Below are 57,671 nucleotides of genomic sequence, written 5' to 3' on the forward strand. Positions count from 1 at the left end.
ACACCCTTCTCCAGCGTGTGCCGGTTCATCGCGTTGACCAGGTATCCCTTCAGGGCAAACCTTCGCAACCAGCGGGTGTGGAAGCCATGCGCACTGTCGAATGGCGAACACCCATGCTGCGCGTACTCGAACACTTCCTTGTCGACCCGCAGGTTGTCGGGCGTCATGGCGATGCCCAGCAACTCGGGGTCGTTGCGCGCCTGAGTCAGGTCCACCCCTTCGAAGCGATGGGCAGGCGCCTGGCCCTTCTTGTAGGCATTCAACACGCTGACCGGCCAAGGGTCGCTGGAGAAGGCCAGCCAGGCGCTGCCATAGCGGTCGGTGTCGATATTGAGGAAGGACGAAGGAATGTCGTGGTTTTCATTCACGCATTTTTCGGGCAGTGATGCGGGGAGGCCCTCCGACGGCTCGTAGGGGTTGAAGCGGCGCAGGTGGCCCTGCTCGCTCACTTCGTAGGCATGCCAGACCTGCTGGTCGAGCAGCACGTACAGGTAGCCCATGCGCAAGGTGCGCACCCCCAGCTTCGCCGAGACATGCAGGCTGCCGGCCACGGTGCTGAGGCCCTGCGGGCGTGTGTCCGGCACCAGGGCGCGGCGCAGGGGCAGGATCGGCAGGCCTTGGCGTTCACAGGCCATGCACTGGTCGGAAGGGAGCCCGGCTTCGGCTGTCGCAATGGCAATTCGCTGGCTGATTGTCAAAAACGACCTCGCAATGAAAGGGACCGTGATGGTCCCTGAACACTAACGAGGAATCGCTTGCCGGAGGTTCATGGGGCGTCCTAATTCCTTGTAGGAAACGTCTGGGATTGAGCTTTTGGGCGATCAAAAACACAGCGCGGGCATGGCTCCGGCTTCGTCGGTGTTCGTGGGTGAACCCGCTCCTACAGGGTGCGCACCCGGCTATCGCGCAGCAGCCACTCGGATTGGCGCCACCGGCCACCGTGCACTAGCGTTGTGCTACCAGCCAGCCCCAACGTTCATGCGGAGCCCTTACCCATCATGCCGGACCTGCGCCCGAACCCGACGCTGTGCCTGGAGTACCGTGCCGAGCAGCCCATTCACCACGCCTTCCTCGAACAGGCCGGTCGCTGCCCGGATGCCATCGCCATTCATGCCCAGCACACCATCTGCAGCTATGCCCAGCTCGCGCAGATCAGTCAGGGCATTGCCGCCTATCTGGTAGAAAACGCTGCCAGCGGCACCGATCGTGTGGTCATCGTCGCCAGCCGCTGCGCCGCCCTGGTCTACGCCATGCTCGGCTGCCTGCGCGCAGGCCTGGCCTTTACCGTGGCCGACGCCGCCTACCCGCCTGCGCGCATTGCGCAGATCGTCCGCACATTGGGGCCGGCCGTGGTCCTGCGCTGTGACGAGGCAACTGTCGACACCGACTGCCCGCTTGTCGTTACGGTGCCGCAAGCCCCCGCTGACGCACTGCAAGCCTTCCCCAACCTGCCTGTGGCGCTGCCCGCCGTAACCCCCGAACACCCCGCCTACATCACCTTCACCTCGGGCAGCACCGGTGAACCCAAGGGCATCGTCACCCACCACGCGCCGCTGGTGCACTTCATCGACTGGCATGTAAGCCAGCATGGCTTCAGCCAGGCCGACACCTTCTCCCTGCTTTCCGGCCTGGGCCACGACCCGGTGTACCGCGACGTGTTCACGCCTCTGTCGATCGGCGCGACCATCGCCTGCCCTGCCCAGCCAACCCTGACCGACCCGTCCCGGCTGGCCAGCTGGATTCATCAGCACAACGTGAGCGTGATCCACCTCACCCCGCCACTGGGCAAGCTGATCGAAACCGGCGCACACCTGAATGGCCAGGTGCTCGACCGGCTGCGCTACCTGTTCTGGGGCGGCGATGCGCTCAGCCCGGCGCTGTACCAGCAGATGCGTGCCATTGCGCCCAACGCCGTCAGTGTGAACTTCTATGGCACCACCGAAACACCACAAGCAATGGCCTTCCATACGCTTGACCCGCACGCCGACAATGCGCGTGTCCCGTTGGGCAAGGGCATCGCCAATGCACAGTTGCTGGTGGTCAACCCGGCCAACCAGTTGGTCAGCGAAGGGGAAACGGGCGAAATCCTGATCCGCAGCCCCTACCTGTCCCAAGGCTACTGGGGCGACCCGGCACTGACCGAGGCCAAGTTCGTCGCCAACCCGTTCACCGGCGACCCAAGCGACCGCTGCTACCGCACGGGTGACCTGGGCACCTACCTGGTCGATGGCAGCGCCCGTTTTCTGGGACGCGGCGACAGCCAGGTGAAAATCCGCGGCCATCGCATCGAGCTGGCGGAAATCGAAAACGCCATCACCCGCCACCCGCACATCGGGCAATGCGTGGTCGTGGCTAACCACGACAGCGCCTCGACCCGGCTGGTTGCCTATTGCGTCAGCCGCAAGCCCACCATCGCCGATGAACTGCGCCAGGCGCTCAGGGGCCAACTGCCAGACTACATGGTGCCGGCGCTTTTCGTGTTCCTCGATGCCCTGCCGCTCACCCCAAACGGCAAGCTCGACAAACGTGCACTGCCTGCGCCCTTTGACGACAGTGCCAACGTGCTCCTGTCCCCACTGGCGGAAAAGCTGAGCACCGCCTGGGCGCGCATCCTCCAGGTGCCACGCCTGGACGCCAGGTTGAGTTTCGTCGAACTGGGCGGCGATTCACTGTCGTTCGTGCAGGCTTCACGCGTGCTGGAGGAGCTGATCGGTCACCTCCCTGAACGTTGGGAAACCCTGCCGGTGAACCAGCTGGCCGAGCTGAGCGCACCGCCCAAGGGCCCTTGGCGGGTGATGGAAATGCCGGTGTTCGTGCGCATGCTCGCCATCATCCTGATCGTGGTCGGCCACCTGAGCGCGTTCGACCACTGGCTGATCGTGGGCGAAACGTCGGTGCTGTTCCTGGTTTCCGGCATCAGCCTGGCGCGATTCCAGCTCAAGGCCATCGAAGAACGTGGCGATGCGCGCACACTGCTCAGGTCGCTGGCAGCCATCGTGGTGCCAACGGTGCTGTACACCGCGCTGATCCAGCTGGTATTCGACCACCTGCACTGGCAATCGCTGCTGTTGGTTTCCAACTGGTTCCCGGCCAGCGAGGTCAGTGTGTTCAATTACTGGTACATCGAAGTGCTGGTGCAGATGATCCTGATCATCGGCCTGGTGTTGTCGATCCGGCGTGTGCGCCAGGTGGTCCTCGCCGACCCGTTCCGCTGCCTGATCATTGCGACCTGTGCGCTGGTGGCAGTGGATGTGCTGGTCAGCCGCTTCGTGTTCGACGCCGGTGCGCTGTTCAACCGGGTACCACAGCATTTCCTGGCCGTCATGGTGTTGGGCATGGCTGTGCACCATGCCGACACTACCGCGCGTAAATGGGTGGCCAGCGCGGTAGCGGTGCTGGTGGTCGGCGAGCTGGACCTGATGGCGATTGCCGGCGTGGGCTGGCAGGCATTCTCGCGCTATATCGATATCGCGCTGCCGGCGATGCTGGCCCTGATCTGGGTGCGCTCGGTGCCAGTGCCTGCCCTGGTGGCACGGGCAGGTGCGGTGATTGCCTCGTCAACCTTGTATATCTACCTGACACATTTCCAGTTCCTGTCGCTGGCAGACCGTATTTTCAATCACCCGCTGTTCGAGGTAACCCTGGCACTGGCCGGCGGGGTGCTGGTGGCCTACTGCTGGAACACCCTGTTGCGCCTTCTATTCAACCGCAAGAACAGGCAGAACCCGGCGCGCGGAGCAGATGCAGCCGAGCGCGCCACCTCCGCTTGAGGCTGGGCAATTTCGATACCACGTACTGTAGCGGGCGCTGTAGTCGACGTTGCCATCCTGCAACTTCACAGGTTTGGGAATCGCCAGCACATTGACCTGGCCCGGGAGCTCGAGGCGCCAGATGACGGCAAAGTGACTACATGCGTCAGGTCTGTCCGGCCAGTTCGGCCAGTACCTCTACCGAGGTAGTGACTTGACGGAAGTGATGCTGCCACAACGCGATGCCCAGCTTGCCAGAACGGTCCAGCGAAGAGCCTACGGTCATGTCCGTCACCAGGGTAGGCGTCAGCCCCGCATCGAACAGGGCAAAGCCAGCGGCCAGCACGCAGGTTTCGGTCTGCAGCCCGCACACCAGCACCCGCTCTACACCCAGCTGCCGAATGTACTCGATAGCTTCGACGCTCTGCCCGTAGCCATGCTTGATAAAGACTTGGTCGGCCTCGACCAGGCTCTCGTCCTCAGCCGCCGGGTGCCAGCCGAGTTGCCGCTCGAACGGTGTGACCTGTTCGTCATGCAACTCGACCGAAGCAATGGTAGGGATATTCGCTGACAACCGCCGCAAACCATCGACCAGCCACTCGGGCGGGCTAAAGGTGGACTGGACATCGACGATGAGCAAAACCTGGCGCATAGCGTACTCCGGCCATTGGCAAAATGGCGCGGAGTATAACGCGTGGCCAGGTCGGAAACCCTAGGCCACAATACTTCTGTTCATGCCCTGGGCCCACGCAGCGGCCATCTTCTCCCCTATGCGCTCAAATGCCGAATGGCTGTTGCGATAATCTGATAACTCCGCCATCGCACGGTTGATGCCGACTTCGACTCTGTTGAGCAACTCATCGCAGCGCGATTGCGTAAGGTTGCAGGCGGTGCGCCCGAACTGCACCAGCATCTTGCGTTTGGGCCAGGCCTTGGAGCCACCCAGCAACAGCCCCATGATATCGTGGCTGTTGTACACCGTCGTGGTCACCAAATCGTAAGCGGGTGCAAGCCGGATGTCGGCATCTTCCGCACAGTTCTCGTACAGCAGGCCGAAGTTCTTCAAGTGAGCATCGCCGTTCTGAATGCCCGCACAAAGCGCTACCAGCGTGAAGAAGCTTTCCAGCGCGTCCGGTACCCGGCCGGGGGTGACATAAAGTTTGATCAGTTGCGCGCAGCCTTGGTAACTGCCGTCGTACTTCTTGCGCGTCCCCCACCCGGAAAGCACACACATGTCTTCAAACCCGAGGTAGCTGTCGCTGCCGATGTCGAAGCGTCTCACAACCAGAAACTGCCCATGCTGGCTCAGTTGAAATTCCGGTACCTCAAGGCCACAGTGAAGGGCCGCCCGCATGCAGAAAAACTCGTTGGCGGCCAACTGCGGGAACTCTGCTTCATTGAATGCCTTCACCAAGTGCGTAGCACCTCGATGGGTGAACCGGCCAACTTCGGCTCCAACTTCATCGGTATCACGCACCAGCACCTTGGGTTGAACACCTGATACCCCTGAATAGGTCGCGTAAGTGCTCAAGAGGTCATTGAACAGGTCTGTGGCTCCGTCGTGAATCAGCAGGTTGGCGAGCTTGATGCCCGGTAGCGACTGGTCGCTGGCATGCTGGGCAATGCTGATGCGGCCTAGCTGGTGTGGACCGACGATACCCAGCAGCGCAAAGTCGTCAAAACCGCGCACCGACTTGCTGAAGCGGCGCATCAATTCCTCTTTGAGGTGCCCTTCCGGGATATGCATTTCGAACAGTGGGTGTATGCCGTACTCCCACTTGTAGCTTTCGAGGCGCACCGGCATGGTCAGGGAAACAGCCTGTTCCTCAGTGACCGCCGCGTTGTAAACAAAGACCGAATCACGCAGGTTATCCTCGCTGCGGCCAAGTGTTCCGACAGCCTCACCGCTGGCGCCAATGTACAAACGATCACGCTGACTGGTCATGGATACCCCCGGCCTTCAACTCGTCAAGGGTCTTGCGCCGACGCTTGGGCGTTGCCGTCAACTCGTAACCCAGGCCCTCAAGGATTGCGGCGACCTTGCGGATCCCGACTTCGGGAATCGTGTTGTTCTCGATGCCAGAGATGGTCGCCCGGCTCATACCATGCCGCTGGGCAAGTTGCGCCTGTGACAGGCCGGCCTCCTTGCGCAGTTTTTTTATCAGATTGCCTAATTCATTCATACTTGAGTGCATCGAATACAGTGCAAAAATAGAAAAACCTTAAAAATGCATCGTATTCGATTCATAAAACCTTGTATACCTCGTACCCCTCACGTCTTGCTGTGTTGATCATTACCGAAGCCGTGAGCTACACCGCTGGCGTGCACACCCACGTGTCCGGCAACAACCGGACCGACAACACCTTGATGGTGCGCGGGCAATGCGCCGGTACGTGTGCCGCGCCACCTGGCCTCGGTGTGCGTCGACTACACCCTGCAAGGCGGGCCACTGGCCGGACTGGGCGGCGGCCGGGGTGTGCGCTACATTGGTGGTACGTATTGGCGATGCACAGAACACCTTCGAAGTGCCGGGCGAGCGCGCCGTTTTTCTCTGTGCCAAAGCGCAGCGTGCGGCGGCGCTACTGCCACGCCGACTGGCTGTCGCCCTGTCGGAAGAACTGCCGCAAATGCTCGACAAAACACGACACCTTCGCCGACAGGTTCAAGCGCTCCAGATACACCGCATAGATGTCCGCAGGCGGCGTGTGGTAATCGCCCAGCACCTCCACCAGGCGCCCGCTGCGCAGGTGATCGGCCAGGTTCCACTCGGCCCGTAGCAGGATGCCCTGCCCGTCCAGCGCCCAGTTCAGCGCCACTTCGCCATCGTTGGTGCTGAGACTGCCATGCACCTTCACCGACTCGCCATGCTTCCCACGGCTGAGCCGCCAGATCCCGAACGCGGCATCGTTCTGGCGCAACACGATGCAGTTGTGGCTGGCCAGGTCCTTGGGGGCTTGCGGGGTGCCGTGAGCTTCCAGATAGCTGGGTGCAGCGCACAACCTGCGGCGGTTGGCAGCGATCTTGCGGGCGATCAGGCGTGAGTCGGGCAGTTCACCAAAGCGGATGGCCACATCGATGGCGTCGTTCGGCAACGCGATGGGACGGTCGGTCAGGTGCAGTTGCACCTCCACCTCCGGGAAACGTTTGGCAAACGATGAGACTGCCGGCCCTACATGGGTACGCCCGAACCCCAACGGCGCATTGACACGCAACAGCCCCTTCGGCTCGGCACGGCTGCTGGACACCTGCCGCTCCATTTCCTCGATTTCACCCAATATCCGCCGGGCATTCACCAGGTAGGTCTCGCCTTCGGCGGTAAGGCTGATGCTGCGCGTGGTGCGGTTGAGCAAGCGCACACCCAGGCGCTGCTCCAGTTGCGCCAGGCGCTTGGAGACGGCTGGCGGGGTCAGGTTCAGTTCGCGCGCGGTGCCCGCCAGGCTGCCCACCCTGATCAGTTGGGTGAAGAACGCCAGCTCCGATACCGGATTCATAATTAACCTGAGGGAAACAATGAGTTGAATTTCATTGTATTACAGCATTTCTGAAAAACCATTACCTTTTGCCCTGCGTGATTAACCACAAAAACGCTGGGCTCTTCGGCCGCCAAGGCCAGGTGTGACCTGCACCCCACGATCAGCCCGGCCGCCAGATAAATCCGACTCACAACAATAATTCGGAGACGGCAATGGCCAAGCGATTGTTCGGCAAGCTTTATGTACAGGTATTGATCGGCGTAACCCTCGGGGTGCTGATCGGGGTGTTCTGGCCACAGGTTGGCGCGGACTTGAAGCCCATCGGTGACGCCTTCATCAAACTGATCAAGATGGTCTTCGCCCCGATCATCTTCGCCACGGTGGTGCTGGGCATCGCCAAGATGGAAAACATGAAGGAACTCGGCCGCGTGGGTGTACGTGCGCTGATCTACTTCGAAGTGCTGTCCACCTTCGCCCTGGTGCTTGGGCTGGTGGTGGTCAACATCGTGCAGCCCGGCCAAGGCATGAACGTCGACCCTGCCACCCTCGACGCCAAGAGCATCTCCACTTACACCGCTGCGGCGGCCGGCAACAGTGGCGGCTTCATCGACTTCATGCTGCATGTGATCCCGGGCAGCGTGACCGACGCCTTCGCCAAGAACGAGATCCTGCCGATCCTGCTGTTCAGCACCCTGTTCGGCATCGCCCTTTCCCACCTCGGCCCGCGCGGCAAACCGATGGTGGATGTGCTGGAAGCCTTTTCCCACGGCATGTTCTTCATCGTCGGCATGATCATGCGTGTGGCCCCGCTGGCCGCCTGCGGCGCCATGGCCTTCACCGTCGGCAAGTACGGCCTGGGCTCGATCGTCTCGCTGGGCAAGCTGATGGCGACCATGTACCTGACCTGCTTCCTGTTCGTGGTGATCGTGCTCGGCGCCATTGCCCGGCTGTGCGGTTTCAACCTGTGGAGGTTCCTCAAGTACCTGAAGGAAGAGCTGTTCACGGTACTGGGCACCAGCTCGTCCGAGTCGGTGGTGCCGCAACTGATGAACAAGCTGGAAAAGGTCGGCGTGTCCAAACCGGTGGTCGGCCTGGTGATCCCCTCGGGCCTTACCTTCAACCCGGACGGCCAGTGCATCTACTACACCATGGCCGCCATCTTCATCGCCCAGGCCACCAACACACCATTGACCTTGATGGACCAACTGATCGTGCTGGGCGTGCTGCTGCTCACCTCCAAAGGCTCGGCAGGTGTGACCGGTTCGGGCTTCATCACCCTGGCCGCCACACTGGCGACCATGGACAACATCCCCGTGGCCGGCATGGTGCTGCTGTTGGGCGTGGACCGCTTCATGTCCGAGGCCCGCGCCATCACCAACACCATCGGCAACGCCGTCGGCACGGTGGCCATCGCCCACTGGGTGGGCGCGCTGGACAAGCAGCGCATGGCGCAGGCCCTGGACGGCCAGCTGCCGGCAGAACCGCAAGCCGCTACGCCGCACCCTGCCCTTGCACGCATGGAGGCCGACACACCCATACCCTGACCTTTCGATAACAGCAAGAACGAATCCGCCTTGTGATGCAGTGAGGAAATAATCATGGACAAAGAAACCGCCGTGTCATCGCTTACCGACGTGATGGCCAAGTTCACCGCCTATATCGGCAAGCGCCTGCCCAAAGACGTCAAGGAAAAGACCGCCAAGTTACGTGCTGCCGAAACCAACCCGCTGGCCATCGCCGTGTACGACTCGATGGCCGACAACCAGGAATACGCCGACAAACTCAACCGCCCCAGCTGCCAGGACACCGGCGTGATCCAGTACTTCGTCTCGGCCGGCGCACGCTTCCCGCTGCTGGGTGAGATGGAAGGCATCCTTGAGAACGCCACCAAGGAAGCCACCATCCAGGGGCCGCTGCGCCACAACGCAGTGGAAACGTTCATCGAGAAAAACACCGGCACCAATACCGGCTCGAAAATCCCGTGGCTGGACTGGGAAATCATCCCCGATGCCGATCACTGCATCGTCGATGTGTACATGGCAGGTGGCGGCTGCACCTTGCCAGGTTCGGCCAAGGTGCTGATGCCGGGTCAAGGCTATGAAGGGGTGACCGAGTTCGTCTTCGATGTGATCACCTCACGCGGGGTCAATGCCTGCCCGCCGTTGCTGGTGGGGGTTGGGGTTTCAACCTCGGTAGAAACAGCAGCACGCCTGTCGAAGAAAGCCATTCTGCGTGAAGTGGATTCCTGCCACCCCAACGAAAGCGCGGCCATGATGGAAAAGCTGCTGGAAGACGGCCTGAACGAAATCGGCATCGGCCCGCAAGGCCTGACCGGTAACAGCAGCGTGATGGGCGTGAACATCGAGTCCTCGGCCCGTCACCCCTCCACCATCGGCGTGGCTGTGTCCACCGGTTGCTGGGCCCACCGACGCGGCAAGATCCGCATCAACGCCGACCTGACCTACGACATCCTCTCCCACGAAGGGGTAGTACTGTGAAAAAGATCCTCAGCACCCCGATCAGCGACGAAGACCTGGCCAGCCTCAACGTGGGCGATGTGGTCTACCTCACCGGCCAACTGGTGACCTGCCGTGACGTGGCACACCGGCGTCTCATCGAGCTGGGTCGCGAGCTTCCGGTTGACTTGCGTGGCGGCGCCATTTTCCACGCCGGTCCCATTGTCAGGAAGAAAGACGATGGCAGCTTCGAGATGGTGTCCATTGGCCCGACCACCAGCATGCGCATGGAAAAGTTCGAGAAGCAGTTCATCGAGCAGACCGGCGTCAAGCTGATTGTCGGCAAGGGCGGTATGGGCCCGGAGACCACCACCGGGTGTCTGGAGAACAAGGCCGTACATGCGGTGTTTCCAGGCGGCTGCGCAGTGTTGGCAGCCACTCAGGTGGAAGAGATCGAGCGGGCAGAATGGCAGGACCTGGGCATGCCGGAAACGCTGTGGGTGAACCGCGTGCGTGAGTTCGGGCCGCTGATCATTTCGATCGATACCAAGGGCAACAACCTGTTCGAACAGAACAAGGCACGCTTCAACGAACGCAAGGGGGCCGTGATCGAGAAGATCAACAGCCAGGTGCGCTTTATCAAGTAAGCGGGCGATGGTCGGGCTGCAATGTGGCCCGACCTGTCAATTGTGCGCAAGCGCCTGGGCTGCTTTAGATTCAAGCCCATACAACGACTCTACGCCGAGACAGGCGGTGACAGGTCCTAAGGGCACATAATCTTTAACGCGAGGTGCGCATCATGGGAAACGACAACACCCCAAAACAGAGCGGTGTCATCATGTTCTGGCAAGAGAACAACGGTACCGGACCAAGCCAGGGTCTTAATTTACCAGCAGAGGGAAGTGGCGAGAGGGCAAGTAAAACGGTTGTCGCCAGCTACAGCAAAATTGCGATGAGCGACATCCCTTCAGCCTCGACCATCACCCTGAATTACAGGACGGCCCCAGACGACTGGACTGTGCGTTCCTCCATTAAATTCAGGACAACCCATAAGCCAGCTTCACTCAACCGCACCGAGTACAGCTATCTGCTCAATACCTACTCGGTTGGTGACTTCATCAGTGAGGGTCTGGGCCTGAAAGTGATTGCCAAGCAAGCGGGGCCTTCCCCTCAAGCTGATGTAAAGGCGGCCCACCAGATAGATTGCTACGTTCATCTTTCCGACTCGATACCTACAGACTGAACAGCTTTCACGCTTTTGTCAGCTCCCCGATCTTTTCTAGGCGCGCCCTGACAATGTTGCGACTGATGTTCAACAGCCTGCCGGTCTGCAGCTGGTTCCCATGGCAGTACCGATACGCGGCACGAAACACCGTCTCCTCTATGTGTTCGTACAGGTTCGGGACATTCTGCTCGAACAATGCCAGCAACGCACTCTCCAGGTCCGGTGGCGGCGCAAGTGCCACCGGAACATGGCTTTGGATTGCAGCCGGGCTCGTCGGCCTCATGTCCACCAAGTGCAGGTCCGCCGGCGCCACCACCTGATAGCGACACACCAGCAACGCATGGTGAATGGCGTTCTCCAGCTCGCGAATGTTGCCCGGCCAGCTATGCGCCAGCAGTTTGCGCTCGGCCTCCGGACTCAGCGAGGCGCGCTCGTAACCCAACCGTCGGCAATGCTCTTCGATGAAAAACTCCGCCAACGGCAGGATGTCCCCCGGCCGCTCGCGCAGCGGCGGCAGCCGGATTGTCGCGACGTGCAGGCGGTAGAACAGGTCCTCGCGAAAATGCCCCGCCACCACCGCATCGGCCAGGTTGACGTTGGTTGCCGCCACCAGCCGCACGTTGATCGGGATTGGCGTGCGTGAGCCCAGGCGCACCACTTCACGCTCCTGCAGCACCCGCAGCAACTTCACCTGCATGTTCAATGGCAGGTCACCGATTTCGTCGAGAAACAACGTGCCGCCATTGGCCGCCTCGAACCAGCCGGCCTTGTTGCTGGTGGCGCCGGTGAACGCGCCCTTCTCATGGCCGAACAGTTCGCTCTCCACCAGGGTTTCGGCAAAAGCACCGCAGTTCACCGCCACGAATGGCTCACGCCCACGGCGGCTGAGGTGATGGATATGGCGGGCGACCAGCTCCTTGCCGGTGCCGGTTTCGCCGATGATCAGGGTATTGGCCTCGCTGGGCGCCAGGCGCTCGATACGGCTGAGCAGTTCCTGGGAGCGCGGGTCCTTGAACACGAGCACGGTGGCACGTACCGACTTGGTCAGCTCGCGGGCATTGGGGTGGGTGATCAGCGACATGGGGGCATTCCTGGCAGTTGACGCGCAGGCCCATAGTGCATGAAACAAATTAGATCAAAAAATTATTAATTAGTATTTGAATATTCGAATAAGGAATATTCGATTTTCCAGCAGCCGACTGCTGCTGCAGCAGCAACCCGCCAGCACTCTCCTGCCCGCCGATCAGCAGGCCAAACCCTTCACCGACAGGAAATCCCTCCCCGAAAGCCCCGCCAATCGAGCCCTGCAGGCCATTTTCAACCGGCTGGCATGCATTTCGCTCCAGGCCTGAGGAACCTTTGCCTGGAGCTGCACATGAACAATCCCTCGCGTCATGCCCTCAGCTTGGCGCCGCTGCCATGTCAGCCGGCAAAGTGGATGCCGCCGTGCTGCTCAACGAAGCCAGCGCCCTAAAAGACGAACGCGGGGTGCGCATCCTCTGGGCGACCAAGCAAGCCGCCAACGACTGGCCGTCCTCAAACGCTCAACTCAGCCATCAACCTTGAGACCCTGACTCATGAAACTGCCTGCTTCCCTCATCTTTGCCCTCAGCGCCCTGGCCCTGTCCGTGAGTGCCGTGGCCGCCGAAACCTACGCACCCAAGCCCGACCCGCAACAGGGCGATGGCCGCGTGTCGGCCTTCTACACCTGGACCAAGATCATCCCCGCCACGCCCGGCAAACTGCTGCGCAGCGAACCGCTGGAACAAGCCCTGAGCTTGCCCAGTGCGGCCAGTGCGCAACGCATCCTCTACACCTCGCTGGACGGTATCGACGGCAAGACCCCGGTTGTGGTTTCCGGCGCGCTGTTCATCCCCAAAGGCAAGGCACCGGCAGGCGGTTGGCCGGTTGCCAGCTGGGGCCATGGCACGGTCGGCGTGGCCGACATCTGCGCGCCATCCTGGGCCGGGCGCAGCTACCGCGACGTGCAATACCTCAACCGTTGGCTCGAAGAGGGCTACGCCATCGTTGCCACCGACTACCAAGGCCTGGGCGTCCCCGGCGGCCACCCGTTGCTGAACAACCGCATGGCCGCCTACGGCATTCTCGATGCGGCCAAGGCTGTGGTGGCCGGCGTACCGGGGCTGGCCGACAAGGTGCTGATCATCGGCCAGTCCCAGGGCGGTGCCGGGGCGTTTGCCGCTGGCGCCTACGCGGCCACTTATGCGCCCAAGCTAGGGGTCAAGGGCAGTATCGGCACTGGCGTGATCTATACCGTGGGCCCGAAAAACGTTGGCGAGCAGGACCAGGACAAAGTCGACCCGGCATTGGCTTACGGCTTCTACACCCTGCTGGCTGCGCAACAGTATGACCCGAGCATCGACCCGCGCGACTTCTATACCGACAAGGCCCTGCCGCTGTTCGAGCAGGCACGTACCAGCTGCCTGTCATCGCTGGTCAGTGATGTGGTCGGCACCGGCCTGACCCCGGCCAATGCCAAGAAAGACTACAAGGGCGACAAGCTCAAACCATGGCTGGCACAGGTGTCGTACCCGACCCTGAAACTGGCCCAGCCGATCTTCATCGGCACCGGTGCCGAGGACAAGACCCCCGCCGCCGCTACCCAGGTAGCGCTGATGCAGGACGCCTGCAAGGCCGGCTCTGTGGTGCAGGGCCACTTGTACAAGGGCCTGGGCCACAGCGAAACGGTGAATGCCTCGCTGAAGGACTCGATCCCCTTCGCCCGCCAGGTCATCAGCGGCCAGCCAGTCACCCCCAATTGCAGCCCAAGCGTCCAGTAAGGAGGCCGCCCCATGAGCATCGAATTCTTCACCCGCCTACCCTTGCACGGCGAAACCCAGTTCCTGCCCGGCGACCCGCGCAACCGCGGCGACTGGCATGCGGGCGGGGCCAGTACCGGGGCGGTGTCGGGGTTTGCCGTAGGTGATCACTTCACCTATATCGACTACCTCGGCCAGATCGCCCGCGCGGCGGAAATCAACGGCTTCGGCGGCGCGCTGATGGTCAACGCGCCGACCGGAGAAGAACCGTGGACGGTGTGCTCACTGCTGGCCCGGGAAACGCGCACGCTGAAGTTCGTCACCGCGTTCCAGCCCTACCACTACACCCCGTGGGTGGCCGTGCAGCAGGCCGCGACCTACCAGCGCGCTACCGGCAACCGCCTGGTGTGGAACATCATCAACGGCGGCTCGGATGCCATCCAGCGTCAGGTCGGCGACTTCGAGGGCCATGACGAACGCTACGCTCGCGCCACCGAATTCATGGACGTGGTGCGCGGCTATTGGCACAACGAGCAGTTCCACTACGAAGGCACCTATTACCGTGCCGAAGGCGGCGGCCTTCGCGGCCCATTGAAAAAGGCCGAACTGCCGCTGATCTGCACGGCCGGCTCGTCGGTGGCAGCGCGGGAATTTGCCGCCAAGCACGCCGACTTCTACCTGATGCGCGCCGAGCACCCGGACGAGATCGCTGCGCTGATCGACGACATTCGCGCCCGCGCGTTGAAGTGGGGGCGCACCGATATCCGTTTTGGCCTGTCCATTGACGTGATCACCCGCGACACTGAAGCGGCAGCGCTGGCCGAAGCCAAACGCTTCTTCGACGAAGGCGTGGCCAAAGGCACGGTCAAGGCCCGCGCGGCCCACGCAGGGCTGCGCACGGCACGCAAGCTGAGCTACGAACATGGCTACAACGACAAGGACGAGCAACAGGCCTTCGACGACTTCTTCATCCACCCCAATGTGTGGACCGGCTTCGGCTACATCGGTATCCCGCCGGGCTGCGCGCTGGTAGGCAGCTACGCCAACGTGGTAGCGCGCATCCACGAGTACCACGGCATCGGCATCGACCTGTTCTTCCTGGCCGGCTACCCGCACCTGGAAGAGGCCTACCGCATCGGCGAGCACATCCTGCCGCACTTCCGTGCGCAGCGCGCAGCCCTTGCCCGCCCGGCAACCGAACCCGTGCAGCTGCACGCCAGCAATGGAGCCTGACGCCATGGCCAGGGACGGTTTCCCATTGAGCCGGCGCAGCTTCCTTGGCCACGCTGGCGTGCTGGCCGGTGGTTTGCTGGCCGGCTGCGGCCCCGCCGACAGCCCAAGCCATGCCGTAGCCGACCAGCCGCGCCATGGCGGGCGCCTGCGTTTAGGCATCATCGACGGCAACCAAAGCGGCAACCTCGACGCCCACAAGCCCATCGGCAGCGGCATCGTGCGTGGCTTTGCGCTGTACAGCAAGCTGTGGGAATGGGACGAGCAGATGCAGCCGCGCCTGGCCCTGGCCGAGTTCGCCGAGCCCAACGCCGATGCCAGCAGCTGGACCCTGCGCCTCAAGCCCGGGCTGGAGTTCCACCATGGCAAGACCATCGACGCCGAGGACCTGATCTTTTCCATCCGCCGCCTCACCGACCCGCAGCTGGCCTCGCCCTATGCGGCGCTGCTGCACTGGGTGGACCGCGACAACCTGGTCAAGCTTGACGAGCGCACCGTACGCCTGAGCTTTCGCGACGGCCGCAGCTACCTGCCGCTGCCGGAGACCTGGGTCAACTTCGGCGGCATCGTGCCGGTGGACTACCACCCGGTCACTAACCCGGTCGGCGCCGGGCCTTACAAACTGAAAAGCTTCACCCCGGGCCAGCGCTCGCTGTTCACCCGCTTCGACAACTACTACAAACCCGGCAAGCCCTACGCCGATGAACTGGAGATCATCGACTTCAAGGACCAGACCGGCCGCCTGGCGGCACTGCGCGCCGGGCAGATCGACATGGCCAACGTGATGTCCACCGAGCACCTGCAGGTGCTGCAGGCCGACCCACGGTTGCGCCTGCTGAAGTCGGTGAGCGGCAACTGGCTGTCGTTCGACATGAACACCGCCAAGGCGCCGTTCAACGACCCGCGAGTACGCGAGGCATTCCGCCTGCTGGCCGACCGTGACGAGCTGGTGCGCCGTGCGCTGAATGGCCAGGGCCGTGTGGCCAATGACCTGTATGCACCCTTCGACCCCACCTTCGACCACAGCATTGGCCCACGCCCCTATGACCCGCAGCGCGCAGCGCAGTTGCTGCGTGAAGCCGGCCATGAGCAGTTGCAGGTGGAGCTGGTGACCACAGCCGGGCCGGGGCTGGCTTCGGCACTGGTGCTGGCCGAGCAGGCCCGGCGCATTGGCGTGACGATCAACGTGCGCCAGGTTGACCTGGCCACCTTCCAGGGTCCGCAACGGGATGACTGGACCCTGAGCACCGGTGGCAGCATCGGCGCGCCGTTCCTGGCCAGCGCGATTCATACCGACGCGCCGTTTGCCGTGGCCAACAAGACCCACTTCAACGACCCCGAATTCAGCCAGGCCTTTCTCGCCGCCATGGCCCAACCGGACCTGGAAAAGCGCAAGGCGCTGGTGCACCGGGCGCAACGCATCCAGTACGCGCGCGGCGGCATGCTGATCTGGGGCTTTGCCGACCTGCTCGACAGCGTCAGCACCCGCGTGGGTGGCGCGCAGGCGGAGCAGTCGCTGTTCAGTACCTGGCGATTCGAGCGTTTGTGGCTCAAAACCTGATCTCTGGGCCGGCATCGTTCTCTGTGGGAGCGGGCGCGCCCGCGAACCAGGGCAAAGCCCTGGCCATGCACCGCGGTGGATTCTTCGCGGGCATGCCCGCTCCCACAGGAACCGCGTCAGCGCCCCGCATCAACCTATAACCGCAGGCGCGGCTGCGCCCTCGTTTTTCCCCTATTCCTACTATCGGACGAGGCCCAGCCAATGCCCCGCGTTACCTTGCTCCACCCAAAATTCCAGCCCAGCGCCCTGGCGCTGGCCATCCTGGCCACCAGCACGTCATTGGCCCACGCCGAAGATACCCTGCTGCAAACCGTCACCGTGCAGGCCGAGCAGACCGACGACGACGCACTGCCCACTCGCCCGCCCGCCTCGATCTATGGCGGCCTGGAAGCCAAGGTGCTCGACACCCCGCGCTCGGTCACCCAGATCAACGCCGAACAGTTGGCCAACGACCCCATCCGCAGTTCCGACGACCTGGTCAAATACGCCCCCGGCATCACCCGAGGGGGTGGCCAGAACGCCGGGATCGCCCCGCAAATGCGCGGGCAGAACACCGAGGTGTTTCAGGACGGCCAGCGCGCCTACGGGGTTCGCCACCCCGCCAACTTCAACGCCTACGAAGGCGCCGATATCGTCGCCGGGCCATCGTCGGTGACCTATGGATCGGTCAGCGGCAGTGGCGGCTACGTCAACTACCTGAGCAAGAAACCCGACTTCAACCGATTCCGCACCAAGCTCAGCGGCGAAATCGGCAGCTGGATCCCCGATGGCGAATCACGCGATGCCACCAAGTTCAGCATCGACCACACCGGCCCGCTCACAGACAACCTGGCCTACCGGGTCAGCATCACCCGCCAGCGCCAGGAGGACTTCTACGACAACGTCGAGAACAACTTCGACGCCTTCTACGGCGCGTTGGCCTGGCGCAACGACAACGTGCGGGTGGACTGGAATGCCGCCTATGACGACTACTACGACTACAACATCACCCACGGCTGGAACCGCGCCACCCAGGACTTGGTCGACCACGGCAAGTACTACGCCGGCCGTGCCACGCCGATCATCCAGAACGGCAATACCCTGTGGTCGCCGGTGCTGTCCTCGGGCGCAGCCGACGCTCAGGTGCTCGGGTGGGTGCAACGCCAGCGCAATGCCCAGGGCCAGTACTCAGTGGTGGACGGCAGCTTTCAGGGCGCCTCGCCCAATACCCAGGCCAACCCCGGCAGCCTGCGCGGCTGGGTCTACGACCCGTCGCTGACAGGCAATGGCCTGACCTCGTTGTCGTCACAAACCGGCCAGCGTGCACAGGACGAAAACCGCTCACGGCGCTTTACCACGCAACTGCGCGTCGAAGGTGACCTGACCTCGTCGATCACCCTGGCCAACAGCACCTTTTACCAGCACTCCACCGATACAACCGACGCCGTGGGTGCGTTTCAGGTGCAAGGCAAGGACGATATCTTCGACAACCGCTTCGAGTTCCGCGCCCGTGGCCAGTGGCAGCTGGGCGACCTGACGCTGGTCGATGACAGCAACAGCGGGCTGATCTATCGCCGCGAGCGCAACGAGTCGATCGCCGCCAACAACAGCTTTGGCAGCACCATCAACGCCTATGACCTGACCCTCGACCCCACCTTGAAAAACCCCGGTGACCTGCTCGGGCTCACCGGCCGCAACCCCGCAGGCGGCAACGCTGCGTGGATCGGCCAAGCCGGCGTGCCGCAGTTCTCCAGCTACTACGGCTGGCTCAACCTGCCGGCCATGTACCCGGCCGGGCATGGCCTGTATGCCGAGTCAGTGGCGCCGTACACCGCCGACAGCACCTGGACCACCAAGACCCTGTTCAGCCAGCACAACCTGCGGCTGGGCGAGCGCGTGGGCCTGAACGTGGGCGCCAGCCGCAGCTGGATCGATGCCCGTATCGAAAACCCCTTCGTGCTGCCCGGCGGCAACCCACGCAAGGACTCGGACAACTACCGGCTGTTCTCGGTGCAGGTCAGCCCCTATGTCAAACCCACGGAAAACAGCACGCTGTACTACACCTTCGACCGCTCGCTGGCGGTGAACACCGGCTTCTTCACCAACGGCCTGGGCTGGGGCAGCGGCACCGGGGCCAACCAGCTCAACCCGCTGGCCTTCGAGAGCCTGAGCGTGTTGCATGAGGTGGGTTTGAAAGTGGAGGCAGTGCCCGACCAGCTGTTCCTCACCCTGGCTGCCTACAAGCAGGCCCGCGACCAGTCGCCGGACAGCAACAACAACATCGCCCGGTTGATCGTCAAAGGGTGGGAGGCAACGCTGCGCTACCAGGACCAGAACCTGCGGGGTGGCCTTAACCTCAGCCGCATCAGCGCTTACAACGAGTTCACCAGCCAGGCCGGGTTCGCCTCGGCCGGGTTCATCCCCGACAACGGCACGGTATTCGGCGACAACAACAGCCTCAACCAGCGGCCATCCGGCAAATTCGATGCGGTGCAGATCCCTGAATACAACGCAGGCGGCTATGTCGACTACCGCTTCGATTCTGGGTTTGGCGTGGAGCTGTCAGGGTGGTGGACCAGCAGTTGGTACCTGAACCTGAGCAAGACGGTGAAAGTGCCGGACGAATACAACCTTGACCTGGCCGTTTACTACCGCCAGCCGCAATGGGGCGTGACGGTGCGCATGCTCAACGTCACCGACGAGCTGAATTTCGTCAGTGGCCTGGCCGGCTCTACCAACACCTTCCTGCAACCGATGCCGGGCCGGACCTTGTTGGCGCAGGTGGATTATCAGTTTTAGAGGTTTGTTGTCTGGGAGATCGAGCGCCGCCCGCGCGGGCGGCGCTCGATCTCCCAGGCGCCAAACTTCTTCAGACAAACCAACATCAAAACCGGGCAAGGCTCGGCGAGTGCGCCACCAGGTTGCGGGTATAGGCGTCCGCCGGCCGCTCCAGCACCTGCCCGGCACTGCCCTGCTCCACCACCCGCCCCTGGCGCAACACCAGCACGCGGTCGGCAATCGCCCGCACCACGCCCAGGTCGTGGGTCACGAACAGCAACGTCAACCCTTCGCCCTGCAAATGCCGCAACAGGGCCAGGATCGAGGCCTGCACCGACACATCCAGCGCCGAGGTGATCTCGTCACACACCAGCAACTGCGGTTCACAGATCAACGCCCGGGCAATCGCCACGCGCTGACGCTCGCCGCCGGAAAGCCCCTGCGGGTAAAGGTCGGCTACCCGTGCCGGCAATGACACCCGCGCCAACACCGCCTCGACCCGCTGCCGGGCCTCGGCACCGCGCACGCCAAAAAAGTGCGCCAAGGGCGCACTCAAGGTTTGCCCCACCGTTTGCCGTGGGTTCAGTGCCCGGTAAGGGTTCTGGAACACATACTGAACCTGGTGCCGCAACCGTGCATCACGCTGCCGGGCAGCAAAAGCCAAGGGTTGCCCGGCATAGCGCATTTGCCCCTGCACGTTCTCGCCCAGCCCGGCTATGGCCCGGGCCAGGCTGGTCTTGCCCGAGCCGGACTCACCGACCAATGCCAGGCATTCGCCCTGGCGCACCTGCAGCGACACATCGAACAACACCTGGCGGTCATAGGCGACATCCAGGCCCTGCACCTCCAGCAGCACTTCGCCGGGTGCGGCCAGCGCTTCGACCCGCACCTCACCCAAGGCCGCATGTTCGTGCTCTGGCACCAGGCACGCCACCTGATGGCTGTCTGCATGCGCCAGTAGCGACGGCGCGATCACTGAACACTCCGCACGGCGCCGGCCGCAGCGCGGCGCGAATGCACAACCATCCGGGCGCTGCCCTGGTGCCGGTGCATGCCCGGCGATCGCCTGCAACGGCTGGCGCCGGGCTATGTCGGGAATGGCTGCGAGCAAGGCGCGGGTATAGGGGTGCGCAGGCATGCGGAACAGCACCTCGCGCCCGGCCACTTCCACCAGCCGCCCGGCGTACATCACCATCACCCGGTCGACCAGGTCACGCACCACTGCCAGGTCATGGGTCACGTACAGCGCCGCCACGCCCTGGCCACGGCACAGACGCTTGAGGGTTTGCAGCACATGGGCCTGGGTGGTCACGTCCAGCGCGGTGGTGGGTTCATCAAGCACGATCAGCTTCGGTTTCAAGACGAACGCGAGGGCCAGCATGACCCGCTGTTGCTGCCCGCCGGACAGTTGATGCGGAAAACGCCGCAGGAAGGCGTCCTCATCGGGCAAACCCACATCCCGCAACGTTTCGCCGACACGCAAGCGCACGGCATCACGCGACAGTGCAGGCTGATGCGCCAGCAGGGTTTCACCCAGCAAGGCACCGATGCGCAGCGCGGGGTTAAGCGCCGTGGCCGGGTCCTGGGCCACGTAACCGACCAGCCCGCCACGGGCCAGGCGCAACGCTTCGCCTTCCAGTTCGAGCAGCGACTGCCCGGCCACCTGCACTTGCCCAGCCACAATGCGTGCGCCCTGCCGGGCATGGCGCAGCAAGGCCGTGGCCAACGTGGTCTTGCCCGAACCGGACTCGCCCACCAGGCCAACGATCTCCCCAGCCGCCAGGCTGAAAGAAACCTTGGCCAGCACATCGAACTGCCCGGCCAGTTCTACCCGCAGGTCACTGACCCGCAACACTTCACTCGCAACATTCAACGGCGCGTTCATGGCTGCTTCTCTCCTATCCGTGCACTGGCCCGTCCAATGCCTTCGGCCAGGATGTTGGTGCCGTAGGCAAACACCCCGATGAGCAAGGCAGGTGCCAGTACCGCCCAAGGCTGTACCAGCAGGCCTGCCTGGTTTTCGTTGATCATCAGGCCCCAGTCCGCAGCGGGCGGTGCCACCCCGTAGCCCAGGAAACTCAGGCCCGACAGCATGCCCACCGCCCAGGTGAGCATGTTGCCGAAGTGCACCAACAGCGGCGTGAGGATGTTTGGCAGGATTTCCTGAAAGAGGATGCGCCAACGCGGATAACCCATCATCTGCGCTGCCTCGACGAACTCCTGCCCTGCCACCGCCACCGCGCTGCCACGGGCCAGGCGGATGACGCCGGGCGTGAAGGCGATGGCCACCGTCAGCACGATCAGCCACGGCGCCCGGCCGAGCATGGACACGATCAGCAGCACCAGGATCAGGTCCGGGAACGCCAGCGACACGTCGGCCGCCCAGCTGATGGCCTGGTCCAGGCGCCTGCGCGAGAACCCGGCCAACAGGCCCAGGCTACCGCCGACCAGTAACGCGAGGGTGGCCGCCGCCACCGACATCCACAACACCGACAGGCCGCCAGTGAGCAACCTCGACAACAGGTCATGGCCCAGAAAATCATGCCCCAGCGGTGCCCCGGCAGCTGGCGGGCCATACACCGGCCCAACCATTGCCGTGGGCGCATGCGGCGCCAGCCAAGGGCCGAGTGCTGCCAGCAGGGCTACCAGCAACGTGATCACTGCGCCGCGCCGTACCTGCGGGTCGGCCAGCCAACGCGATTCAATCATGGGTCGCCTCCTGGGCAGGGGTGCTGCGCGCGCGGCGCCACCACGGGCGGATACCACGCCGAACACGGCGGATCATCCGCACCCGGCGTGCAGTGCGCAGCTTGGGGGTAAGCAATACCGTCAGCAGGTCGGCCAGCAGGTTGATCAGCACCACCGCCAGGGTGATGACCAGCACCACGCCCTGGATCATCGGCAGGTCGCGCATCTGGATCGCCGCGTTCAGCGCGGTGCCAATACCCGGGAAACTGAAAATGACCTCGGCCAGCAGCGCACCACCGACCAGCGTGCGCAGGGTCAGCGCCACCCCTTGAATGGCCGGGGTCAGGGCATTGGGTAAGGTATGCCGCCAGACGATGCGCCGCTCGGCGATACCGCGCAGGCGCGCGGCAATCACATATTCGGACTCCAGCGCCTCGATCATCGAGGCGCGCACCATGCGCGTGAGGTACGGCAGTGCCGTCAGGCTCAGGGCCAGCACCGGCAGCACCAGCGACGGCCACTGCCGCCACAGCGGCAGCTGCGGGTCGAGGATCGATACCGCCGGCAACCAGCCCATGCCGGGCATGGAGAACAGCAGCACCAGGCCGATGGCCAACAGAAAGCCCGGTGTGGCCTTGAGCAGGATCAACGCCGACAGGCTCCAGCGGTCCAGCCGGCTGTCGCGGCGCAGGGCCAGGCTCACGCCCAGCAACAGGGCCAACGGCACCACCAGGGCGAGCACCCCGGCCAGCAAGGCCAGGGTGTGGCCCAGGCGGCCGAACAACAGCTGCGCCACCGGGACCTGGGAATCCAGCGATATCCCCAGGTCCCCGCGTAGCGCAGCGCCCAGCCAGCGTAGGTACTGCACCAGTATCGGCTGGTCGAGGCCCAGTTGCCGTTGCAGGGTGAGGATGCTTTCCAGCGGCGCATCAGGGCCAAGAATCACCCGTGCAGGGTCCGAGGGCAGCGCCTGGGTGGCGATGAACACCACCAGGCTGATCACCCAGGCGGTCAGCAGCCCGTAACCGAGGCGGCCGATGAACCAGGCCAGCCAGGCCGGCGTGCGGGGCGTGTGTCGGGTATCAGGCATTGGGGTTCAACCAAAGTTCGTCGAAGCGCCAGGAGGCGAAAGTGGTCTGTTCCGGCGTAAGTCCGCCAACCTTGGCCGACGCGGCGTCGAGCACGTCGGAGAAACCCCAGATCAGCAGCCCGCCACGTTCGTGCTGGATGGCCTGGGCCTCATGCACCAGGGCCTTGCGCTGCGCCAGGTCGGGCTGGGCCAGCGCCTGCTGGTACAGTTCGGTGAAGCGCGGATCGTGGAAGTTGCTGCGGTTGTAGATGGCCTGCGGCGCATCGTTGTGCAGTGCCGAGGCGAGAAAGCCGCGCGCTGGGGTCGAGCCCGGTGACAGTTGCCATTGCTCACGTTGCGGGCCATTGAAGACGGACCCGTCCACCTGATTGACCCTCACTTGCACCCCGGCCTTCAGCGCCTGCTGGGCAAACACCAGCGCGGCGTTGACGCCGGCCCCAGGCGTGGTGGTCAGTTCGACGCGTAAGTCGTCCTGCCCCGCCTGGCGCAGCAGCGAACGGGCCTGCTCCAGGTCGTACGGACGCTGGGCAATGGCGTGGTTGTAAGTGGGGTCGTGGGGCGAATACAGGTCGTTGGCCACCCGGCCAAAGCCATTGAGCCCACGCGCCACCAGTTCCTGGCGGTCGGCCAGCAGGCGGAACGCCTGGCGCACACGCACATCCTGGAACGGTGCCTTGGCCAGGTTCAGGTTGAAGCCGGTGAACGAGGTGGTCGGCGAGGCATACAAGCGCAGCCGCGGGTCGGCCTTGAGCAACGCGCTGTGCTCGGCCTGCACGCCACTGGCCACGTCGATCTGCCCGGCGCGCAGGGCGGCGGCCCGCGATACCTGGTCCTTGAATTCGATGATTTCCAGCTCGTCCGCATAGGGGCGGTTGGGCTTGTAGTAATGCTCAAAACGGGTGTAGAGCGAGCGCTGGCCGGGGATGAAACTTTTCAGCCGATACGGCCCCGCCCCCACCGGGTTGGTCACCGGGTGGTAGTCGGTGGGCACGATGCCGCCGAAGCTGATCAGCGTTTCATCGAGTGGGTAGAAGCTTTGGCCCTGCTTGAAGCGGATCTCCACGGTGCGCTCATCCAGCTTGCGCAGCGCCTGGCGATCGATAGCGCCGACCAGCCCTGCGAATGGCGAAGCCAGTTGCGGGTCAGTCAGCCGCAGGATCGAGAACAGCATGTCGTCGGCGGTGATGCTTTTGCCGTGATGGAACTCCAGCCCCGGCTTGAGGCGGATGGTCCAGGCGCTGGCATCGGCATTCGGCTCGGCAAACTCGGCCAGTGCCAGGCGCGTGCTGACATCGGCATTCCACTCCCAGAACTTGGCGTAAAGTGCCCAACCGCGAATGATGCCGCCGCCTACCGGCTTGTGCGCATCGAGGTTGCCGGCCTGGTCGCCGTCGATAATGCCCACCCGCAAGCGCCCACCGCGCACTGGCGTACCTGGCAGCGCCGCACTGGCCACTGCCGGTGTGCCATTGTCACAGCCGCTGAGCAGCCCGCCGCCGAGCAGCAGGCCGCCACCGACAGCCAGGCTATTGCCGAGAAACACCCGGCGCGAAAACAGCTCGCTCATTACCTTCTCCTTATGCCGGCTGCACGGCAGCCGGTTTGCTCGCCGCACCCAGGCGCGGTACGTCGAAGCCGTGGTCCAGGTCCAGCAACGGGAACAGTAGGTCGGCCACCCTGTGCGCCTCGTCGATCAGCGGGAAGCCCGACAGGATGAACGCCGAGGTGCCCTGGGCTTCGTATTCACGAATACGCTCGGCCACCTGCTCGGCGCTGCCGACCAGGTAAGTGCCGGCAGCCGGGCCGAGGATGTTGAAGCCGAACAGGCTGGGGCCCAGCCAGACGTTGGGGTAGATCTCCAGCTCGCGGGCCGTTGGCAGGCGCCCGGCGCGGATGCTGTCGAGGTTGCGCTGAATGCGCGGGTCGTCGCTGACATAGCTGTCGAAGGTCTGACCGGGAGGCAACTGGCGCTCGATGGCCGCGCGCGCGGTGGCCAGCGAGGTGCGCTGCAACAGGCGCTCGGCGTGGGCCCAGGCTTCCTCCTCGGTCTCACGCACGATCACCTGCAGGCGGGTGCCGTAGGTCAGCTCGCGGCCGATCTTCGCCGCCTCGGCGCCTACCCGGCGGAACTTGTCGCCCAGCTTTTGCGGGGTGTCGGCGAAGCTCAGGTACACATCCAGCAACTGCACCGAATGGGCTACGCCCGGTGCCGAGGTGCCTGCGCCCCACAACGGTACGCCGGGCTTTTGCTTCGGTGGGTGCCAACCGCCCAGCGGGTGATGGGCAGCCGCTGGCGAACGGGGTGAAAGCTTGACGTAGCGGCCATCGTAGCCGGCAGTTTCGCCTGCGTAGAAGCTTTGGAAAGCGCGCCAGTACTCCAGGCTGAAGTCGTAGCGTTCATCGTGCGGGTAATGCACGCCCAGGATGGCTAACCCTGCGTCGTTGCCGTTGACCACGTTGAACAGCAGGCGGCCGTTGGAGAACTGGTCGAAGGTGAGCGCCCACTTGGCCAGCACTGCCGGCGACAGCTCGCCGGGGTGCTGGGCAACCAGGAAGCGCAGGCGCTTGGTGGCGTCGATCAACGCTGCCGACACGGCCAGGCTTTCGTTAGGGCTGGAGCCGAGCAGCGAGCCGTAGAAGCCCAGGCGGTCGGCGGCGATGGCCAGTTGCTTGAGGTGTTCGAAATCGGTGTGCCAGCGGCCTTCGGGTTCCCAGGGATAGGGGCCGTCGGGGGTGGTGAGATACCAGAGGATTTTTACTGCCATGGGGTGGGGTCCTTGTCTTTGGGTGGCGTTCAGGGGCGCACAGCGCCCCAAAGATCAGCCGCGTCGGTCGATGCCTGGCACCAGGCCCAACTCAGTAGCGCGCTCATACAACCCGCTCATCTTCCATTGCTGGGTCAGCACTCCCGGCCCGTAAGGGCGCGACCCACCCAGGGCATCAGCCAGCAATTGAATCTGCGCCCCCTCCTCCAGCAACAGGATGAACTCCGCCGTGGCGCGCAACCCCTGCTTGCCCCACACCGTGGAGCCGCCGTTAGCTTCCAGGATCGCCAGGTTGAATGGGTTCTCGGCAATTTTGTCGAGGATGAAATCCACCTCGGCCTGACGCCGGTCGATGTACACAGGCAGCTCGCGGGCCAGCTGGTAGCGCTGCACCGGCACGTAGTGGAACGGCAAGGTGCGATGGGTTTGTGCCCAGGCACCCAGGTACGGGCTGTGCACGTGTGACACGGTGGTGACATCGGCATGGGTCTGGAACAGCTTGGTGTAGCGGCCCAGGCCGCCTTTGCCCTTGCCGACGATGACGTTGCCGGAAAAATCAGTGACGGTGGCCTGCAACGGCTTGCGGTGGTTCCATGGCCCGCCGTAGTTCACCGATACCAGCAGCTCTTCACCAGGCACGCGCTCGATGAAGCCGACGGTGCCATTGGCGGTGATGGTGTTGGTTTCGCGAAATACGCTGAAGGCCGCTTCGGCTTCGGCCACCACCTCGTCGATGAAGGTTTGCAGTTCGGCAGTGACGGGGCGTTCGTTGATCAGTACGGTCATGTTCAATCTCCAGTCAGGTCAGGCGCGGCGCTGGGCCCGCAGTTCATGGGCAGCTTGCAGAGGCCGCGGGTCGACCCAGTCGGCGATGTCGAAATCGGCTTCGAGGAAGCCGTGCAAGTACAGAAAATCTTTTTGTGTGGCGAGGAAGGCCAGGCGTTGCGCGGACAGGTCCGGGGCCAGGGTGGTGTGGAAGTCGCCGCGATAGGCCTCGGCTACGCCCTGGCTGCCGGCGCGGGTTTCTTCTTCGAGGATGCTGTTGAGCGCGGCGCGGTTGCCGGCGGCCCACTCGGCGGCACGCAGCGTTTGTGCAAGGAAACGCACCACCAGGTCGAAATGATTGTCGAGCAGGCGCTGGTGCACGGTGATTGGCCGCGGCGTGCCGTTGTTGATGCGGTGGCGCGGGTCGGGCAGCAGGTCGAGGTCGACGCCGACCACCAGCCCCAGCCGGCGCGCAGCATCGGCAGCGGCCGCGCCCTTCACGTACACCGCATCGACTTCACCGCGCGCCAGGTATTCAAGCCCCGACCACAGCCGTTGCAGGCCCAGTTGCGGGGTGGCAGCACCGGCCTGGTCGAGCAGCGCTACCTCTACCAGTTGCACGTCATCCAGGTGCAAGCCTGCCGAAGCCAGGGCGCCTTTGTAGCCATGCAGGCTCATGGCCCGGGCAATGCTGCCAGGCCGGGTATCGGCCCAGGCCGGCAGCGCCAGGCGCTTGCCACGCAGGTCGGCGGCGCTGCGAATGCCGGAATCCGGGCGGACCAGAATGGTCTGCCATTCCTCGATCCAGGTCAGGCCGATCAACCGGCTGGGCGAGCCGGCCGCACGGGCAGCCAACGCCGGCACGTTGCCGCCTTCACGAAACAGCCCGGGCAGCTGATGATCGTAATGGTGGTGGCCAAGCTGGCGGGCCTCCTGCAGGGTCGAGACTGGCAGGCCGTCGGCAGCAAACTCCTGCTCCAGCCAGCCGAGCTTGTAGGCGATGCCTGAGGCAGTGGGCACGGGGCAGCGGGTGAACCAGATACGCTCCAGGGCGGACGGGTCGTCTGCCAGGCGTTTTGCGATGGGGGTTGCGAGGGTCATGGGGTGGCTCCTTGGGCGTCGTGAAGGCAGCATTGCAGTGTGCGTGCCAACCGCTGGAGGCCTTGATTTACGCGGGGTTTGCCTTTGGTTGCGGGCGCTGTTTGCTGGGCTGGGAGCAGGATTGCGGGCGGGGTGCTGCCAGATCAGCAAGGGAGGTGTTGCTGGAGCAGCAAAAAGTAGTGGAAGCCTTGCAGGATGGGGCCTGCGGAGGGCTGGCAAAGATATTGCTCGAGGGGTTGGGACCGCGGTGTGGCCATTCGCGGGCATGCCCGCTCCCACAAGGGCCAGCACAACCCTCAAGGGCAGTGCAGGTCCTGTGGAAGCGGGCAAGCCCGCGAAGGAGGCGCACTGGCCCCCTCAGACAAACCCGAGACCCCTCAATGAGCGCCATAGAACCCTCCCCCGCCCGCCGCCTGACCAGCGAGACCGAGGCCATCGAAGTAGCCCGCCAGGTCGCCGCGCAAATCGCCGAACTGGCCGCCGACCCGCGCAACAACGGCCAGCTCCCCCGCCGTCAGGCCGAGCTGTTGTCCAGCAGCGGCCTGACCGCCATCGCCGTACCCGCTCAGTTCGGCGGCCTGGGTGCTTCGGTACAGACTGTGGTCGAAACCGTACGCCTGGTCTCCACCGCCGACGGCGGCGTCGGCCAGCTGCTGCAGATCCACAACGTGATGCTGCGCGGTATCTTTACCGGCTACCCGGATGACGTGCGCGACCGGCTGATTGCCGATGTGCTGGCCGGCAAGCGCTTCGGCAACGCCTTGGCCGAAGTCGGTGGCAAGAACAAGTTCGCCCTCAAAACCCGCGTCGAGCGCCGCGCCGATGGCCAGTGGCTGCTCAACGGCAGCAAGTTCTACTCCACCGGTTCCTACCTGGCCGAATGGATCTCGCTGACCGCCGCCAGCGAAGACGGTGGCGTGGGCGTGCTGTTGCACCGCGACACCCCGGGGCTGACCCTGGTCGATGACTGGCAGGCCTTCGGCCAGCAGAACTCGGTGAGCGGCACAGTGAACTTCGACGACATCGTGCTCGACGAGCGCTACCTCACCCGCCGCAGCGGGCCGATGAAACGCACCGGCCTGACCTTCCCGCAAATCCTCCACGCCGCCATCGACACCGGCATCGCTGCGGGCGCCTTGCAGGCGGCTGTCGAGTACCTGCGCGAGCATGCCCGGGCCTGGGTAGAGAGCGGCATCGAACGCGCCAGTGACGAGCCGCATGTGATTCGCCAGATTGGCGAGTATGCCGTGGCGCTACGCGGCGCCGAGTCGGTGTTGCGCGAGGCCGCGCTCGTGTTCGACGAACACGAGCGCGACCCCGAGAACAAGGCGCTGCAGGATGAGCTGATCTTGTCGGTAGCAACTGCCCGGGCGCATTCCGATGCCGCATCGCTAAAAATTTCCAGTGACCTGTTCTCGCTGCTGGGGGCCAGCGCTTCGCTGAGCAAATGGAACCTCGACCGTTTCTGGCGCAATGCCCGGGTACACACCACCCACGACCCGATCCGCTGGCGGCTGCACAACGTGGGCAACTACTACCTGAACGGGGTCGACCCGGGTGAGTACACAGCAGTGCTCAATGCCAAGGAAACCCAAGGCGCTACTCGCCGTTGAAATCGTTTGAGGGCCGGGGGCGCGTTGCGCCCCTTTCGCGGCACAAGGCCGCTCCTACAAGGGGCGGTGTCGCATTCTGATCGAGCACTTACATGAACCACCCGCTTCTTCGGGCATTGGCCATCTACCGGGAAATGCCTTGGCGTTTCGCGCTGGTCACGGCCTTGTACATCGCCGGCAACCTCGGCCTGGCCTGGCAGCAGTGGCTGATCGGCCATGCGGTCGATGATGTCAGCACCGGCCGCGCCGTGCAGCGCCTGGCCGACGGCAGTCTGGACGCCAGCGTGGGCTGGCACTGGCTTTGGTCGCTGCTGGCCATCGCCCTGGGCCGTGGCCTGCTGCAATATGCCGCCGCCGTGCTGTCGCTGGTACTCAGCCAGGCCCTGCTCACGCGCCTGCGTGAACGCATCCTCTGCCAGGTGCAGCGCCTGCACCTGGGGTATCACTGGCAACACGGCATGGGCGAACTGGTTACCCGCACCACCCGCGATGCCGACAAGGTGCGCGACGCGCTGATCACCTTCTGGCGGCAGATCATCGATACCCCGCTGGTGGTGATTGCCGCCGTGGGCCTGCTTGGCTGGTACGACCCGCTGCTGGGCCTGGTGCCCTTGCTGCTGACCGGTGCCGGGTTGTGGCTGTTCGTGGTGCAGACCGACCGCCTGGTCACGCTTGACCGCGCCGTGGGCGCCGCCTACGACCAGGTCAGCCAGGACCTGGCCGAAGGCATCGGCGGGGTGCGGGTGATCAAGGCGTTTGGCCTGGAACAACAACGCATCGCCCGTTTCGCCAGCCAGGTCGACGTCTTTAGCAGCCACGCCCGCGCCGCCCTCACCTACGCCAGTTCGCGTATCCCGCTGCCACAGGCCGTAGTGGCGCTGGGGCATGTGTGGATCCTGGTGTACGGCGCCCACCGTGTGGCAGCCGGCGCGCTGGGCATCGGCGAGCTGGTGACCTCGCTGCTGGTGGCGACCACACTGGTGTTTCGCATCGAGGGCATTGGCCGGGTGATGCAGACCTTCGCCGATGCCCGGGCCAGTGCCGAACGCATCTGGCAACTGCTGGACGAACGCCCGGCCATCGTGGGCGGCCACGCCACCCTGCCTGTCGGGCCGCTGGGGTTGAAGCTGAACCAGGTGCAGGTGGGTGCCATTGAAGCTGGCCGGCCTGTTCTGCAAGGCTGCTCACTCACCCTGAGGCCCGGTGAAGTGGTGGCGCTGGTAGGCGCCACCGGCACCGGCAAGAGCCTGCTGGCCAGCCTGCTGCCGCGACTGACCGATGTGCAGCACGGCCAAGTGCAGGTCGGTAGCGAGGCCGGCGGTTGGCACGACGTACGTGACCTGGACCTGGCCGACCTGCGCCGCCGTGTGCAGGTGCTACCGCAGGAGAGCTTTCTGTTCTCCGACAGCCTGGCCAGCAACTTGCGCCTGGCCGCGCCGCAGGCCAGCGACGCCCAGTTACGAGAAGCGTTGCGCCTGGCCGCCGCCGAGGACGTGCTGGAGCGCCTGCCCCACGGCCTCGACACGCCACTGGGTGATCGTGGCGTGACTCTTTCTGGCGGCCAGCGCCAGCGCCTGTGCCTGGCCCGGGCACTGCTTGGCGCGCCCGACATCCTCTGCCTGGACGACGCCACCAGCGCCCTGGATGCCTTGGGCGAGCGCCAGGTGCTGCATAACATCCGCCGCCTGCACAGTACAGGCAGCCAGGGCCCGACCTTGCTGCTGATTACCAGCCGCCTTTCCACGTTGCTGTTGGCCGACCGCGTGCTGATGCTGGAAAACGGCCGCATCAGCGCCAGCGGCAGCCATGCCGAGCTGAGCGCGCACAACGCCCATTACCGCGACCTGCTGGGGATCGACCATGAATGATGTGCAGCACGCCCCTGCCAGCGATATCGACATCGAGCAACGCCTGGCTCGCCAGGCGCTGGACCGGGGCATGTTCCGCCGCCTGTTGCCGCTACTGCGGCCCATTCGCCGGCAAATCGTGGCAGTGATCGGCATCGAGCTGCTGCTGGTGTTCACGGTTTTCCTGCGCCCATGGTTCGTGCGCGAACTGCTGGACAGGGGCCTGGTGCCCAGCGCCGACCATTGGCTGCTCGACGAACGCCTGGTGCTGTGGCTGGGCCTGGGCCTGGCAGCCAGCTGGCTGGGGCGTTTTCTGCTGGCGGGTGTGTCGCAGTTCATTGCCGGGCGCGCGGCGATCGGCGTGCTCAATGACCTGCGGGTTAACGTGTTCGCCCATGTGCAGGCGCTGTCGGTGAGTTACTTCGACCAGACCCGTGCCGGACGCATCATTGCCCGTGCCGACCGTGACGTGGACGCGCTGGAGCCCTTGCTGGTACAGGGCCCGCCCGAGCTGCTCGGCGCCTTGCTGCGCTGTGGCCTGGCGGCGGTGATGTTATGGCAAATCGAACCCGGCTTCTTCTACAGCCTGGCGGCCACGGTACCCCTGCTGGCCGTGGCCACCTGGCGCTTCAAGCGGGTGTCGCAGCGCAACTGGGCCAAGGTGGCCGAGCAACGCAGCCGCTTCACCGCGCACCTGGTGGAAAGTGTCAGTGGCGTGCGGCTGATTCAGCAGTGCGGCCAGGAGCAGACCAACCAGGCACGCTATCGCCGCCTGCTGGAAGACTTCAACCAGGCACTGATACGCGGCAGCCTGCGCGCTGGCTGGTTCGCACCGTTCACTGCGTTGCTGAGCACCACCGGCATGGCCGTATTGTTGCTGGTCGGTGCCCATGGCCTGGCAGAGGGCAAGGTCACGGTCGGCCAGGTGGGTGAGAGCCTGTTCTATGTGTTCCTGTTCCTTGGCCCGTTGCAGGAGCTGTCGGACCTGTTCGAACGCTACGCCACCGGCAGCGCATCCGCCCAGCGCATCTTCCTGCTGCTCGACACCCGGCCACAGGTGCTCGACCCGCCCGCGCCACATGCTCTGGCCAGGGCACGCGGCCAGGTGGACTTTGACGCGGTCGGTTTTGCCTATGTGCCGAACAGCCCTCGGCCAGTGATCGACGGGCTGAACCTGCATATCCGCGCCGGTGAAGTGCTGGCCATCGTCGGCCCCTCGGGGCATGGCAAGAGCACCCTGGTGCAATTGCTGACACGCTTCTACGAAGTGCAGCACGGCGCGGTGAAACTGGACGGCATCGACCTGCGTGCGCTGGCCCAGCACGACTTGCGGCGCAACGTGGGTGTGGTGCTGCAGGACAATGTGCTGTTCAGCGGCAGCATCCTCGACAACCTGCGCCTGGCGGCACCGGCTGCCGACGATGCGCAGTTGATAGCTGCAGCCCGTGAGTTGGGCGCCGACGAGGTACTGGAACGGCTGCCCCAGCGCTACCACACCGAAGTCGGCCCGCTGGGCGCGCACCTGAGCCATGGCCAGCGCCAACTGGTGTGCCTGGTGCGGGCGTACCTCGCCGACCCGGCGGTGCTGGTGCTGGACGAAGCCACCTCGGCGGTGGACGTGCACACCGAACGGCGCATACAGCGTGCGCTGCGCCGGCTATGCCAAGGGCGCACGGCGATCATCATTGCGCACCGGTTGGCGACTATTCGCGATGCGGACCGGATTGCCGTGGTACGGCACGGGAAGGTGGTGGAGCAGGGAGCGCATGCCGAGTTGATCGGGCGAAGTGGTGCTTATGCGGCGCTTTACGACGCGTATCTGCGCAGTGCCGGGGAGGTTGTGGCCGAAGTGTAAGACTTGGGGTCTGCAGCGCTTGGGCGATCGAGCGCCGCGCGGGCGGCGCTCGATCTTCCAGCCACCACATCACCCAAGCCCTACACCTAGCGGCCCTCATGCTGCTTTCCCAGCATCCACTGCTGCCCGATTGCTGCCACAGCAGCACCCCTCACCCAGCCGCCCCCGCAACCCCCACCCCACCGGCCCTGCGCCGTCCATGGCACAGCCATTGCACCACCCTCCCCACTCGCACACTCTCCCCCTTCAGGAGCCCCCATGACCACCGAATTCTTCTGGCGCCTGCCGCTGGGCACCGACGGCCCGCAGCTGTCCACCGACCGCCACAACCGCGGCAACCCCGTGCATCGCCCCGGCAACATCGCCCCCGGCCGGCTGCCGGGTGGCCAGGCCGACGGTTTCACCTACATCGACTACATCGCCCAGGTAGCCAAGGCTGCCGAGCTGGCCGGCTTCGAAGGCGCACTGCTGCCCACCGGCCCGGAGCCATGGATCGCAGCCGCAGCGCTGGCCCGCGAAACCCGCCGCATCCGCTTTCTGATCGCCTTCCAGGCCACCTGGACGCTGCCCGCCTATGCCGCGCAGCAGGCAGCGATCCTGCAAAACCTCAGCGGTGGCCGGCTGGACTGGAACATCATCACCGGCGGCAACCCGGCCAGCCAACGGGCCAATGGCGACTTCCTGGAACACGACCTGCGTTACAAGCGCACCGGCGAATTCCTCGACGTGATCCAGGGCCTGTGGCAGAACGACACGTTCTCCTACGAAGGCGATATCTATCGTCTGGAAAACGGCAGCCTGCCGCCGGGCCTGCAACACGAACGCAAACCGGGCGTGTACTTCTCCGGCTTCTCCGATGCTGCGTTGGACGTGGCCGCGCGCCATGCCGATGTGTACCTGAACTGGGCCGAGCCGATCGACAAGCTCAAGCCGCACATCGAACGCGTGCGCGAGCTGGCCGACAAGCAGGGCCGCACCGTGCGTTTCGGCCTGCGGGTCGACGTGTTCGCCCGCGAGACCGAAGAACAAGCCTGGCGCGAACTGCGCCAACAGTTCGAGCGCCTGGAAGGCAAGGCCAGCGCCTCGGCCAAAGGCTTCATAACCGGCTCGGACTCCGTCGGCGGTGCACGCCAGGCAGCCTATCACCAAGGGTTGCAGGGCTTTGACGAACTGGTCCTGGCACGCAACCTGTGGGCCGGTTTCGCCAAGGCCAAGCCTGGCCCCACCGTAGGCCTGGTGGGCAGCCACCAGCACATCGCCGAACGCCTTGCCGAGTACCGCGACGCCGGTTTCAGCACCTTCATCCTCGCCGCCAACCCGCATCTGGAAGAAGCCTTGCGCATCGGCCAGGAAGTGCTGCCGCTGGTGCAACAATCCACCCCAGTCCCCTTGCAGGCCAGCGCCTGAACCGACCGGAGCACACTATGAGCCAACCTCTCGATACCCTGTGGTACACACGCTGTCCGGTGCCCACCGGCCTGGGCATCGCCGTGCAGCAAGGCTGGCTGCAGGACGACCTGGCCAGCCTTGGCACCCAGGTGCAGTCCTTGCGCGAAGCCGACCAGCAGGCCGTACGCGAATCGCACTTCGACCACAGCTTGCTCAATTCGGTACGCCACGGCGGCAGCATCCCCGCCATCTGGGCCCGCGCCCAAGGGCGTGACACCCGTGTGATCGGCCTGTCGTGGGCCGATGAAGCGCAGTTGATCCTGACGCGACCAGACAGCGGCATCCACACCGTAAAAGACCTAAAAGGCCGCCGCGTTGGCCTGCCTGACTGGGCCTCGGCGCAGATCGACTTCACCCGCGCCCAGGCCCTGCGCGGGCTGGAAAACGCCCTGAAGCTCGAGGGCCTGCAAGTGGGCGACGTGGAGCTGGTCAACTACCGCTACGACGGCACATTCAGCGACCGCCCGGTGCGTAATGTGGCCGGTACGCCGGTGTCCAGCACCCAAAGCGAAGGCCGCAACCTGGAACTGGCCGGCCTGCTGCGCGGCGAGGTGGACGCAATCTTCCTCAAGGGCGCCAGTGCCGTGCAACTGGCCCACGCCTTTGCCCTGCGCACGGTGATCGACACCGGCAGCCACCCCGACCCGCTGATCCGCAGCAACAATGGCACGCCGCGCACGCTGGCGGTAGACAGCCACCTGCTTGAGCAGCATCCGCAGGTGGTGCGCACCCTGCTCGGCTCGGTACTGCGCGCCGAACATTGGGCCCACCAGCACCCGGATGAAACCCGCCGCTACCTGGCGCGGGAAACCAACAGCAGCGAGTACTGGGTGCAAGTGGCCTACGGCGCTGACGCCCACCTGCGCCTGAGCACCCGCCTGGACGAGCAGTCCATCGACGCCTTGCAAGACTTCGTCGAGTTTCTCAGGCGCTGGCGCTTCATCCCTGCCCGCTTCGAGGTGCGCGACTGGATCGCCCGCCACCCCCTGGACCAACTGCTGGTCCCCATTCCCATGGACAGGAAACCCGCGACCCCATGACCAAGCCCCTGGAAACCCTCTGGTACACCCACAGCCCCGTGCCCACCGGCCTCGGCATTGCCGTGCAGTCGGGGCGCCTGGCCGAGGCCTTTACACCGTTCGGCACCAATATCCAGTCGTTGCGTGAATCCAGCGAACGCGAAGTGCGCGAAGCCCACTACGACCACCACCTGCAGAACTCGGTACGCCATGGCGGCAACATCCCGGCGATCTGGGCCTATGCCAGCGGCGTCGAGACCCGCGTGCTGGGGCTGTCGTGGAGCGATGAAGTGCAGCTGATCCTCACCACGGAAGAAAGCGGCGTACGCAGCATTCGCGACCTGAAGAACCGCCGCTTCGGCCTGCCCAAATGGGCCAATGTGCAGATCGACTTCACCCGAGCCCAGGCCCTGCGAGGGCTGGAAAATGCCCTGAAGCTGGAAGGCCTGGCGGTGGCCGATGTCGAGCTGGTCGACTACCCCTACGGCGGCACCTACAGCGACGATGCCAAGCAGCATCTGTATGGCGCCGAAGTTAGCCTGGACACCAGCCGATTCAGCCGCCGCAACAACGAGCTGATCGGCCTGCTGCGTGGCGATATCGATGCCATCTTCCTCAAGGGCGCCCATGCGGTGCACCTGGCCCACGAGTTCGGCCTGCGCGTGGTGGTCGACACCGGCAGCCATCCCGACCCGCTGATCCGCAGCAACAACGGCACCCCGCGCACGCTCACCGTGGACCGGCACTTGCTGGAAAACCATTTCGATGCCAGCCGTACCTTGGTCGATACGGTGCTGCGCACCGAGCAGTGGGCCTGGGCCAACCCTGAGGAAACCCGGCGCTTTCTGGCACGTGAACTCAACACCAGCGAGTACTGGGTGGCGGCGGCCTATGGTGACGATGCGCACCGGCGTTTGCGCACGACGCTGGACAGCCGCTCGATCGAGGCGCTACAGGACTTTACCGAGTTTCTGTTCAGGTGGGGGTTCATACCGCGCCGCTTCGATGTACGGGAGTGGATTGATTTTCGGGTGCTGGAGCATGTGATCGGGTCGACGTCCCGGTTGGCGGTTTGAATGCTGGGGCGCGCCTTGCGCCCCTGAGCGGCACACGTGCGCGCCAGGCGCGGGTCAGTGCGCCAGTGCCTCGCGGAACCGTCGGGTGCTGGCAACCGCCAGCACCAGCCCGATGACTGCCACGCTACCGCCCACAAGGCCGATATCCGCCACGTCCATCTGGCTGCTGACGATACTGCCCAGCAGCGCACCACCACCAATACCGATGTTGTAGATGCCCGAAAACAACGCCATGGCCACATCGGTGGCGTCGGATGCCAGCTTCAACGTCTTCGACTGCAGCGACAAGCTGAAACTGAGAATCGCCACGCCCCAGAACATGCTCAGCGCAGCGAACGCATAGAAGTTGCCCGACAGCGGCAGCAACAACAGCAGGCACGCTGCCAACAGGCCGATCGACCCCACCAGGAAACCATGGGGGAAGCGGTCGCTGTAGCGGCTGAACAGCAACGAACCGAACACCCCGGCACCGCCAAACAGCAGCAGCAACAGCGTGGTGCGCTCACCGCCAATCTGCGCCACATGCAGCGCGAACGGCTCAATGTAGCTGTAGGCGGTGAACTGCGCCGTGATCACCAGCGTCACCAGCACATAGGTAATGACCAGCGCCGGGCGCTTGAACAGGATCGGCAGGCTGCGCAACGAGCCGGAGTTCTGGCTTGGCAGCAGCGGCAGCGATTTCATCAGGCACAGCATGGTGGCCAGCGCCACCCCGGCAATGCTCAGGAAGGTGATGCGCCAGCCCAGCGCCTCACCCACTACGCGGCCCAGCGGAATGCCCAGCACCATGGCCAGGGTGGTGCCGGTGGCCAGCAGGCCCAGCGCCTTGGCCTGCTGGCCCGGTGGTGCCACGCGCACCGCCAGCGAGGCAGTGATGGCCCAGAACACCGCATGCGCCAAGGCAATGCCAATACGGCTGACCAGCAGCATGGCAAAGCTCTGCGACAGCCACGACAACAAGTGGCTGACAATGAACACCAGGAACACGAGCAGCAACAAGCGCCGCCGTTCGACGTTACGGGTCAGCAGCATCATCGGCAGCGAGGCCAATGCCACCACCCAGGCATAGATGGTCAGCATCAGGCCGACCTGGGCGGTGCTCATGTCGAAGCTACGGCCAATGTCACTCAGCAGCGCCACCGGCACGAACTCGGTGGTGTTGAAGATGAAGGCTGCCAGGGCCAGGGCGATGACACTCAGCCAGCTGCCGCTGCCCGCCGTGGGTGGCTGGTGGGTGGGTATGGGTCCGTTCATGGGTGCAAACCGCTTCTCCGCAGACAAGGCAACAGATCGCACGCCAGCCACCCGCTTGCAGGGGCGCCAACGCACGCTTTGTTATTGATAGGAATGCCCGGCATGGTACGCGTCAAGCCGGAGCCTCACAACCGCGTGGCAGGCAGAAGGAGTACCATGCGCGTTGTGTGTGAAACGCGAGTGCAACAAGGAGCCCGATCCGCTCATGGACAAGCAGCACCCCCAGCAGCAGTGGCAGCAGGCGGTCACCGCCTACGCCCAGGCCGTCAACGACTACGTCGCGCAGGGCGGTGCGCAAGGCTGGGATAACCTGAAAGAGCCACAGGCGCCAGCCACCGGGCACTTGCTGGACGCCTGGCTGGCTGCCCTGCAGGCCGCCAATCGCCCTGGCGTCGACGAACAACAGCACCGGGCGTTTCGCGAGGCCTGGCCACCCGCACACCACCCCTTGGTACCGTTGCTCGATGACCACGGCCAAGGGATCAGCAATGTCCTGCTGCTGGACGACGGCAGCCTGCTGGCCCGCATCGGCATGCCTTACGACAAGGGCCAGGTCGTGCGTATCGACCGCCATGAGGTGACACCGGTGATCGGCATCGAGCACTTCGGCCGCTGCCCTGCCCGCCGCTACTTCGCCCTGGCCAATGCCGAGGGCGTGCGCGTGACCGACGGCTGGGGTGGCCCGCAAGTACAGCGACTGGCATGGCCAAGTGGGCTGGAGGGGTTGCCGTCGGGGTACCCGTTCGAGCCGTTCGACCTGCCGCCCACGCCAACCGCGCTGATCCCCTTCCCCGATGGCCAGCGTGTGCTGCTGGTAAGCGCCGAAGGGATCTTCGTGCTGACCACTCAAGGTGCGACTCGCCTGCTGCCGCAACAAACGCGGGTGCTCGACGAGCTGGCCGAAGGCACCGACCCGGACGACATCAGCCTGGGGCTGAGCATGGCGCATGGCGCAGTGTCGGCGGATGGCCGGCTGATCGTGGTGGGCGAGCAAGGTACCCGTCACCGGGTGCTGGATGCCCAGCTCAGGCCGGTTGCCGAAATCGGCCCAGGCAGCGAGTACCCGCACTTTGCGTTGTTCAACCGCACGGATGACCAGTTGATCGTCAATGCCTGCCATTTCCATAGCGGTGCCACGCTGGCAGTGAAGGTGGCGGACTTGCCAGGGCTGGATACCGATTACTACAGCCAGGACCCGCGTACCCCGCTGGTGCAGGATGGCGCCAGGGTATATGCCGGGGTGGCGCGCGATGGCGAGTACATTGTGGGGGATGCCTATGGCTACCTGCGGGCGTTCGGCGAGGATGGCACCGAACATTGGCAGCATTACCTGGGGTCGACCATCAGTGCGATGGATATCAGCGCCGATGGACAAACGCTGGTGGCGGCGAGCCATGCGGGGGTTGTTTCGGTGATCGCGCTGGACAGCGGGCAGCCTGAATGGCAGATCGGCACCGGGGCGCATGGCGAGGTGCGGCGGTGGTTGTTCTGGAAGAGTTGGGACAAGGCGATGGTCTGGTAACAGCTACAGCCTCATTGCCTGTACTGGCCTTTTCGCGGGCTTGCCCGCTCCCACAGGGACCGCACAGACGTTGAAAACTGTGCAGTACCTGAGGGAGCGGGCAAGTCCGCGAAGAGGCCGGTACAGCCAACCGAATAATCAGCCCTGCAAAGTGGCCATGTCGATCACGAACCGGTACTTCACATCACCGGCAATCATCCGCTCGTACGCCTGGTTGATATTGCGAATATCCAGCATCTCGATATCGCAACGGATGTTGTGCTCGGCACAGAAGTCCAGCACTTCCTGAGTCTCGGCAATGCCCCCGATCAACGACCCCGCCAGCACCCGGCGCTGCATCACCAGGTTGGCCGCGTGCACCGCCGGGTCGATCGGTTCGATCAGGCCGACAAGAATGTGCACACCGTCGAACTTCAAGGTTTCAAGGTACGGGTTGAGGTCATGCTGCACCGGAATGGTGTCCAGCAGGAAATCGAACCGGCCGGCAGCGGCGCGCATCTGCTCGGCATCGGTGGACACGATCACGTGGTCGGCACCTTGGCGGCGGGCTTCTTCGGCCTTGGCCTGGGACCGGGTGAACAGCGTCACCTCGGCACCCAGGGCCTTGGCCAGCTTGATGCCCATGTGGCCAAGGCCACCCATACCGAGGATGCCGATTTTGTGGCCCGGGCCGACGCCGTGGTGCTTGAGCGGCGAATAGGTGGTGATGCCGGCGCACAGGATAGGGGCCGCGCTGGGCAAGTCCATGCCGGCCGGAATGCGCACCACGAAGTGCTCGCTGACCACGATGCTGCTGGAGTAACCGCCCATGGTGTTGCTGCCGTCGACCCGGTCCGGGGTGGCGTAGGTCATGGTCGGGCCTTCCAGGCAATATTGCTCCAGGTCCTTGGCGCAGGCTTCACAGTGGCGGCACGAGTCGACCATGCAGCCGACGCCCACCAGGTCACCGACCTTGTGCGCAGTCACCTGGCCGCCCACCGCCGTGACGCGGCCGATGATTTCGTGGCCGGGCATCAGCGGGTACACGGCAATGCCCCATTCATTGCGCGCCTGGTGGATATCGGAATGGCACACGCCGCAGTAAAGGATTTCGATGGCGACATCGTCCGGGCGTGGGCTGCGGCGCTCGAAAGTGACAGGGGCCAGGGGGCTGGTGGGGGTTTGGGCGGCGTAACCGATGGCGGTATACATGCAGGGCCTCGCAGTAAAGTGAAACGATTCAGGCGGCGCATTTTGCGCGCTGTTTGCCGCCTGGCACACGGCTGATTCTCCGGCATGCATGCCTGATTCTCCGAAGATGCCAGCCAGCATCTGGCGCCAAACCCTCAATCTGCGATGATTAGGCTGTCCGATTCTCTGCTCCAGGTTCACCATGCAACTGACCCGCCACGTCGACGCCAACGCGCCGCTCTGCGCGCTGATCCGCAGCCTCGCCACGCACCCTGGCTTCGCCCCCACGCACCTGCCCCAGGTGCAGGTGCTGAGCTGGGACCATTATGTGGCCAGCAGCCCTCAGATCTACGAGCCCAGCCTGATGATCCTGGCCCAGGGCAGCAAGCTGGCGCGCCTGGGGCCGCGTACCCTGGAATATGGCGCCGGGCATTACCTGGTGCAGGCGTTGTCGGTCCCGTTCATGTGTGAAACCTTCGCCACCCGTGAAGCGCCCTTGCTGGGCGTGGCGGTAGACATCGACCGTGGCGTGCTGGGTGAACTGGTGCAGAGCATGGACCTGGCACCGGACGTTGCAGTGCAGGCACAAACCCCGCAATCGATGACCTCGGCAGCGCTGGATGCGCCGATGCGCGACAGTGTGGAGCGGCTGCTGCACTGCCTGCAGGACCCGCTGGATGCCAAAGTGCTGGGCCCGGCGCGCGTACGCGAAGTGCTGTACACCGCGCTGCGCGGCCCACAGGCCGGTGTGTTGCGGGCGCTGGTGGAGCAACAGGGGCACTTCGCCCGCATCGGCGCCGCCCTCGCCCACCTGCGCGCGCACTACAGCGAGCCGTTGAGCGTGGAAGCACTGGCTGCGCGGGCAAACATGAGCGTTTCGACCTTCCACGAACACTTCAAGCGCTGCACCGACATGGCACCGATGCAATACCTCAAGCGCCTGCGGTTGTTAAAGGCGCAGCAGATGCTGATTGGCGAAGGCCTGGGGGTGGCGCAGGCCGCGCACCGGGTGGGCTACCAGAGCACCTCGCAGTTCAGCCGCGAGTACAAGCGCCAGTTCGACCGCAGCCCGGGGGATGAGTTGCCGTATCAGAGCTTGCCGGTGTAGCAGACCATTCCCGGATAGCGGCACGCTCGGTTCTGGGCGCTGCCCCATTGCGAGACAACGAACGACCCGGCTACTATTGAGAACGATTCACACTCACATGCGGATGCCAGGCGTTGGACAGCTCATCAACCCGTAAACTGGGCTTTTTCTTCAGCGACCACCATCGCTGGTTGCTCCAGCACATCCAGAAACGCCTGCGAAACCATGCTGACGCCGAGGACACCGCCGCCGAAACGTTCTGCCAGATGCTCGGCGCACGTGTCGACCCAGACAGCATTCAGCAACCTCGCGCCTACCTCACCATCATCGCCCGCCGGCTGATCTTCGACCGCCATCGCCGTCGCCAGCTCGAACACGCCTACCTGGAGCACTTGGCGCGGTTGCCGGAGGCTGTAGCACCATCGGTCGAGGAGCAACTGCTGCTGGTCGAGGCCCTGGTGGCCATCGACCAGGCACTGGACGGCTTGCCGGCAGTGGTCAAAGCCACCTTCCTGTATAGCCAGCTCGACGGCATGCACTACGCCGACATCGCCGCAAAACTGCAGATCAGCGAACGCTCTGTCAGCCGCTATATGAAACAGGCGCTGCGCCAATGTTACCTGTGCGAGGTGCAGGCGTGAGCCGGCCAGCCCTCGACCCGGTCAGCGAGCAAGCCATCGACTGGATGGTCGAGCTCAGGGCCGCCACGCCTGACGAAGCGCAACTGCAAAGGTTCAGTCTGTGGCTGCAGCAGGCCCCCGCTCACCAACAAGCCTGGAGCCGTCTGGAGCAACGCCTTGGCCATCCCCTGGCCGTGCTGCACGCACTGGATCAACGGGCCCCTGGCCAAGCTGCAGAGGCGCGTCACTTGTTGATGCAGCCCACTCGCACACGGCGTGACGTACTCGGCGCCATGGCAAGCCTGGGGCTGTTCGGCGCGGCGCTTTGGGGGGGATGGCGCAGCGACACCACCCAAGGGTGGCTGGCCGACTTGCATACAGCCAGCGGTGAGCGACGTAGTTTTACCTTGGCCGACGGCAGCCGCCTGAGCCTGAACAGCGCCAGTGCGGTCGACGTGCAGTTCGATGCCGGGCAACGGCTTCTGGTGCTGCGCCACGGCGAGTTGCTGATCCAGGTTGCGCGCGATCCGCTGCGCCCCCTGCGGGTGCGAACCGCGCAAGGGCAAGTACAGGCGTTAGGGACGCGTTTTCTGGTCAGCCAGGAAGAGGGCGCCACCCGGGTCGTGGTGCTGCAACACAGCGTCCGCGCCAGCTTGGCCAATGGGCAATGGACCGATCTGCAACAAGGGCAGGCGGCGCTGCTACGCAATCATTCCATCGAGCGGCTGGCGGGCGAACAACAGCAACGGGCGGCCTGGCTGGAGGGCCGCCTGGAGGTCCTCGACCAGCCTCTTCATGTGGTTGTCGATGCGCTGCGTCCCTATCAGCGCGGCTACATCCGGCTCGCCCCCGCGGCACGCGATCTGCGGGTACAAGGCGTATTCCCTCTGGATCAGCCACTGCAAGCGTTGAAGGCATTGGCCGAGGCCCTGCCAATCAGCGTGGAGCATTACGGCCCGTGGTTGATGTTGATCGACCTGAAAAACGCTTGATAAAAATATTTCTAAAAATCATTCGCAATCGTGGCAAGTTTTTTTTGCTCGTCCCACATACCTCCTGACAGCCACTTCATTCGGGAGTAATCCGTGTACAACCCCTTGCCCCGCGCCCTGCCTCTGGTCGCTGCCCTGGCCAGCTTCAACGTGCTCGCCCAGCCGCAAAGCCAGATGTTCGACCTGCCAGCCGCCAGCCTGGCTCACACGCTCAACCGCATCGCCAGCCAAAGTGGCCACATCATTGCGCTGGAGCCTGAACTGGTGCGCGGCAAGCAGGCGCCTGCAGTGGTCGGCCGGATGAGTGCCGAGCAAGCCATGCAAGCCGCACTGGCCGGTAGCGGCTTGCAGTTGCGGGTATCTGGCGAAGGGCATTTCAGTGTGGCCCCTGCCAGCCTGGGCAGCGATGTCATGGAGCTGGGCAGCACCAGCATCACCGACAACTACGTGGATGCAACCAGCGAAGGCACAGTTTCCTATGCCGCCCGCGCTGTGACCCTCGGCAAAGGGACGCACACCCTCAAGGAAATTCCCCAGTCGGTTACCGTCATCACGCGAAAGCAACTGGATGACCAGGGCATCACCGACTTGCAGGATGCGCTCAACCACACCACGGGCATCGTCGGCGCACAGGGCATTGGCCCCGGCGTGGTCGTGACCTCGCGTGGTTTCCAGATTGATGACTGGCAATACGACGGCGTACCGATTCCGCGAAACAACTATTCGCTGGGGAACTGGGCAACCCAGGACCTGGTGTTCTTCGACCGGGTGGAAGTGCTGCGCGGTGCCTCGGGCCTCCTGCAAGGCACCGGCAGCCCAGGCGGGGCGATCAACCTGGTACGCAAGCGTGGCCAAACGGCGCCGACCGTTACGCTGACGGGCAAAGCGGGCTCCTGGGACCACTATGGCCTGCAACTGGATGCTGGCGGCCCGCTGACCGCCGACGGCCGGGTGCGCGGGCGGTTTGTGGCAGACGAAGACCAAAGTGACAGCTTCATCGACTATGTCTGGAGCAAAAACCATTCGCTGTATGGTGCGCTGGACATCGACCTGAACGATGCGACCACAGTAGGCGGCGGTATCAGCTACAGCCGTCAACAGTCGCGGCCAATGCTGCGTGGCCTCCCACGTTACGCCAATGGCAAGCCCGTGGACCTGCCGCGATCGACCTACACCGGCGCCCGCTGGAGCCGTGCCGAAAACGACGTCACTACGTACTACCTGGACCTTGAACACCGCTTCAACGAGGACTGGACCTTCAAGGCCGCTGCCGTACGCATGGATGAAACCAATACATCCACCCACCAGCGGGTGCAAAGCACCGGCCAAGGCGTTGCGCCAGACGGCAGCGGCATCACCTACGCCGACTGGCTCACTGACTTTCACTCGACCAAAGTGGGCTTGGACATGAACGTGGTGGGCCACTTCGATACAGGCCCCTTGGCCCATGAGATCACCGTGGGTGGCAACTATTCCAAACTGACCTCGGATGACGCCTACTGGCGCAACTTCGATGCAGGCGGCAACATCTTCGACATCGATCATGACCGCCCCGAGCCCAGCCGTGACAGCGTCTTCGATGGCGATCTCGCACGTTCCAACAGGGCTAGTTATGACATACGCCAGAAAGGCCTGTATGGCGCCTGGCGCGTCAAACCCACCCAGGACCTGACCGTGATCCTTGGCACGCGTGTGAGCTGGTTCGACTACAGCTGGGACTCGATCGACTTCAACAGCCTGACCGACCCGGGTACCCGCTACCCGACCAGCCGCATGACCGAAACGGGCCAAGTCACCCCTTATGCCGGCTTTGTCTACGACCTGACTCGCGAGTGGGCCTGGTACGCCAGCTACACCGACGTGTTCGTACCGCAGACCGAGCGCGCCGTTGGCAATGCGCCACTCAAGCCAGTGATCGGCAGCAACTACGAGACAGGCTTCAAGGGCGAACTGCTCGACGGCCGGGTCAACGCTTCGATCGCGCTGTTCCGTTACGACCAGGAAAACCGTGCCGTCACCGACGTAGCCTCAGGCTTCGCCTGCGATGATTGGTATTGCTCTACCGCCGCAGGCAAGGTACGCAGCCAGGGTGTCGAAGCCGAGATCAGCGGTGAAGTGCTGAGTGGCCTGCAACTGTTTGCCGGTTACACCTACAACACCACCAAGTTCCTCGATGACCCGGACGAAGAAGGCCGCACATTCAGCCAGTGGACGCCCAAGCACATGCTGCGCGCCTGGGCGGATTACACGCTGCCACTGGACGGCCAGCGCTGGAGCACTGGCCTGGGCTTCACCACCCAGAGCCATACCCTGGGCTACGAGCGCACCTACACCGTGCCTGGCTACACCGTGTGGAGCGCACGCCTGGCTTATCAGCTGACACCGGAAGTGAACGTTGCCGTCAACGCCAACAACCTGTTCGACAAGAAGTACTGGGTTGCAGGCTTCAATCAGCTCAATGGCAGCAACAACTATGGCGAGCCACGCAACTTCATGCTGACGGTAAAGTACACCCCGGAATTCTGACTCCGGGTCCGTCCGCCAGCGGCCACTGCGCCAAGGGCCAGTAAGCGCCCTTGCGCGACTCGTATAGCGTGAAATGGCGTGCCGCGAGGTAAAACTCCGGCGCGCTGCTGGCCTCGGGTGGCTGGCCGCGAAAATCCCTGGACAGCGTCAGGTGCGGGCGATACTCACGGCTGACTGCCTCCACCCCCAACGGCAGCAACGCCTGCTGCAACCCATACACCAGTTGCAACAGGGCCGGCGGTGTCTGGTGGGCCTCCAGCACCAAAGCGCTGGCCCGCTGCCACACCTGCAAGCGGTCGAGCAACAGCCGTGGCGCCGCAGCCGGCAGCGCCAGTTGATCGACCGCCGCACAGATCGCAGGCACCTGCGCGGCATCCACATCACCAAGAAACAGCAACGTGACGTGGAAGTTGGCCGCCGGCACCGGTTTGCCGCTGCGCAGGTTCAAACCCCGGCGCCACTGGGTCAGGGCACGGCGCTGTACATCGCTGACCGGCAGGGCGAAAAACAGCCGTTTGAAGGGGCTACCGCTGGGTCGTGCATCCTGAACCATACAAACTCCCGAACATGAAACGTTTGCGCAAGACTGTAGGGCATTACACCAATGTCGCCCCGTCGTTTCGTAACAATAAGTACAAACTGCCCCCATGATTGTTTATGCTGGCTGGCTTATGCCATGGCGCATGGCCATTTTTCGACAAGTAAACGTCCATGAAAATTGCACTCGTACTCATCTTCGTCCTCTCGATCGCCTATGTTCACCTGCGCGGTCGGGTTCGTCACAAGCTGACCCGCCAGCTGGGCGACCACTCCAGCTTTCTGGCCCCGGTCAACAGCTTCCTGTACCTGTTTTCCAAGCTCCCGGCCAAGCCTTACTTGCCGGTCGAGGCCTTCCCCGAACTGAAGCCGCTGCAAGACCACTGGCAGGAAATCCGTGAAGAGGGCCGCCAGTTGCTGCATGTGGGCGAAATCAAAAAATCCGAAAATTACGATGACGTCGGTTTCAACTCGTTCTTCAAAACCGGCTGGAAGCGCTTTTACCTGAAGTGGTATGGCGAAAGCCACCCATCGGCGATGGCCCTGTGCCCACGTACCACCGAGCTGCTGCAAGGTATCGGCACGGTCAAGGCCGCCATGTTCGCCACCCTGCCGCCGGGCGCCAAGCTGGTGCGCCACCGTGACCCGTATGCCGGCTCGTACCGCTATCACCTGGGCCTGGATACGCCAAACGACGACGGTTGCTACATCGACGTGGACGGCGAGAAGTACTCGTGGCGCGACGGTGAGGGGGTGATCTTCGACGAAACCTACATTCACTACGCGGCCAATACCACCGAACACAACCGCATCATCCTGTTCTGTGACGTCGAGCGCCCGCTCAAGTACCGCTGGGCAACGGCGTTCAACCGCTGGTTCAGCCGCAACGTCATGGCCGCCGCCGCCGCGCCCAACGGTGACGGCGACAAGACCGGTGGGATCAACCGGCTGTTCACCCGCATCTACAAGATCCGCGAGCGCGGCAAGGCACTGAAAAAGCGCAACCGCATGCGCTACTACCTGGAAAAATGGGCCGTGGTCGCGGCGTTGGTGCTGGTGTTCATCTACATCTGACCGATGTGGGAGCGGGCTTGCCCCGCGAACACCGGCGAAGCCGGTGCCATGTTCCGCGCAGCCTCCTTCGCGGGACAAGCCCGCTCCCACAAACAGCTCAGCAAACACCCACCAAAGTACAAGCCTCACACTTGCCACACTTCGACTAGCCTGAAAGCTCCACTCGCAACCCCCCCAAGGTGAAGACGATGAGCATGATGGACTGGGACGCCTACCGTAAGCAGTTGATGGCCGGCATCGGCGATCTCAAGCAACTCTCCCCCGACACCGTGGCCGGCTACATGACCGCCAGCGGTGCGGGGGCCAAGACCAACCACCTGGACGCCAAGACCCGCGAGCTGATCTCTCTGGCGGTGGCCGTGACCACCCGCTGCGACGGCTGCATCGCCGTGCATTCACAGCAGGCGGTCAAGCATGGCGCCAGCCGCGAGGAAATTGCCGAGGCGCTGGGCGTGGCCGTGGCGATGAATGCCGGTGCCGCGCTGGTTTACTCGGCGCGGGCCATGGATGCTGTCGGCAAGGCCAACGGCTGAGCACAAACGGCGCCGCCGCCCTTGCGCGACGGCGCCGCGCGACCCAGACTGGGCGGCTTAGCCCGCGCAGGAACACGCATGATCCACATTCGCCCCATGACGCCCGACGATTTCGACCGTTTCTGGCCCACCTTCCAGGCCATTGTCCAGGCCCGTGAAACCTATGCCTTCGAGCCGGCCCTGAGCTTCGAAAAAGCCCGCCAGGTGTGGCTGGAACTGCCCTTGCACACGCTGCTGGCCGAAGAAGATGGCAAGCTGCTGGGTTCGTATTACCTCAAGGCCAATGCTGCCGGGCCTGGTGCGCATGTGGGCAATTGCGGCTACATGGTCTGCGAACAGGCGCGTGGCCGTGGCGTGGCGCGTCTGATGTGCGAGCACTCGCAGAAGCTGGCACGCCAGGAGGGCTTTCTGGCCCTGCAGTTCAACTCGGTGGTGGCCAGCAATGAAGTGGCCGTGGCGCTGTGGCACAAACTGGGCTTCGAGACCGTTGGCCGCTTGCCCAAGGCCTATCGCCATGCCCGCCTGGGGCTGGTGGACTGCCTGGTGATGTACAAATGGCTGGCGGACGAGCCGGTGGTGGAGAAGCCGCCATTGCTGATCGGGCGCAAGAACATCGAGGCACGGGTGTCGCGCCGTCGCGGACGCTGATGTTCTTGAGCAGGCCCGCGCAGCGGTCGGGCCTGCCAAGCGCTCAGCTTCAGAAAGCCAAGCCTACCTTCACACCAAACTCGTCACGCTTGAGCTTGGTGTTGTCTGCTACTGGGGAGTCTTCATCCAGCTTGTATTCGGTGCGGGTGTAGTAAACCCCGGCCTGTACCGGCATACCGCCTTGCTGATTCATCAGCAACGTCACCTCGGCATACGGGTTGGTGCGGTCTTTCAGGTCGACCGTGTCGCTGCCAAAGTCATCCACCTTCAGCCGCGCGCGGCCGTCCAGGGTATGTCGAGCGCCCACTTCCACCCGCAGTGTCGAGGCGTCGAACTGATGGTTGTAGCCCAGCGCTGCCTTGGCAAAGGGCGACTTCACGGTGAGCTTGGTATCAAGGTCGTTGATTTCCGGCTCGAAGCGCGACCAGCTGTAGCCGCCGCCCACAGTCACGTCGACAAAGTTGCGAGCGTCCAACGCCGCACGCCAGCCAAGATCAAGATCGGCCTGAGCCTCCTTGAGCTTGTTGTCGTTCTTTTTGCCGAATTTGGCCTCGGCGCCGAGTTGGTAGATGAAACCAGATTCGGCTGTCAGCTTGTTGCCGAATGTGGCGAACACGCCGCCTTGGCCCATGTGTTCCTTGTCGCTTTCACTGCCACCTTCAAACTTGAACTTGTCGTAGGCGCCCTGCAGACCGATTGTGAACAACGGATCGGTGCTGGGCGCGGCGGTGGCAGCCAGCGGCGCGGCGATCAGGGCGAGCAGGCAGGAGTGGCGCAACAGTTGACGAGCAGGCATGCGGGAAGTCTCCATGACTTGATAACGAAAGGCTAACGTGCGGTTCGAGACAAACGCCGCCAAAAAAGTTCGAAAAAAAATCAGTAAAAACGTGCAACCTTGTGATTTATCGCGGCATTCATGGCGTACCAACATTTGACGCCCCGGCGTTTCAATGGTCAGATGCGCGCCAGTTTCAGGTGCCCTGTACCGCCGCGTGCAGGGTGAAACGGGAAGCCGGTGCGTCGTATCGACCACGACAAGTCCGGCGCTGCCCCCGCAACGGTAAGCGAGCGAACCCTTCGACATACCACTGTGCTCAGGCATGGGAAGGTGAAGGTTTCATGCCCCTCGCAAGCCCGGAGACCGGCCTGAAGCTTCACTTGGCAACCCGCGGTGGGCGGGCGCAGGCCGGTATCCGTGCGCGCGCCTGCCTGCACGGTGCGCCTTTGCGTGTTTTCCACCGGGATCCTTTCATTCCTGCAGCAGTGGAACGACATGTCCCGTATGTTCAAGCTTCACCCCCTGGCGGCCTGCCTGGCCGTCGCCCTGCCAGCCCTGGCCGATGACCAGGACCGACAACCCCTGGCCCTGCCCACCACGGCCATTACCGACACCCTCGACAACCACGCTATCGACCTGGTCACGCCGACCCAGGCCGGCTCGCGCCTTGGCCTCAACGCCCTGGAGACGCCGGCCAGCACCAGTAGCATCAGCACCGAGCAGATCCAGCAGCGCAACAACCTCACGGTGCAGGACGCCGTGACCCGTTCGCCGGGCATCACCTTCGTCGGCTCCCCGGGCGACGGCGGCACGGGCCTTTCTGCTCGCGGCTTTGCCGGGCACAGCTCGGTGATGACCCTGTTCGACGGCGCACGGCTGTACACCGGTGCCGGCACCCAGACCTTCCCGGTCGACCCGTGGATGGTCGAGCGCATCGACGTGATTCGCGGCCCGGCTTCGGTGCTGCATGGCGAGGGCGCCACCGGTGCGGTGGTCAACGTAATCCCGAAAAAGCCGTTTGCCGGCGAAGTGCGTAACCACCTGCGCCTGGGTTACGGTTCGTGGGACCGCCAGCAGCTCGGCCTGGACAGCGGTGGCAGCCTCAGCGAACGCCTGAGCTACCGCCTGACCCTGAACCAACAAGGGGGCAATGGCTGGGTCGACCGCACCCCTTCGCGCAGCCTGGCCCTGAGCGCCGCGCTGCGTTTCGATGCCAGCGACGACCTCAGTTTCACCCTCGCCCACGACCGTGGCGATGCGCAACCCGCCAACTACTACGGCACGCCACTGATCGATGGCCACTACCGCAGCAGCCTGCGCAAAAAAAACTACAACGTGCAGAACGACGTGCAGCACTACGTCGATGAATGGACCCGGCTGAACACCGACTGGACGCTGAACGACCACCTCAGCGCCAGCAACCAGCTGTACTACATCAAGAGCCGCCGCCACTGGCGCAACGCCGAAGACTACAGCTGGGACGCCGAACGCCAGCAGTTGCAACGCGGCAGCTACCTGGAGATCAAGCACAACCAGGAGCAGTTCGGCGACCGCCAGACCTTCACCTTCGACCACACCCTGTTCGGCCTGGCCAGCAAGACCGTGGTCGGCGCCGAGTACAACAAGGTGCGTTTCAACGTTGACAGCAATGCCCCCTACAACGATCTGGGCGGCGACTACATCCACCCGTGGCAGCCGCACCCTGGGTGGTTCCACAGCGCCTCGCCCCTGCGCCCGCAAACCTTGTCCACCACCCACACCTTTGCCTTGTTCGCCGAGAACCGCCTGCAGCTGAGCGATCGGTTGTCGTTGGTCACGGGCGTGCGCCGCGACCAGAACCACATCGACCGCGACAACCTGATCGATGGCAGCCGCAGCGACCACAGCCTGCAAGGCGGCAACTGGCGCGCCGGCCTGGTGTATGCGTTTACCGACGACCTGTCGCTGTACGGCCAGTACTCCACCAGCGAGGACGGGGTGAACAATCTCATCAGCCTCAGCCCGGCCCAGATGCACTATGAGCTGACCGAAGCGAAGCAGACCGAGGTGGGCCTGAAGCAACGTTTCTGGGACGGTCGCGGTGAATGGACGTTGGCGGCCTACCACATCGTCAAGAAGAAGCTGCTGGTGGACGACCCGATCACCCACGAGAAGCAGCAGGCCGGACAGCAGACGTCCGATGGCCTGGAAGCGACCCTGGAACTGGCGCTGGCGCATCAATGGCAGGTGTCGGCGAACGCGTCGCTGGTGCGCGCCAAGTATGATGACTTTGACGAAATGGTCGGTGGAGCAGCGCAGGACCGTGCGGGCAATCGGCCGGCCAATGTGCCACGGCGTACTGCCAACCTGTGGCTGAGCAAAGGCTTCGGGCAGCAAGTGGAGGCCGGCATTGGTGCGCGTTATGTGGATGAGCGCTTTGCCAATACTGCCAATACCCAGAGCGCGCCTGGGTACACCGTGGTGGATGCCAATGTTGCCTGGCAGGTGCTGCCGGATGTGCGGCTGGGGTTGCAGTTGAACAACCTGTTCGACCGGGAGTATGTGCAGTCGGCGTTCAGTGGGCAGCAGTGGTTGATGGGGATGCCACGGTCGTATTTTGCGACGGTGGATTACAGCTTCTGATTGAGTTGCCTGTGCCCGCGAAGAAGCCGGAGCAGGCAACACAAAAACCTCTACCAACCGCTGACCAATTAGTTATAAGATAACGTTTCACATGACATTCATTCCTATCAGCGACCCTCCATGACAAGCGCCAGCGCCACCCCCACCCTGCTCACCCAGCGCCTGCAGAGCATCGACGCCCTGCGCGGCCTGGTGAGCCTGTTCATGCTCCTGGATCACGTCCGCGAAACCTTCTTCCTGCACCGTCAGGTTAGCGACCCGATGGCCATCGACACCACCGAGCCGTCGCTGTTCATCAGCCGCACGCTGGCCCACCTCTGTGCGCCGGTGTTCGTCCTGCTGACCGGCCTGTCGGCCTGGCTGTACGGCGAAAAGCATCAGGGCCGTGGCGATGTGTCGGCGTTCCTGTTCAAACGCGGGCTGTTTCTGGTGGCGCTGGAGTTCACCCTGGTCAACTTCGCCTGGACCTTTCAGCTGCCGCCCAGCGTCATCTACCTGCAAGTCATCTGGGCCATTGGCATCAGCATGATCGCCCTGTCGCTGCTGGTATGGCTGCCACGCGCCGCCCTGCTCGCCCTGGGCGCAGCCATCGTCGCCGGCCACAACCTGCTCGATGGCCTGCACTTCGGCGTGGAATCGGCCTTGCATGTGCCGTGGGCGATCCTGCATGACCGTGGTTGGCTGGCGTTTTCCGACACCCTGCGCCTGCGCACGTCCTACCCGGTGCTGCCGTGGATCGGCGTCATCGCCCTGGGCTACGGCCTAGGCCCGTGGTTCGCCCGTGGCAGCGAGGCCGACCAGCGTCAGCACCGCCTGCTGCTGACAGGGCTGGTCGCGTTGCTGGGCTTTGCCGTGTTGCGTATGTTCAACGGCTATGGCGAGGCGCCCTGGAGCGGCTACCCAACCTTCACGCAAACCCTGATGAGCTTCTTCAACATCACCAAATACCCGCCGTCACTGCTGTTCCTGGCCCTGACCCTGGGCTGCGGCCTGCTGTTGCTGCGCGCCTTCGAACGCGCCGGCCAGGCCCGCTGGATCAGCGTGCTGGCGGTGTTTGGCGCTGCGCCGATGTTCTTCTACCTGCTGCACCTGTACGTGCTGAAGCTGCTGTACCTGGCCAGCGTGGCGCTGTTCGGCCTCAACCATGGCGACTATTTCGGTTTCGAGGGCATCGCCGCTGTGTGGCTGAGCGCCATCCTGCTGGCCGCGTCGCTGTACCTGCCGGTGCGCAAGTTCGCCCGCCTGAAAGCGCGCCGTCGCGACATCACCTGGCTGAAGTACTTCTGAAAAGCGTTTTCACCCGGCGGCGTGATGGTCTACCATGCGGGCCGCCGGTTTCCACCACGGAATTAATAGGGAATCCCAGGCCCGCCAACACGGGCCAAACGGAACTGCCCCCGCAACTGTAGGTGCCGAGCCTGCTCCATCGATGCCACTGGGCGTAACTGCCCGGGAAGGCTGGAGCCTGGCCATGACGCACCAGTCAGGAGACCTGCCGGCCTACCTATACCAACCGGCGGGGTGTCCGGGATTGGCCATCCGTGTTGCCCCTGCCAACGGCGGGGCGCGGCGATGCCTGTCCGTGCGTTCCTCACCCGAACTGTCCGATAGGAGATCGCCCAGCATGCTGCCCCGTTTCGCCACCCTGCTCGCCGGCCTCGGCCTCACTGGCCTGGCCCAGGCCGCCGCCACCCATTACCCGCTTACAGTCGAGAATTGCGGCAGGCCGCAGACATTCGCCCAGGCGCCGCAACGCGCCGTCACCATCGGCCAGGCCGGCACTGAAATGCTCTACGCACTGGGCCTGGGTGACAAACTGGCGGGCACCTCGTTGTGGTTCAACAACGTACTGCCCGAATACAAGGAGCAGAACGACAAAGTGCCGCGCCTGGCTGACAACGACCCGAGCTTCGAGGCCGTCGTAGGCAAGCGCCCGCAACTGGTGGCGGTACAGTTCGAATGGATGGTCGGCGCACAGGGTGTGGTCGGCACCCGCGAACAGTTCGACGAACTGCAGATACCCACCTACCTGCTGCCTTCGGACTGCGAAGGCAAGGACAACCTGGTCGGCGCCGACGGTACTCGCCTGCAAGCGTTCCAGGTAGGCAGCATCTACAAGAGCGTCAGCCAACTGGCCGAGATCTTCGATGTGCAAGACCGCGGCACTGCCCTGAATGCCGAGCTCAAAGGCCGCCTGGACAGCGCCAAGGCACAACTGGCGGGCAAGGACCTGTCCGCCACCTCGGCACTGTTCTGGTTCTCCAGCGCCGACCTCGACATCGACCCGTACGTGGCCGGCCGCCAAGGCGTCGCCGACTTCATGCTGCGCACCCTGGGCGTGCGCAACGTGGTCGAGTCCACGGAGGAATGGCCCACCGTAGGCTGGGAAACCTTGGCCAAGGCCAACCCCACCTGGCTGATCATCGCGCGCATGGACCGTCGCCGCTTCCCCGCCGACGACTACCAGAAAAAGCTCGAATTCCTGCGTAACGACCCGGTTACCCGCAACATGGACGCGGTAAAGCATGACCGCATCATCATCCTCGACGCCGATGCCATGCAGGCCGGCATCCGCCTTTTCAGCGGCCTGCAGACGTTGTCTGCAGCCTTTGCCAGCGGTAAAGCAGCCCAGTGATGATTCGCCTGTTACCTTGCATCGCGGTCGCCCTTGCAGCCCTGCTGGCCGCCTTGCTGGCCGGCACCGCCATTGGCGAAACCAACCTGTCGCCCCGTGTGGTTGGCCAGGTGCTGGCCAACCACCTGTGGCAGGCCGGCTACCCGGTCGACCCGATCGACGCCGGCATCGTCTGGAATTACCGCCTTACCCGCACCCTGGTCGCCGCTGCTTGCGGTGCCGGCCTGGCGACGTGTGGCGTGATCCTCCAGGCGCTGTTGCGCAACCCCTTGGCCGAGCCTTATCTGCTGGGGTTGTCTGCCGGCGCCTCGACCGGGGCGGTGCTGGTCGGCCTGCTGGGGCTGGGTGGCCTGGCATTGAGCATGTCCGCCGGGGCGTTCATCGGCGCACTGGCCGCATTCACCCTTGTACTGGTACTGGCCCGCGCGGCCGGGCCCGGCAACAACAACGCCCAGGTCATCCTTGCCGGCATTGCCGGCTCACAACTGTTCAACGCGCTAACTGCCTTTCTGATTACCAAGTCGGCCACTGCCGAACAAGCACGCGGCATCCTGTTCTGGCTGATGGGCAACCTCAGCGGGGTGCGTTGGCCATCGGTGTGGCTGGCCGTGCCGGTGGCACTGTTCGGCCTGGTGGTGTGCCTGTTGCACCGCCGCGCGCTGGATGCTTTTACCTTCGGCGCCGATTCGGCTGCTTCGCTGGGCATACCGGTGCGGCGCACCCAGCTACTGCTGATCAGCTGCGCGGCGCTGGTGACGGCGGTCATGGTGTCCATCGTCGGTGCCATCGGTTTTGTTGGGCTGGTGATTCCCCACGCCCTGCGCCTGCTGCTCGGCCCCGGGCACAGCCGCCTGCTGCCAGCCAGCGCACTGGGCGGCGCGCTGTTCCTGATTACCGCCGACGTGCTTTCACGCACCTTGATTGCGGGCCAGGTGATCCCTGTGGGGGTGGTCACCGCACTGATCGGGGCACCGGTCTTCGCGCTGATTCTGGTCAGCCGCCGGGGGCGCTCATGACCGTCATGACCGCTGTACAGATTTCGCCGCTGAGTTGCCAGGGCCTGGGGTTGCAACTGGCCGGCAATACCGTGCTCAGCGGTATCGAGCTGAACGTTGTCGCGGGCGAAACGCTCGGCATTGTCGGCCCTAACGGCTCAGGCAAGTCTTCGCTGCTCAAGTTGCTGGCCGGGCTGCGCAAGCCGGCCAGCGGCAGCGTGCAACTGTTGGGTGAACCACTGGCACAGCTGCCCCGCCGCCGTGTGGCGCAGGCCCTGGCACTGGTCGAACAACAGGCCGACACCCTCGATGCAATCCGCGTGTTCGATGCCGTGGCCTTGGGCCGTACACCTTGGCTCTCGGCACTGGCACCGTTCTCGCAAGTGGACCGCGCCATCGTCGAGCAGGCGCTGGCTGACCTCGACGCCCTGCACCTGCGCACACGGCTTTGGGGCTCATTGTCCGGTGGCGAGCGCCAGCGCGTGCACATCGCCCGCGCCCTGGCGCAACGGCCACAAGTACTCCTGCTGGACGAGCCGACCAACCACCTGGACATCCAGCACCAGCTGAGCCTGCTGCAACAGGTCCAGGCCCTGCCGGTCACCACATTGGTAGCGCTGCACGACCTCAACCAGGCACTCACCTGTGACCGCGTGGCAGTACTCGACAAAGGGCACCTGGTCGCCCTGGGCACCCCCCTTGAAGTGCTCACCCCCGAGCGCCTGCTGAACACCTTCGGCGTTCACGCCCATTACCTTACCGACCCCTTCGACGGCGCGCGCATCCTGCGCTTTCGCGCCCCCTGAACCAGGAAGTTCTACCGATGCCGCTGCGTCCTCTCGCTTTGCTGCTTGCCAGCACCCTGCTCGCCCCGGCCGCGCTGGCCGACGTGCACGAAGTGAAAATGCTCAACCGTGGCAGCGAAGGCGCGATGGTTTACGAGCCGGCCCACTTGCGCATCGCGCCCGGCGACACCGTGCGCTTCCTGCCCACCCAGAACGGGCACAATGCGGCCAGCGTGGCAGGCCTGCTGCCCACCGGGGCCAAGCCCTTCAAGAGCAAGCTGAACCAGCCGTTCGAACAAACCTTCAGCGTGCCGGGCGTGTACGGCATCCAGTGTATTCCGCACCTGGCGATGGGCATGGTGATGGTCATCCAGGTCGGTGACGCATCGGCTCCCGAACTGCCCGCCAACTTGCCGGCCCGGGCCAAGGCCCGCTTTGCTGCCCAGTTGCAGAAGCTTGAGGCCGTGCAATGAGCCGGTTGTTGTTGGCGCTGCCACTGCTGGGGCTGGCGCCGTTCGCCCAGGCCGACTCTGCACAGTCGCAAAGCAACGGTTTTGTGGAGGATGGCAGCTGGAGCATCCTCAACCGCAGCGTGTTCGACCAGCGCGACTACACGCATGGCGGGCGCAACAGTTCCGCGCGCAATGCCTACAAACCACGCAGCGAACGCAGTGGCAAGGCTGAAGAATGGGCCTACGGTTTGATGGGCACCTTCCAGTCTGGCTTTACCCAAGGCCTGGTGGGTGTCGGCGTCGATGCCCACGCCTACCTGGGCGTGCAACTCGACAGTGGCGGCGGGCGTGCGGGCAAAGCGCGCTTGCTGGGGGTCGATAACGACGGGCACCCAAAGAACGAGTACAGCCGCGCAGGCGCGGCATTGAAACTGCGCATGGCCAATATCGTGTTGGCCTACGGTGAGCAGCGGGTCAAGACCCCGGTGTTCAGCTCTTCCGACAGCCGCCTGTTACCCGAAACTGCCACCGGATTCTTCCTTACCAGCAACGACTTCGACACGCTCAAGCTGGTGGCCGGGCACTTCAACGAGAGCACCGACCGCAATGCCACAAGCCACGATCAGGGCTTTGTGGTGAACTACTCCAATAGCAAACAGGGCAACAGCTTCGACCTGGCCGGCGTGGTCTGGAACCCGGGCGCCAGCTTCAGCGGCAGCCTCTACACCTCGCGCTACGAGGACAGCTGGAACCAGCATTACCTGGGCAGCACCCTCAGCCATGTGCTGGATAACCGCCGCAGCGTCAGCCTGGACCTCAACCTGTACCGCACCACCGACACCGGCAAGGCGCTGTCCGGGCGTATCGACAACACCACCTGGAGCCTGGTCTCGCGTTACAACCAAGGGCCGCACGGGTTCAGCCTGGGCTGGCAGCAAGTG

47 protein-coding genes, 1 pseudogene and 2 riboswitches (1 of these 50 running past the window's edge) are annotated in these 57,671 nt (G+C 64.2%); of the genes and pseudogenes, 31 read left to right on the top strand and 17 right to left on the bottom strand.

Annotated features, from left to right (window positions below):
- Positions 1-698 (bottom strand): T6SS effector BTH_I2691 family protein (locus D906_RS21770; protein WP_305888497.1); only part of this gene is annotated, 698 nt, incomplete at its 3' end.
- Positions 699-998: 300 nt separating this feature from the next.
- Here D906_RS21770 and D906_RS21775 point away from each other — a divergent pair.
- Positions 999-3,770 (top strand): amino acid adenylation domain-containing protein, encoded by a 2,772-nt coding sequence (locus D906_RS21775; RefSeq protein ID WP_019097995.1) that lies wholly within the window; start codon positions 999-1,001, stop codon positions 3,768-3,770.
- 145 nt (positions 3,771-3,915) lie between these two features.
- Here D906_RS21775 and D906_RS21780 read toward each other — a convergent pair whose 3' ends face one another.
- The 4 genes from D906_RS21780 to D906_RS21795 form a co-directional block, all read right to left on the bottom strand.
- Positions 3,916-4,401, bottom strand: coding sequence for an isochorismatase family protein (locus tag D906_RS21780; RefSeq protein ID WP_019097994.1), 486 nt, complete (start codon positions 4,399-4,401; stop codon positions 3,916-3,918).
- 60 nt (positions 4,402-4,461) lie between these two features.
- Entirely contained in the window at positions 4,462-5,694 is a 1,233-nt protein-coding gene (locus D906_RS21785) for a type II toxin-antitoxin system HipA family toxin (RefSeq protein WP_025754347.1), read from the bottom strand.
- A complete protein-coding gene (locus D906_RS21790) occupies positions 5,678-5,932 on the bottom strand; it encodes a helix-turn-helix transcriptional regulator (protein WP_019097992.1) in 255 nt (84 codons plus the stop codon). The genes D906_RS21785 and D906_RS21790 overlap by 17 nt, the downstream gene beginning before the upstream one ends.
- Positions 5,933-6,329: 397 nt before the next feature.
- Positions 6,330-7,241, bottom strand: coding sequence for a LysR substrate-binding domain-containing protein (locus D906_RS21795; protein WP_019097991.1), 912 nt, complete (start codon positions 7,239-7,241; stop codon positions 6,330-6,332).
- A gap of 194 nt (positions 7,242-7,435) precedes the next feature.
- On the opposite strand from D906_RS21795, the gene D906_RS21800 reads away from it, so the two are divergent.
- The 4 genes from D906_RS21800 (at position 7,436) to D906_RS21815 (ending at position 10,922) form a co-directional block, all read left to right on the top strand.
- The gene (locus tag D906_RS21800) at positions 7,436-8,767 is read left to right on the top strand and encodes a dicarboxylate/amino acid:cation symporter (RefSeq protein ID WP_019097990.1); all 1,332 of its coding nucleotides are present in this window, start codon (positions 7,436-7,438) and stop codon (positions 8,765-8,767) included.
- Between the two features lie 54 nt (positions 8,768-8,821).
- Positions 8,822-9,721, top strand: a complete 900-nt coding sequence (gene ttdA, locus D906_RS21805) for a L(+)-tartrate dehydratase subunit alpha (protein WP_025754348.1) — start codon at positions 8,822-8,824, stop codon at positions 9,719-9,721.
- Complete coding sequence (gene ttdB / locus D906_RS21810; RefSeq protein ID WP_019097988.1) at positions 9,718-10,326, top strand: L(+)-tartrate dehydratase subunit beta; 609 nt, start codon at positions 9,718-9,720, stop codon at positions 10,324-10,326. The genes ttdA and ttdB overlap by 4 nt, the downstream gene beginning before the upstream one ends.
- A 152-nt stretch (positions 10,327-10,478) precedes the next feature.
- On the top strand, positions 10,479-10,922 hold the full coding sequence (locus D906_RS21815; RefSeq protein WP_025754349.1) for a hypothetical protein: 444 nt from the start codon (positions 10,479-10,481) through the stop codon (positions 10,920-10,922).
- Positions 10,923-10,929: 7 nt separating this feature from the next.
- Here the strand turns inward: D906_RS21815 and D906_RS21820 are convergent, their stop codons facing one another.
- The gene (locus D906_RS21820) at positions 10,930-11,985 is read right to left on the bottom strand and encodes a sigma-54-dependent Fis family transcriptional regulator (protein ID WP_019097986.1); all 1,056 of its coding nucleotides are present in this window, start codon (positions 11,983-11,985) and stop codon (positions 10,930-10,932) included.
- A 317-nt stretch (positions 11,986-12,302) separates the two neighbouring features.
- Between D906_RS21820 and D906_RS21825 the strand changes: the two are divergent.
- From D906_RS21825 to D906_RS21850, 5 genes and pseudogenes are all read left to right on the top strand, one after another.
- Positions 12,303-12,434, top strand: a pseudogene (locus tag D906_RS21825) (nitrate ABC transporter substrate-binding protein); the annotation flags it as partial.
- A 47-nt stretch (positions 12,435-12,481) separates the two neighbouring features.
- Complete coding sequence (locus D906_RS21830) at positions 12,482-13,705, top strand: lipase family protein (protein ID WP_019097984.1); 1,224 nt, start codon at positions 12,482-12,484, stop codon at positions 13,703-13,705.
- Between the two features lie 12 nt (positions 13,706-13,717).
- On the top strand, positions 13,718-14,917 hold the full coding sequence (locus D906_RS21835) for an LLM class flavin-dependent oxidoreductase (protein ID WP_025754351.1): 1,200 nt from the start codon (positions 13,718-13,720) through the stop codon (positions 14,915-14,917).
- 4 nt (positions 14,918-14,921) lie between these two features.
- Positions 14,922-16,475, top strand: coding sequence for an ABC transporter substrate-binding protein (locus D906_RS21840; protein WP_027615706.1), 1,554 nt, complete (start codon positions 14,922-14,924; stop codon positions 16,473-16,475).
- A gap of 201 nt (positions 16,476-16,676) precedes the next feature.
- Complete coding sequence (locus D906_RS21850; protein WP_033694724.1) at positions 16,677-19,253, top strand: TonB-dependent receptor plug domain-containing protein; 2,577 nt, start codon at positions 16,677-16,679, stop codon at positions 19,251-19,253.
- A gap of 85 nt (positions 19,254-19,338) precedes the next feature.
- Here D906_RS21850 and D906_RS21855 read toward each other — a convergent pair whose 3' ends face one another.
- The 7 genes from D906_RS21855 to D906_RS21885 are packed head-to-tail and all read right to left on the bottom strand — an operon-like array spanning position 19,339 to position 27,641.
- A complete protein-coding gene (locus D906_RS21855) occupies positions 19,339-21,117 on the bottom strand; it encodes an ABC transporter ATP-binding protein (protein WP_027615708.1) in 1,779 nt (592 codons plus the stop codon).
- Entirely contained in the window at positions 21,114-21,941 is an 828-nt protein-coding gene (locus D906_RS21860; protein ID WP_025754354.1) for an ABC transporter permease, read from the bottom strand. Before D906_RS21860 ends, D906_RS21855 begins: the two co-directional genes overlap by 4 nt.
- Positions 21,934-23,010, bottom strand: coding sequence for an ABC transporter permease (locus D906_RS21865; RefSeq protein ID WP_027609695.1), 1,077 nt, complete (start codon positions 23,008-23,010; stop codon positions 21,934-21,936). Before D906_RS21865 ends, D906_RS21860 begins: the two co-directional genes overlap by 8 nt.
- A complete protein-coding gene (locus D906_RS21870) occupies positions 23,003-24,577 on the bottom strand; it encodes an ABC transporter substrate-binding protein (protein ID WP_027615709.1) in 1,575 nt (524 codons plus the stop codon). The genes D906_RS21865 and D906_RS21870 overlap by 8 nt, the downstream gene beginning before the upstream one ends.
- A gap of 10 nt (positions 24,578-24,587) precedes the next feature.
- The gene (locus tag D906_RS21875) at positions 24,588-25,775 is read right to left on the bottom strand and encodes an LLM class flavin-dependent oxidoreductase (RefSeq protein ID WP_027615710.1); all 1,188 of its coding nucleotides are present in this window, start codon (positions 25,773-25,775) and stop codon (positions 24,588-24,590) included.
- A 54-nt stretch (positions 25,776-25,829) separates the two neighbouring features.
- Positions 25,830-26,561 carry a class II aldolase/adducin family protein gene (locus tag D906_RS21880; protein WP_019097618.1) on the bottom strand — a complete coding sequence of 244 codons (732 nt, stop codon included), beginning with the start codon at positions 26,559-26,561 and terminating at the stop codon, positions 25,830-25,832.
- 18 nt (positions 26,562-26,579) lie between these two features.
- Entirely contained in the window at positions 26,580-27,641 is a 1,062-nt protein-coding gene (locus D906_RS21885; RefSeq protein ID WP_019097617.1) for an ABC transporter substrate-binding protein, read from the bottom strand.
- 380 nt (positions 27,642-28,021) lie between these two features.
- Here D906_RS21885 and D906_RS21890 point away from each other — a divergent pair, with 380 nt between their 5' ends.
- From D906_RS21890 to D906_RS21920, 6 genes are all read left to right on the top strand, one after another.
- A complete protein-coding gene (locus tag D906_RS21890; protein WP_027615711.1) occupies positions 28,022-29,254 on the top strand; it encodes an acyl-CoA dehydrogenase family protein in 1,233 nt (410 codons plus the stop codon).
- A gap of 92 nt (positions 29,255-29,346) precedes the next feature.
- Positions 29,347-31,122: an ABC transporter ATP-binding protein gene (locus D906_RS21895; RefSeq protein WP_027615712.1), complete on the top strand. Its 1,776-nt coding sequence runs from the start codon at positions 29,347-29,349 to the stop codon at positions 31,120-31,122.
- Positions 31,115-32,956 (top strand): ABC transporter ATP-binding protein, encoded by a 1,842-nt coding sequence (locus tag D906_RS21900; RefSeq protein ID WP_027609697.1) that lies wholly within the window; start codon positions 31,115-31,117, stop codon positions 32,954-32,956. The genes D906_RS21895 and D906_RS21900 overlap by 8 nt, the downstream gene beginning before the upstream one ends.
- Positions 32,957-33,214: 258 nt before the next feature.
- A complete protein-coding gene (locus D906_RS21910; protein ID WP_027609698.1) occupies positions 33,215-34,363 on the top strand; it encodes an LLM class flavin-dependent oxidoreductase in 1,149 nt (382 codons plus the stop codon).
- A 17-nt stretch (positions 34,364-34,380) separates the two neighbouring features.
- Positions 34,381-35,445, top strand: a complete 1,065-nt coding sequence (locus D906_RS21915; protein ID WP_027615713.1) for an ABC transporter substrate-binding protein — start codon at positions 34,381-34,383, stop codon at positions 35,443-35,445.
- Positions 35,442-36,500, top strand: a complete 1,059-nt coding sequence (locus D906_RS21920) for an ABC transporter substrate-binding protein (protein ID WP_025754360.1) — start codon at positions 35,442-35,444, stop codon at positions 36,498-36,500. Before D906_RS21915 ends, D906_RS21920 begins: the two co-directional genes overlap by 4 nt.
- Positions 36,501-36,554: 54 nt before the next feature.
- Here D906_RS21920 and D906_RS21925 read toward each other — a convergent pair whose 3' ends face one another.
- Positions 36,555-37,754: a sugar transporter gene (locus D906_RS21925; protein WP_019098440.1), complete on the bottom strand. Its 1,200-nt coding sequence runs from the start codon at positions 37,752-37,754 to the stop codon at positions 36,555-36,557.
- 205 nt (positions 37,755-37,959) lie between these two features.
- On the opposite strand from D906_RS21925, the gene D906_RS21930 reads away from it, so the two are divergent.
- Positions 37,960-39,276, top strand: coding sequence for a hypothetical protein (locus tag D906_RS21930; protein WP_027615714.1), 1,317 nt, complete (start codon positions 37,960-37,962; stop codon positions 39,274-39,276).
- A 138-nt stretch (positions 39,277-39,414) separates the two neighbouring features.
- On the opposite strand, the gene calA is transcribed toward D906_RS21930, so the two are convergent.
- Positions 39,415-40,467: a vanillin reductase gene (gene calA, locus D906_RS21935; RefSeq protein WP_019098438.1), complete on the bottom strand. Its 1,053-nt coding sequence runs from the start codon at positions 40,465-40,467 to the stop codon at positions 39,415-39,417.
- 181 nt (positions 40,468-40,648) lie between these two features.
- Between calA and D906_RS21940 the strand changes: the two genes are divergently transcribed.
- From D906_RS21940 to D906_RS21955, 4 genes are all read left to right on the top strand, one after another.
- Positions 40,649-41,554, top strand: coding sequence for an AraC family transcriptional regulator (locus D906_RS21940; protein WP_019098437.1), 906 nt, complete (start codon positions 40,649-40,651; stop codon positions 41,552-41,554).
- A gap of 113 nt (positions 41,555-41,667) precedes the next feature.
- Entirely contained in the window at positions 41,668-42,174 is a 507-nt protein-coding gene (locus D906_RS21945) for a sigma-70 family RNA polymerase sigma factor (RefSeq protein ID WP_019098436.1), read from the top strand.
- The gene (locus tag D906_RS21950; RefSeq protein ID WP_019098435.1) at positions 42,171-43,145 is read left to right on the top strand and encodes a FecR family protein; all 975 of its coding nucleotides are present in this window, start codon (positions 42,171-42,173) and stop codon (positions 43,143-43,145) included. Before D906_RS21945 ends, D906_RS21950 begins: the two co-directional genes overlap by 4 nt.
- A 93-nt stretch (positions 43,146-43,238) precedes the next feature.
- The gene (locus D906_RS21955) at positions 43,239-45,671 is read left to right on the top strand and encodes a TonB-dependent receptor (protein ID WP_027609702.1); all 2,433 of its coding nucleotides are present in this window, start codon (positions 43,239-43,241) and stop codon (positions 45,669-45,671) included.
- Here D906_RS21955 and thpR read toward each other — a convergent pair.
- A complete protein-coding gene (gene thpR / locus D906_RS21960; RefSeq protein ID WP_019098433.1) occupies positions 45,637-46,224 on the bottom strand; it encodes an RNA 2',3'-cyclic phosphodiesterase in 588 nt (195 codons plus the stop codon). The genes D906_RS21955 and thpR overlap by 35 nt on opposite strands.
- Before the next feature lie 158 nt (positions 46,225-46,382).
- Here thpR and lpxO point away from each other — a divergent pair, with 158 nt between their 5' ends.
- From lpxO to D906_RS21975, 3 genes are all read left to right on the top strand, one after another.
- A complete protein-coding gene (gene lpxO, locus D906_RS21965; protein WP_016714655.1) occupies positions 46,383-47,282 on the top strand; it encodes a lipid A hydroxylase LpxO in 900 nt (299 codons plus the stop codon).
- A gap of 188 nt (positions 47,283-47,470) precedes the next feature.
- Entirely contained in the window at positions 47,471-47,815 is a 345-nt protein-coding gene (locus D906_RS21970) for a carboxymuconolactone decarboxylase family protein (RefSeq protein WP_013973174.1), read from the top strand.
- Between the two features lie 78 nt (positions 47,816-47,893).
- Positions 47,894-48,463 carry a GNAT family N-acetyltransferase gene (locus D906_RS21975; protein ID WP_019098432.1) on the top strand — a complete coding sequence of 190 codons (570 nt, stop codon included), beginning with the start codon at positions 47,894-47,896 and terminating at the stop codon, positions 48,461-48,463.
- Positions 48,464-48,512: 49 nt separating this feature from the next.
- On the opposite strand, the gene D906_RS21980 is transcribed toward D906_RS21975, so the two are convergent.
- Positions 48,513-49,259, bottom strand: coding sequence for an outer membrane beta-barrel protein (locus D906_RS21980; RefSeq protein WP_016714657.1), 747 nt, complete (start codon positions 49,257-49,259; stop codon positions 48,513-48,515).
- Between the two features lie 160 nt (positions 49,260-49,419).
- A riboswitch (cobalamin riboswitch) is annotated at positions 49,420-49,628 on the top strand.
- A 108-nt stretch (positions 49,629-49,736) separates the two neighbouring features.
- Between D906_RS21980 and D906_RS21985 the strand changes: the two genes are divergently transcribed.
- The 7 genes from D906_RS21985 to D906_RS22015 all read left to right on the top strand — a co-directional run.
- Positions 49,737-51,863 carry a TonB-dependent siderophore receptor gene (locus D906_RS21985; protein ID WP_027615716.1) on the top strand — a complete coding sequence of 709 codons (2,127 nt, stop codon included), beginning with the start codon at positions 49,737-49,739 and terminating at the stop codon, positions 51,861-51,863.
- Positions 51,864-51,983: 120 nt separating this feature from the next.
- Positions 51,984-53,150: a DUF1624 domain-containing protein gene (locus tag D906_RS21990; protein ID WP_027615717.1), complete on the top strand. Its 1,167-nt coding sequence runs from the start codon at positions 51,984-51,986 to the stop codon at positions 53,148-53,150.
- A 28-nt stretch (positions 53,151-53,178) separates the two neighbouring features.
- Positions 53,179-53,378: riboswitch (cobalamin riboswitch) on the top strand.
- Between the two features lie 109 nt (positions 53,379-53,487).
- Positions 53,488-54,498, top strand: coding sequence for an ABC transporter substrate-binding protein (locus tag D906_RS21995; protein ID WP_019098430.1), 1,011 nt, complete (start codon positions 53,488-53,490; stop codon positions 54,496-54,498).
- Positions 54,498-55,514 carry an iron ABC transporter permease gene (locus tag D906_RS22000; RefSeq protein ID WP_025754366.1) on the top strand — a complete coding sequence of 339 codons (1,017 nt, stop codon included), beginning with the start codon at positions 54,498-54,500 and terminating at the stop codon, positions 55,512-55,514. The genes D906_RS21995 and D906_RS22000 overlap by 1 nt, the downstream gene beginning before the upstream one ends.
- Positions 55,511-56,299 carry an ABC transporter ATP-binding protein gene (locus D906_RS22005; protein WP_025754367.1) on the top strand — a complete coding sequence of 263 codons (789 nt, stop codon included), beginning with the start codon at positions 55,511-55,513 and terminating at the stop codon, positions 56,297-56,299. Before D906_RS22000 ends, D906_RS22005 begins: the two co-directional genes overlap by 4 nt.
- A 17-nt stretch (positions 56,300-56,316) precedes the next feature.
- Positions 56,317-56,751 (top strand): pseudoazurin, encoded by a 435-nt coding sequence (locus D906_RS22010; protein ID WP_025754368.1) that lies wholly within the window; start codon positions 56,317-56,319, stop codon positions 56,749-56,751.
- Positions 56,748-57,671 carry the 5' portion of an OprD family porin gene (locus D906_RS22015; protein ID WP_027609708.1) on the top strand. 414 nt of this gene lie beyond the right edge of the window, so 924 of the gene's 1,338 nt are visible here — the first part of the coding sequence; the start codon lies at positions 56,748-56,750; its stop codon lies off the right edge, out of view. The genes D906_RS22010 and D906_RS22015 overlap by 4 nt, the downstream gene beginning before the upstream one ends.

Origin of the sequence: Pseudomonas sp. LAIL14HWK12:I1 (assembly GCF_003202095.1) — a bacterium.
Lineage (GTDB): Bacteria > Pseudomonadota > Gammaproteobacteria > Pseudomonadales > Pseudomonadaceae > Aquipseudomonas > Aquipseudomonas monteilii.

Bases quoted from the DNA above. Each gene is read 5' to 3' on its own strand.
- D906_RS21910 (WP_027609698.1), top strand. From the start codon at position 33,215: ATGACCACCGAATTCTTCTGGCGCCTGCCGCTGGGCACCGACGGCCCG.
- D906_RS21920 (WP_025754360.1), top strand. From the start codon at position 35,442: ATGACCAAGCCCCTGGAAACCCTCTGGTACACCCACAGCCCCGTGCCC.
- thpR (WP_019098433.1), bottom strand. From the start codon at position 46,224: ATGGTTCAGGATGCACGACCCAGCGGTAGCCCCTTCAAACGGCTGTTT.
- D906_RS21835 (WP_025754351.1), top strand. From the start codon at position 13,718: ATGAGCATCGAATTCTTCACCCGCCTACCCTTGCACGGCGAAACCCAG.
- D906_RS21900 (WP_027609697.1), top strand. From the start codon at position 31,115: ATGAATGATGTGCAGCACGCCCCTGCCAGCGATATCGACATCGAGCAA.
- D906_RS21865 (WP_027609695.1), bottom strand. From the start codon at position 23,010: ATGCCTGATACCCGACACACGCCCCGCACGCCGGCCTGGCTGGCCTGG.
- D906_RS21970 (WP_013973174.1), top strand. From the start codon at position 47,471: ATGAGCATGATGGACTGGGACGCCTACCGTAAGCAGTTGATGGCCGGC.
- D906_RS21995 (WP_019098430.1), top strand. From the start codon at position 53,488: ATGCTGCCCCGTTTCGCCACCCTGCTCGCCGGCCTCGGCCTCACTGGC.
- D906_RS22010 (WP_025754368.1), top strand. From the start codon at position 56,317: ATGCCGCTGCGTCCTCTCGCTTTGCTGCTTGCCAGCACCCTGCTCGCC.
- D906_RS21990 (WP_027615717.1), top strand. From the start codon at position 51,984: ATGACAAGCGCCAGCGCCACCCCCACCCTGCTCACCCAGCGCCTGCAG.
- D906_RS21830 (WP_019097984.1), top strand. From the start codon at position 12,482: ATGAAACTGCCTGCTTCCCTCATCTTTGCCCTCAGCGCCCTGGCCCTG.
- D906_RS21980 (WP_016714657.1), bottom strand. From the start codon at position 49,259: ATGCCTGCTCGTCAACTGTTGCGCCACTCCTGCCTGCTCGCCCTGATC.
- D906_RS21890 (WP_027615711.1), top strand. From the start codon at position 28,022: ATGAGCGCCATAGAACCCTCCCCCGCCCGCCGCCTGACCAGCGAGACC.
- D906_RS21925 (WP_019098440.1), bottom strand. From the start codon at position 37,754: ATGAACGGACCCATACCCACCCACCAGCCACCCACGGCGGGCAGCGGC.
- D906_RS21840 (WP_027615706.1), top strand. From the start codon at position 14,922: ATGGCCAGGGACGGTTTCCCATTGAGCCGGCGCAGCTTCCTTGGCCAC.
- D906_RS21885 (WP_019097617.1), bottom strand. From the start codon at position 27,641: ATGACCCTCGCAACCCCCATCGCAAAACGCCTGGCAGACGACCCGTCC.
- D906_RS21785 (WP_025754347.1), bottom strand. From the start codon at position 5,694: ATGACCAGTCAGCGTGATCGTTTGTACATTGGCGCCAGCGGTGAGGCT.
- D906_RS21985 (WP_027615716.1), top strand. From the start codon at position 49,737: ATGTCCCGTATGTTCAAGCTTCACCCCCTGGCGGCCTGCCTGGCCGTC.
- D906_RS21790 (WP_019097992.1), bottom strand. From the start codon at position 5,932: ATGAATGAATTAGGCAATCTGATAAAAAAACTGCGCAAGGAGGCCGGC.
- D906_RS21975 (WP_019098432.1), top strand. From the start codon at position 47,894: ATGATCCACATTCGCCCCATGACGCCCGACGATTTCGACCGTTTCTGG.
- D906_RS21855 (WP_027615708.1), bottom strand. From the start codon at position 21,117: ATGAACGCGCCGTTGAATGTTGCGAGTGAAGTGTTGCGGGTCAGTGAC.
- D906_RS21895 (WP_027615712.1), top strand. From the start codon at position 29,347: ATGAACCACCCGCTTCTTCGGGCATTGGCCATCTACCGGGAAATGCCT.
- D906_RS21795 (WP_019097991.1), bottom strand. From the start codon at position 7,241: ATGAATCCGGTATCGGAGCTGGCGTTCTTCACCCAACTGATCAGGGTG.
- ttdA (WP_025754348.1), top strand. From the start codon at position 8,822: ATGGACAAAGAAACCGCCGTGTCATCGCTTACCGACGTGATGGCCAAG.
- D906_RS21780 (WP_019097994.1), bottom strand. From the start codon at position 4,401: ATGCGCCAGGTTTTGCTCATCGTCGATGTCCAGTCCACCTTTAGCCCG.
- D906_RS21850 (WP_033694724.1), top strand. From the start codon at position 16,677: ATGCCCCGCGTTACCTTGCTCCACCCAAAATTCCAGCCCAGCGCCCTG.
- D906_RS21915 (WP_027615713.1), top strand. From the start codon at position 34,381: ATGAGCCAACCTCTCGATACCCTGTGGTACACACGCTGTCCGGTGCCC.
- calA (WP_019098438.1), bottom strand. From the start codon at position 40,467: ATGTATACCGCCATCGGTTACGCCGCCCAAACCCCCACCAGCCCCCTG.
- lpxO (WP_016714655.1), top strand. From the start codon at position 46,383: ATGAAAATTGCACTCGTACTCATCTTCGTCCTCTCGATCGCCTATGTT.
- D906_RS21880 (WP_019097618.1), bottom strand. From the start codon at position 26,561: ATGACCGTACTGATCAACGAACGCCCCGTCACTGCCGAACTGCAAACC.
- D906_RS21940 (WP_019098437.1), top strand. From the start codon at position 40,649: ATGCAACTGACCCGCCACGTCGACGCCAACGCGCCGCTCTGCGCGCTG.
- D906_RS21875 (WP_027615710.1), bottom strand. From the start codon at position 25,775: ATGGCAGTAAAAATCCTCTGGTATCTCACCACCCCCGACGGCCCCTAT.
- D906_RS21775 (WP_019097995.1), top strand. From the start codon at position 999: ATGCCGGACCTGCGCCCGAACCCGACGCTGTGCCTGGAGTACCGTGCC.
- D906_RS21815 (WP_025754349.1), top strand. From the start codon at position 10,479: ATGGGAAACGACAACACCCCAAAACAGAGCGGTGTCATCATGTTCTGG.
- D906_RS21820 (WP_019097986.1), bottom strand. From the start codon at position 11,985: ATGTCGCTGATCACCCACCCCAATGCCCGCGAGCTGACCAAGTCGGTA.
- D906_RS21930 (WP_027615714.1), top strand. From the start codon at position 37,960: ATGGACAAGCAGCACCCCCAGCAGCAGTGGCAGCAGGCGGTCACCGCC.
- D906_RS21800 (WP_019097990.1), top strand. From the start codon at position 7,436: ATGGCCAAGCGATTGTTCGGCAAGCTTTATGTACAGGTATTGATCGGC.
- D906_RS22000 (WP_025754366.1), top strand. From the start codon at position 54,498: ATGATTCGCCTGTTACCTTGCATCGCGGTCGCCCTTGCAGCCCTGCTG.
- D906_RS22005 (WP_025754367.1), top strand. From the start codon at position 55,511: ATGACCGTCATGACCGCTGTACAGATTTCGCCGCTGAGTTGCCAGGGC.
- D906_RS21860 (WP_025754354.1), bottom strand. From the start codon at position 21,941: ATGATTGAATCGCGTTGGCTGGCCGACCCGCAGGTACGGCGCGGCGCA.
- D906_RS21870 (WP_027615709.1), bottom strand. From the start codon at position 24,577: ATGAGCGAGCTGTTTTCGCGCCGGGTGTTTCTCGGCAATAGCCTGGCT.